The 53,464-nt window shown below is 60.7% G+C and carries 48 protein-coding genes; 20 read left to right on the top strand and 28 right to left on the bottom strand.

The window, feature by feature from the left end:
• Nucleotides 1-196 precede the first annotated feature (196 nt).
• The 7 genes from GIW79_RS08115 to GIW79_RS08085 form a co-directional block, all read right to left on the bottom strand.
• Nucleotides 197-970 carry a TenA family transcriptional regulator gene (locus tag GIW79_RS08115; protein ID WP_153474739.1) on the bottom strand — a complete coding sequence of 258 codons (774 nt, stop codon included), beginning with the start codon at nucleotides 968-970 and terminating at the stop codon, nucleotides 197-199.
• A gap of 78 nt (nucleotides 971-1,048) precedes the next feature.
• A complete protein-coding gene (locus tag GIW79_RS08110) occupies nucleotides 1,049-3,511 on the bottom strand; it encodes an EAL domain-containing protein (RefSeq protein WP_034126162.1) in 2,463 nt (820 codons plus the stop codon).
• A gap of 71 nt (nucleotides 3,512-3,582) precedes the next feature.
• Nucleotides 3,583-5,385 (bottom strand): ABC transporter ATP-binding protein, encoded by a 1,803-nt coding sequence (locus tag GIW79_RS08105; protein ID WP_072447997.1) that lies wholly within the window; start codon nucleotides 5,383-5,385, stop codon nucleotides 3,583-3,585.
• Nucleotides 5,378-5,980, bottom strand: coding sequence for a DsbA family protein (locus GIW79_RS08100; RefSeq protein WP_169922010.1), 603 nt, complete (start codon nucleotides 5,978-5,980; stop codon nucleotides 5,378-5,380). Before GIW79_RS08100 ends, GIW79_RS08105 begins: the two co-directional genes overlap by 8 nt.
• A gap of 36 nt (nucleotides 5,981-6,016) precedes the next feature.
• Nucleotides 6,017-6,958 (bottom strand): oxygen-dependent tRNA uridine(34) hydroxylase TrhO, encoded by a 942-nt coding sequence (gene trhO / locus GIW79_RS08095; protein ID WP_057977027.1) that lies wholly within the window; start codon nucleotides 6,956-6,958, stop codon nucleotides 6,017-6,019.
• Nucleotides 6,959-7,059: 101 nt separating this feature from the next.
• Complete coding sequence (locus tag GIW79_RS08090) at nucleotides 7,060-7,353, bottom strand: BolA family protein (protein WP_054896313.1); 294 nt, start codon at nucleotides 7,351-7,353, stop codon at nucleotides 7,060-7,062.
• 6 nt (nucleotides 7,354-7,359) lie between these two features.
• Nucleotides 7,360-7,878, bottom strand: a complete 519-nt coding sequence (locus GIW79_RS08085) for a DUF2059 domain-containing protein (RefSeq protein WP_014719258.1) — start codon at nucleotides 7,876-7,878, stop codon at nucleotides 7,360-7,362.
• Between the two features lie 196 nt (nucleotides 7,879-8,074).
• On the opposite strand from GIW79_RS08085, the gene GIW79_RS08080 reads away from it, so the two are divergent.
• Nucleotides 8,075-9,457: a class II fumarate hydratase gene (locus GIW79_RS08080; RefSeq protein ID WP_197900896.1), complete on the top strand. Its 1,383-nt coding sequence runs from the start codon at nucleotides 8,075-8,077 to the stop codon at nucleotides 9,455-9,457.
• On the opposite strand, the gene GIW79_RS08075 is transcribed toward GIW79_RS08080, so the two are convergent.
• The 3 genes from GIW79_RS08075 to pap all read right to left on the bottom strand — a co-directional run bounded on the left by GIW79_RS08075 (nucleotide 9,454) and on the right by pap (nucleotide 13,497).
• Entirely contained in the window at nucleotides 9,454-10,410 is a 957-nt protein-coding gene (locus GIW79_RS08075) for a DMT family transporter (RefSeq protein ID WP_089041980.1), read from the bottom strand. The two genes, GIW79_RS08080 and GIW79_RS08075, sit on opposite strands and share 4 nt — an antisense overlap.
• Nucleotides 10,411-10,598: 188 nt before the next feature.
• Nucleotides 10,599-11,783, bottom strand: coding sequence for a thiolase family protein (locus GIW79_RS08070; protein WP_181125057.1), 1,185 nt, complete (start codon nucleotides 11,781-11,783; stop codon nucleotides 10,599-10,601).
• Between the two features lie 199 nt (nucleotides 11,784-11,982).
• Nucleotides 11,983-13,497, bottom strand: coding sequence for a polyphosphate:AMP phosphotransferase (pap, locus tag GIW79_RS08065; protein WP_236477363.1), 1,515 nt, complete (start codon nucleotides 13,495-13,497; stop codon nucleotides 11,983-11,985).
• 154 nt (nucleotides 13,498-13,651) lie between these two features.
• On the opposite strand from pap, the gene mnmC reads away from it, so the two are divergent.
• The 5 genes from mnmC (at nucleotide 13,652) to GIW79_RS08040 (ending at nucleotide 20,952) form a co-directional block, all read left to right on the top strand.
• A complete protein-coding gene (gene mnmC, locus GIW79_RS08060) occupies nucleotides 13,652-15,652 on the top strand; it encodes a bifunctional tRNA (5-methylaminomethyl-2-thiouridine)(34)-methyltransferase MnmD/FAD-dependent 5-carboxymethylaminomethyl-2-thiouridine(34) oxidoreductase MnmC (RefSeq protein WP_054896317.1) in 2,001 nt (666 codons plus the stop codon).
• Nucleotides 15,653-15,788: 136 nt separating this feature from the next.
• On the top strand, nucleotides 15,789-17,561 hold the full coding sequence (locus GIW79_RS08055) for an N-acetylglutaminylglutamine amidotransferase (RefSeq protein ID WP_236455853.1): 1,773 nt from the start codon (nucleotides 15,789-15,791) through the stop codon (nucleotides 17,559-17,561).
• Between the two features lie 3 nt (nucleotides 17,562-17,564).
• Nucleotides 17,565-19,310, top strand: a complete 1,746-nt coding sequence (gene ngg / locus GIW79_RS08050) for an N-acetylglutaminylglutamine synthetase (protein ID WP_236455856.1) — start codon at nucleotides 17,565-17,567, stop codon at nucleotides 19,308-19,310.
• A 157-nt stretch (nucleotides 19,311-19,467) separates the two neighbouring features.
• Complete coding sequence (locus GIW79_RS08045) at nucleotides 19,468-20,652, top strand: osmoprotectant NAGGN system M42 family peptidase (RefSeq protein ID WP_236455858.1); 1,185 nt, start codon at nucleotides 19,468-19,470, stop codon at nucleotides 20,650-20,652.
• Between the two features lie 72 nt (nucleotides 20,653-20,724).
• Nucleotides 20,725-20,952 (top strand): YheU family protein, encoded by a 228-nt coding sequence (locus tag GIW79_RS08040; RefSeq protein ID WP_003192759.1) that lies wholly within the window; start codon nucleotides 20,725-20,727, stop codon nucleotides 20,950-20,952.
• 9 nt (nucleotides 20,953-20,961) lie between these two features.
• Here GIW79_RS08040 and csrA read toward each other — a convergent pair whose 3' ends face one another.
• On the bottom strand, nucleotides 20,962-21,165 hold the full coding sequence (gene csrA / locus GIW79_RS08035; protein WP_096143236.1) for a carbon storage regulator CsrA: 204 nt from the start codon (nucleotides 21,163-21,165) through the stop codon (nucleotides 20,962-20,964).
• A 127-nt stretch (nucleotides 21,166-21,292) separates the two neighbouring features.
• Nucleotides 21,293-22,108, bottom strand: coding sequence for an SDR family oxidoreductase (locus GIW79_RS08030; protein WP_057977010.1), 816 nt, complete (start codon nucleotides 22,106-22,108; stop codon nucleotides 21,293-21,295).
• Nucleotides 22,109-22,437: 329 nt separating this feature from the next.
• On the opposite strand from GIW79_RS08030, the gene GIW79_RS08025 reads away from it, so the two are divergent.
• The gene (locus GIW79_RS08025) at nucleotides 22,438-22,590 is read left to right on the top strand and encodes a DUF3309 family protein (protein WP_003192767.1); all 153 of its coding nucleotides are present in this window, start codon (nucleotides 22,438-22,440) and stop codon (nucleotides 22,588-22,590) included.
• 173 nt (nucleotides 22,591-22,763) lie between these two features.
• Here GIW79_RS08025 and GIW79_RS08020 read toward each other — a convergent pair whose 3' ends face one another.
• From GIW79_RS08020 to GIW79_RS08000, 5 genes are all read right to left on the bottom strand, one after another.
• Entirely contained in the window at nucleotides 22,764-24,851 is a 2,088-nt protein-coding gene (locus GIW79_RS08020) for an LTA synthase family protein (protein ID WP_236455860.1), read from the bottom strand.
• A 409-nt stretch (nucleotides 24,852-25,260) separates the two neighbouring features.
• Nucleotides 25,261-25,452, bottom strand: a complete 192-nt coding sequence (locus tag GIW79_RS08015; protein WP_003192770.1) for a PLDc N-terminal domain-containing protein — start codon at nucleotides 25,450-25,452, stop codon at nucleotides 25,261-25,263.
• Nucleotides 25,453-25,519: 67 nt separating this feature from the next.
• Nucleotides 25,520-26,050, bottom strand: coding sequence for a hypothetical protein (locus GIW79_RS08010; protein ID WP_034126148.1), 531 nt, complete (start codon nucleotides 26,048-26,050; stop codon nucleotides 25,520-25,522).
• 41 nt (nucleotides 26,051-26,091) lie between these two features.
• Nucleotides 26,092-26,607 carry an ankyrin repeat domain-containing protein gene (locus tag GIW79_RS08005; protein ID WP_014719271.1) on the bottom strand — a complete coding sequence of 172 codons (516 nt, stop codon included), beginning with the start codon at nucleotides 26,605-26,607 and terminating at the stop codon, nucleotides 26,092-26,094.
• Between the two features lie 106 nt (nucleotides 26,608-26,713).
• Complete coding sequence (locus GIW79_RS08000) at nucleotides 26,714-28,540, bottom strand: long-chain-acyl-CoA synthetase (RefSeq protein WP_236455862.1); 1,827 nt, start codon at nucleotides 28,538-28,540, stop codon at nucleotides 26,714-26,716.
• A gap of 452 nt (nucleotides 28,541-28,992) precedes the next feature.
• Between GIW79_RS08000 and GIW79_RS07995 the strand changes: the two genes are divergently transcribed.
• Complete coding sequence (locus tag GIW79_RS07995; protein ID WP_003172952.1) at nucleotides 28,993-29,271, top strand: DUF3509 domain-containing protein; 279 nt, start codon at nucleotides 28,993-28,995, stop codon at nucleotides 29,269-29,271.
• 62 nt (nucleotides 29,272-29,333) lie between these two features.
• Here the strand turns inward: GIW79_RS07995 and GIW79_RS07990 are convergent, their stop codons facing one another.
• The 4 genes from GIW79_RS07990 to aroC all read right to left on the bottom strand — a co-directional run bounded on the left by GIW79_RS07990 (nucleotide 29,334) and on the right by aroC (nucleotide 32,670).
• The gene (locus tag GIW79_RS07990; RefSeq protein WP_054896323.1) at nucleotides 29,334-29,603 is read right to left on the bottom strand and encodes a response regulator transcription factor; all 270 of its coding nucleotides are present in this window, start codon (nucleotides 29,601-29,603) and stop codon (nucleotides 29,334-29,336) included.
• 209 nt (nucleotides 29,604-29,812) lie between these two features.
• The gene (locus GIW79_RS07985) at nucleotides 29,813-30,343 is read right to left on the bottom strand and encodes a 1,2-dihydroxy-3-keto-5-methylthiopentene dioxygenase (RefSeq protein WP_057977005.1); all 531 of its coding nucleotides are present in this window, start codon (nucleotides 30,341-30,343) and stop codon (nucleotides 29,813-29,815) included.
• The gene (locus GIW79_RS07980; RefSeq protein ID WP_034126374.1) at nucleotides 30,340-31,503 is read right to left on the bottom strand and encodes an MFS transporter; all 1,164 of its coding nucleotides are present in this window, start codon (nucleotides 31,501-31,503) and stop codon (nucleotides 30,340-30,342) included. Before GIW79_RS07980 ends, GIW79_RS07985 begins: the two co-directional genes overlap by 4 nt.
• Before the next feature lie 75 nt (nucleotides 31,504-31,578).
• On the bottom strand, nucleotides 31,579-32,670 hold the full coding sequence (gene aroC, locus GIW79_RS07975) for a chorismate synthase (RefSeq protein WP_003192786.1): 1,092 nt from the start codon (nucleotides 32,668-32,670) through the stop codon (nucleotides 31,579-31,581).
• Nucleotides 32,671-32,813: 143 nt separating this feature from the next.
• Between aroC and GIW79_RS07970 the strand changes: the two genes are divergently transcribed.
• A complete protein-coding gene (locus GIW79_RS07970; protein ID WP_236455211.1) occupies nucleotides 32,814-33,776 on the top strand; it encodes an alpha/beta hydrolase in 963 nt (320 codons plus the stop codon).
• A 99-nt stretch (nucleotides 33,777-33,875) separates the two neighbouring features.
• Nucleotides 33,876-34,679, top strand: a complete 804-nt coding sequence (locus GIW79_RS07965) for a hypothetical protein (protein WP_034126144.1) — start codon at nucleotides 33,876-33,878, stop codon at nucleotides 34,677-34,679.
• A 128-nt stretch (nucleotides 34,680-34,807) separates the two neighbouring features.
• Here GIW79_RS07965 and prmB read toward each other — a convergent pair whose 3' ends face one another.
• Entirely contained in the window at nucleotides 34,808-35,716 is a 909-nt protein-coding gene (gene prmB / locus GIW79_RS07960; RefSeq protein ID WP_057709807.1) for a 50S ribosomal protein L3 N(5)-glutamine methyltransferase, read from the bottom strand.
• A gap of 239 nt (nucleotides 35,717-35,955) precedes the next feature.
• On the opposite strand from prmB, the gene GIW79_RS07955 reads away from it, so the two are divergent.
• The 5 genes from GIW79_RS07955 to GIW79_RS07935 all read left to right on the top strand — a co-directional run bounded on the left by GIW79_RS07955 (nucleotide 35,956) and on the right by GIW79_RS07935 (nucleotide 38,733).
• Complete coding sequence (locus tag GIW79_RS07955) at nucleotides 35,956-36,546, top strand: cysteine hydrolase family protein (RefSeq protein WP_014719280.1); 591 nt, start codon at nucleotides 35,956-35,958, stop codon at nucleotides 36,544-36,546.
• 136 nt (nucleotides 36,547-36,682) lie between these two features.
• Nucleotides 36,683-37,003, top strand: coding sequence for a hypothetical protein (locus GIW79_RS07950; RefSeq protein WP_020302242.1), 321 nt, complete (start codon nucleotides 36,683-36,685; stop codon nucleotides 37,001-37,003).
• Between the two features lie 75 nt (nucleotides 37,004-37,078).
• A complete protein-coding gene (locus GIW79_RS07945) occupies nucleotides 37,079-37,636 on the top strand; it encodes a Smr/MutS family protein (RefSeq protein ID WP_003192796.1) in 558 nt (185 codons plus the stop codon).
• A 78-nt stretch (nucleotides 37,637-37,714) separates the two neighbouring features.
• Nucleotides 37,715-38,260 carry a GTP cyclohydrolase I FolE gene (folE, locus tag GIW79_RS07940; protein WP_014719282.1) on the top strand — a complete coding sequence of 182 codons (546 nt, stop codon included), beginning with the start codon at nucleotides 37,715-37,717 and terminating at the stop codon, nucleotides 38,258-38,260.
• A 101-nt stretch (nucleotides 38,261-38,361) separates the two neighbouring features.
• Nucleotides 38,362-38,733 (top strand): glutathione S-transferase N-terminal domain-containing protein, encoded by a 372-nt coding sequence (locus tag GIW79_RS07935; RefSeq protein WP_236455209.1) that lies wholly within the window; start codon nucleotides 38,362-38,364, stop codon nucleotides 38,731-38,733.
• A 120-nt stretch (nucleotides 38,734-38,853) separates the two neighbouring features.
• Here the strand turns inward: GIW79_RS07935 and GIW79_RS07930 are convergent, their stop codons facing one another.
• Genes GIW79_RS07930 through GIW79_RS07920 form a run of 3 tightly spaced genes read right to left on the bottom strand, consistent with a single transcriptional unit; the run spans nucleotide 38,854 to nucleotide 41,790 of the window.
• The gene (locus GIW79_RS07930) at nucleotides 38,854-39,174 is read right to left on the bottom strand and encodes an AtuA-related protein (RefSeq protein WP_236455208.1); all 321 of its coding nucleotides are present in this window, start codon (nucleotides 39,172-39,174) and stop codon (nucleotides 38,854-38,856) included.
• Nucleotides 39,171-40,496, bottom strand: coding sequence for an acyclic terpene utilization AtuA family protein (locus GIW79_RS07925; RefSeq protein ID WP_236455207.1), 1,326 nt, complete (start codon nucleotides 40,494-40,496; stop codon nucleotides 39,171-39,173). Before GIW79_RS07925 ends, GIW79_RS07930 begins: the two co-directional genes overlap by 4 nt.
• Nucleotide 40,497: 1 nt before the next feature.
• The gene (locus tag GIW79_RS07920) at nucleotides 40,498-41,790 is read right to left on the bottom strand and encodes a CitMHS family transporter (RefSeq protein WP_089041966.1); all 1,293 of its coding nucleotides are present in this window, start codon (nucleotides 41,788-41,790) and stop codon (nucleotides 40,498-40,500) included.
• Between the two features lie 111 nt (nucleotides 41,791-41,901).
• Between GIW79_RS07920 and GIW79_RS07915 the strand changes: the two genes are divergently transcribed.
• Nucleotides 41,902-42,798, top strand: coding sequence for a LysR family transcriptional regulator (locus tag GIW79_RS07915; protein WP_089041965.1), 897 nt, complete (start codon nucleotides 41,902-41,904; stop codon nucleotides 42,796-42,798).
• A gap of 102 nt (nucleotides 42,799-42,900) precedes the next feature.
• Here GIW79_RS07915 and GIW79_RS07910 read toward each other — a convergent pair whose 3' ends face one another.
• Nucleotides 42,901-43,503, bottom strand: coding sequence for a glutathione S-transferase family protein (locus tag GIW79_RS07910; RefSeq protein WP_236455206.1), 603 nt, complete (start codon nucleotides 43,501-43,503; stop codon nucleotides 42,901-42,903).
• A 292-nt stretch (nucleotides 43,504-43,795) separates the two neighbouring features.
• Between GIW79_RS07910 and GIW79_RS07905 the strand changes: the two genes are divergently transcribed.
• Together GIW79_RS07905 and GIW79_RS07900 are read left to right on the top strand one after the other, a co-directional pair.
• On the top strand, nucleotides 43,796-45,142 hold the full coding sequence (locus GIW79_RS07905; RefSeq protein WP_034126137.1) for an NCS2 family permease: 1,347 nt from the start codon (nucleotides 43,796-43,798) through the stop codon (nucleotides 45,140-45,142).
• Between the two features lie 66 nt (nucleotides 45,143-45,208).
• Nucleotides 45,209-45,847 (top strand): LysE family translocator, encoded by a 639-nt coding sequence (locus GIW79_RS07900; protein WP_072448024.1) that lies wholly within the window; start codon nucleotides 45,209-45,211, stop codon nucleotides 45,845-45,847.
• Here GIW79_RS07900 and GIW79_RS07895 read toward each other — a convergent pair.
• Nucleotides 45,831-51,194: a dermonecrotic toxin domain-containing protein gene (locus GIW79_RS07895; RefSeq protein ID WP_236455205.1), complete on the bottom strand. Its 5,364-nt coding sequence runs from the start codon at nucleotides 51,192-51,194 to the stop codon at nucleotides 45,831-45,833. The genes GIW79_RS07900 and GIW79_RS07895 overlap by 17 nt on opposite strands.
• A gap of 26 nt (nucleotides 51,195-51,220) precedes the next feature.
• A complete protein-coding gene (gene uraH / locus GIW79_RS07890) occupies nucleotides 51,221-51,574 on the bottom strand; it encodes a hydroxyisourate hydrolase (RefSeq protein ID WP_034126134.1) in 354 nt (117 codons plus the stop codon).
• Nucleotides 51,575-52,015: 441 nt separating this feature from the next.
• Here uraH and puuE point away from each other — a divergent pair, with 441 nt between their 5' ends.
• Nucleotides 52,016-52,942, top strand: a complete 927-nt coding sequence (gene puuE, locus GIW79_RS07885; RefSeq protein ID WP_236455204.1) for an allantoinase PuuE — start codon at nucleotides 52,016-52,018, stop codon at nucleotides 52,940-52,942.
• Nucleotides 52,939-53,454, top strand: coding sequence for a 2-oxo-4-hydroxy-4-carboxy-5-ureidoimidazoline decarboxylase (uraD, locus tag GIW79_RS07880; protein WP_014719293.1), 516 nt, complete (start codon nucleotides 52,939-52,941; stop codon nucleotides 53,452-53,454). Before puuE ends, uraD begins: the two co-directional genes overlap by 4 nt.
• The last annotated feature ends 10 nt before the right edge of the window (nucleotides 53,455-53,464 follow it).

Genomic DNA, 53,464 nt, shown 5'->3' with positions numbered 1-53,464 from the left:
CCGACAATGGTTTGTGCGTGGCCAGGCGCGAAGGTCGCAACCGCTGGGCGATGGGGGGATAAGGCAGGTTGGGGCCAGGGAGCTTGCTCCCGCGGGGGCGCGAAGCGCCCACTTTTTTTATTAAAAAAGAAGGGGCCTGCTACGCAGTCCAACGGGAGCAAGCTCCCTCGCCACAAATACCATCCGAACCGTTACATCAAGCCTCGCTGGCGATGCGCACAGGGCGCTCGCGAACGGCTGGCGCCTTGTCTTTTTCCGCATTCTCTAGACGCATGCAGCTTTCCAGGAACAAGTGCATGTAGTCGTAGCTCTTGCACACCGCCTGGCGCAACTCTTCCTGCAAGGCCTTGCTCGGGTTGGTCCCGGCCAGTGTGCAGATGATTTCCAGGGCTTCCCAAGGGTGGGCATCGTCGTATTGGGCGTGCATCTTCAGCCACTTCATCGCCCGCTTGCGATCTTCCTCAGGGAAGGCGGCAGCATACACACCGGTAGAGCAGACCACGGCGGACCACTCGCCCGTCGCCCCCTCGATCGCGTAGTTGGTGGCGGCAATCGCGACGATCAAAGCATCCGCCGAGCTGGTGTGCCAGCACCAATGACTCAGGGCGTGCAACTCGGGCGGCACCTCCTGCGCTTGAAGTTCTTCAAGGCTGACGCCGTGAGCCCGCGCCCAATTGACCCAATAGTCGGCATGGTTGAGCTCCACGCGAATGTTGCGCATCAGCCAACGGCGCGCCATATCCTCCCCAGGATGGCGGGCAAACTTGGTCTTGGTCAGGTTCTGCGCCATGTACAAGGCAAACTGTTCCACCACCGGCCAACCACCAATCAGGTAGTGGCGCATGGTCTTGGCGCTGAGGGCGTTGTCGCGCATGCGCTGGTACAGTTCGTGCTCGACAACCCGACGCTTGCTCTCGCTACAGTCCTGGATCAGTTGCTGCGCCCAGGCGGGGTAACTCGAGGCTTCCATAAGCGGGCCGGTTCTGTTGAATGTGTCGATCACTGTGGGGCTCCTTTTCAAGTGTGATTGTACAGACCAGCAAATGTTTCAGCGGAAAGTGCCGGGCGCCTTGAATAACAGAGGCTGCGGCCGCTCAGGTCGGCACTGCAGGCTATCAAAGGTAAACAATTGCGGGCGTTCAATCAGGTAGCCCTGAGCGTAATCCACACCTATCTCAAGTAAAGCCTGTTCGATCTGGGGTGTTTCAACAAACTCGGCAATCGTGCGCTTACCCATGACGTGGCCGATGTGGTTGATCACCTCGACCATGGCGCGGTTAATCGGGTCGTCCAGCATATCCTTTACGAAACTTCCATCGATCTTCAGGAAGTCTACAGGTAAATGTTTCAAATATGCGAATGAGGACATTCCGGCGCAAAAGTCATCCAGGGAAAAATGGCACCCTAACGCTTTGAGTTCATTAATAAATCGAATCGCACTGCCCAAATTGGCTATAGCGCTCGTTTCAGTTATTTCAAAACAAATCATTTCCGGTGGAATGCTGTAACTATCGAATTTCTGACGTAAAAAACCCAAAAAGTCATCATCGCCAATGGTGATGCCTGACAGATTAATCGCACACATGGCCATGGGTCGGCCCGGACGTTCATGCATGCAGCGGGCGATAATCTTGAATACGTTTTCCACTACCCAACGGTCCAGGGACGTCATCAAACCGTAGCGCTCGGCAGCCGGAATAAAACTGTTGGGTAAAATGATCCGCCCCGCTTCGTCATGCAGGCGCAGGAGAATTTCGATGTGCCCATTGCCAGCGTCGGTAGGGCCCAACGGCGCGATCTCCTGGGCGTAGAGGCAAAAGCGATCTTCCTCAAGGGCGATATGCAGCCGCTGTACCCAGGCCATCTCGCCAAACCGCAGGGACAATTCCGAGTCGTCGACGTGGTAGACCTGCACCCGGTTGCGCCCCTTTTCCTTGGCCATGTAGCACGCCATGTCGGCGGCGCGCAGGGAGGTTTCCAGGGTGGTCGGGGTTTGCGAGATATGCACCAGGCCGATGCTGACAGTGGTCATGAAGGGCCGCCCCTTCCACACGAAGTGCAAGCTTTGCACGGTATGGCGCAGGCTCTCGGCGATTTTTTCCGCCACCGGCGCCGGGCAGTTTTCCAGCAGGATGCCAAACTCGTCGCCGCCCAACCGAGCCAGGGTGTCGCCTTCGCGCAAGTCTGATTGCAATAGCGCGCAGATGTGACGCAACAATTCATCGCCTGCCGCGTGGCCACAGGTGTCATTGACCAGCTTGAACTGGTCGAGGTCGAGGAACATCAAGGCATGTCGCCCACTTTGCTGGCGCGCGACCTGTTGCAGCACCTGTTCAAGGCGGAACTCGAACTCGCGACGGTTGGCCAGGCCGGTCAAGGCGTCATGGGTGGCCTGCCAGGAAAGATTGGCGATGTACTGGCGTTCCTGGGTCATGTCGTGCAGCACCAGGACCGCACCGCTGATCTTGCCGGCGCTGCGGATCGGCGCGCCCACCAGGGTGACCGAGACCGTGCTGCCGTCCAGGCGCTGGATCAGCTTGGAATGCTCGCTGCCGCCGCTGAACTGGCCCTTGACGATGTGCTCAATCAGGGTGAATCCGTCGGGCTCGGCGTTTTCATTCAAAAGCTTGAACAACGCCGCCAGCGGCAGGCCCTGGGCCTGCTCCGAGCGCCAGTGGGTCAAGGCTTCAGCGGCAGGGTTCATATAGGCAATGGCCCCGTCGACATCGGTGGTAATCACCCCGTCGCCAATCGACTCCAATGTAATCTGCGCCCGCTCCTTCTCCGCTTGCAGCGCATCGGCAAAGGCATGACGCTGGGCCAGCAGCTTGTGGGTGCGCAGCAGCGCCAACACGATCAGGCCCAAGGCCGTCGCCAGGTTGGTGATCAACAACAGGCGCAGGATCATCCGCGAACCTTCGCCCAGGGCATCGCTGAACGCCTTGGCGGCGGGCGTCACCCCTTCATTGATGGCCGTGATGCGCGCCTTCCAGCTATGGACATCGTCACTGCTGACGTAGCCGGAGGTAATGGCGCCGTGCATCTCCTGGGCCAGCTCATCCAACTGCAGCAGATAGCCGTCGCCCACCGTCCACAGCTCAATGGCTTTTTCCAGGTAGCTGAAATGGCGGAAGTTGAGGTACAGCCAGATCAGGCTGGAAACGTCGTCCGGATGGTTGCCGCCCTTGAGGATACCCAGGCGCGCGGCCTCCATGTCTGGATTGGGACGGTCCAGGGCAATGCGCAATTCATGCCCACCCTGGGGCACGGCAATGGCCTGCTGGTATTTGAGGTAGGTGGCGTCGTTGCGGTTATCGGCGTAGAGGGTCAGGTAGTAGATGGCATCCTTCTGGCCCTTGGACCACAGGCTTTCGCCCGCCACATAGCCCCGCACTGCCGAAAGCACGTAGAGACTGACGCAGCCTAACAATGCCTGGAACAACACGACGGCGATGAAGGGCCAGACAATACCCAACAGGCGTGGCGTTCCGAGAGTCCGCTTTTGCTTCATGAAGTCCCTTACACATGCACAGCTTAATACGCACGCGAAAATCCGCTCCCGATAGCACAGCCTAAGCTAAATCAACGTACTTGTTGCAAGTGTCCGTACAGTTTGGCGTACAACCCACCATCGGCAATCAACTGCTGATGGTCGCCATCCTCGGCGATGTGCCCGCCATCGAACACCAACACTCGGTCAGCCTGCTTCACCGCAGACAGCCGGTGGGCGATGATCAGTGTAGTACGCCCGCTGAGAAACCGCGCCAGTGCCTGGTGCAGGTTGTATTCGGTCGCCGCATCCAATGCAGACGTGGCCTCGTCCAGAATCACCACTTTAGGCTCGGCGAGCACCATGCGGGCAATCGCCAGGCGTTGCCGCTGGCCACCGGAAAAGCGCACGCCCGAACGCCCGACCACGCTGTCCAGGCCCAAGGGCAATGCCTTGACAGTAGCATCCAGTTGGGCGATTTCCAGCGCCTGCCAGCAGGCTTGATCGGTGCGGGTGCGGCCCATGGTCAGGTTGGCGCGCACGGTATCGTTGAACAGCGCCGGGTGTTGCAGCACCACCGCGACGTTTTCGCGGATGGTCTCCAGGCCGATCTCCTGCTGGGTGGCAGCACCAAAACGAATGCTGCCGGACTGCGGTGTGTAGAGCCCCAGCAACAGTTGCACCAGGGTGCTTTTACCGCCGCCGCTGGCGCCGACAATTGCCACCTTTTCACCCGGTGCGATGGCCAGGTTCAACTGGTTGAGTACCAGGTCTTCGCCGTAGCCGAAGTCGAGGCCACGCACTTCGATGCCGACCGTCTCGCGCCCGCTGAACGGATCTGCGCCGCCTGGATATTGCGGCTCATCGGCACGCGCCAGCAGCTCGTTGATGCGCGACAGCGCGCCACCCGCCGCGTAATAGGCGTATTGCAGGTTCAGCAGTTGTTCCACCGGGCCAATCATGAACCACAGGTAACTGAACACCGCGAGCATCTGGCCGATGGACAGGTCGGAAAACAGCACGGTGAGCATGGCCGCGGCGCGGAAGATGTCGATACCGAACTGGAACAGCAAGCCACTGGCGCGGCTCGACGCGTCGGTTTTCCACTGGGAATGAATGGCGTAGTCACGCACTTCCTGAGCACGCTGGCCCAGCCGCCCGAGGAAAAAGCCTTGGCGGTTGCCGGCACGTACTTCCTGGATGGCATCGAGGGTTTCAGTCAGCGCCTGGGTAAAGCGTGAAGTACTGTCGTTTTCCAGCTTCTTGAGGTGCTTGACGCGCTTGCCCAATTGCACCGTGGCGTAGATCACCAACGGATTGAACAACAGGATCAACAACGCCAGTTGCCAATGCATCCACACCAGGATCGCCGAGGTGCCGACCAGGGTCAGCATCGCCACCAGGAAGCGACTGAGGGTTTCACCCACGAATTTGTCCAGCGTGTCCAGGTCGGTCACCAGATGAGTGGTGACCGTACCGCTGCCCAGGCTTTCGTACTCACCCAGAGAGATACGCTTGAGACGCTCGATCAGGCGCACGCGGATGCGGTACACGATGTCCTTGGCCAAGCGCGCAAACAGCCGCGCCTGCACCACGTTGAACACCAGCGCGCCGCAGCGCAGGGCCAGGGTGACCAAGAGCATCAGGCCGATATAGCCAGCGGCTTTTTGCCAACCCAGGGGCAGCGCGTGGTTCATCACCTTGAGGGCGGCATCGCCATGGCCCAGCAGCACTTCGTCCACCAGCAACGGCAACAACAGCGGGATAGGCACGCTGCACAGGGTGGCGAGCACGGCGACGCCGTTGGCAACCCACAGGGATTTCTTGTGACGCAGGGCCAGGCGGCGGATTTCTGCCCAGGTCAGGCGGTCGGTGCGTGGAGGCTGTTCATACACAGGCAGCTCGCTCCAGCCATCGACCCAGTAACGGCGACAGCTCGGACAGCGGCTGGTAACCATTGGTCAGCAAGGCCAACTGGCCGTTGCGCTCGGCCAGCAGGGTCGGGAACCCGGCAATGCCCAGGTCCTGTACCCAGGTGAAATCGGCCGCCGTGGCCACGTGCTGCTCGGCACGGTCGAACTCGCCGGCAAACTCGATACGTGGAATGCCGGCCTGCTCGGCCAGCTCAACCAACACATGGGCGAGGGTCACGTCCCGTCCTTCGACATAGAACGCATGCTGGATCAGCCCCAGCAGCTTCCAGGCGCAATCCGGCGCCAGGCTGCGTGCGGTGACGATAGCGCGGCACGCCGGCTCCGTGTCGTAGACAAAACCGTCGGGCAGCGCGCCGTCACGCTTGAAAGGCTGGCCGGTGGCGTCGGTGACGGCCTGCCAGTGTTCAAGGATGTAGCGCCGGGTAGTCGGCTCCAGCGCCGCGCCGCTGCCGGTGCGCAAGCCGCCCACCACCAGGTGCACGTCCACGCCGGCCGCCTGGGCCTGCTCCACCAGCGCTTGTGCCACCGGGGCAAAGCCCCAGCACCAGGAACACATCGGGTCCATTACATAGAGCAGGCGCGCAGACATGGCTCAGGCCTCGGAAGGGGTTTGCTTGTAGTTGTAACCAATCGGGTGCGGCATGTTGCGGGCCTTGGCCAGTTCGATCTGCTTCTGACGGTCGATTGCACTGCGACGGGTCTTCTCCGGCAGCTTATCCCAGCAATGGGGGCAACTGATGCCCGCCACGTAATGCTCGGAGGCGCGGTCTTCTACGCTCACGGGTGTGCGGCAGGCATGACATTGATCGTAGTCGCCTTCGCTCAAGTCGTGGCGCACGGTCACGCGATTGTCGAACACAAAGCAGTCGCCCTGCCATTTGGTTTCTTCCTGGGGCACCTCTTCGAGGTACTTCAGGATACCGCCCTTGAGGTGGTAGACCTCATCGAAGCCTTCGCTGAGCATGTAGCTCGAGGCCTTCTCACAGCGAATGCCGCCAGTGCAGAACATGGCGACCTTCTTGTGCTTGGCCGGGTCGAAGTTGGCTTTGATGTAGTCGGGAAATTCGCGAAAACTGGTAGTTTTCGGGTCGATCGCGCCTTCAAAGGTGCCGATGGACACTTCGTAGTCGTTACGGGTGTCGATCAACAGCACTTCCGGGTCGCTGATCAACGCATTCCAATCCTGCGGGTCGACATAGGTACCGACTTTTTTGTTCGGGTCGACGCCTTCAACGCCCAGGGTCACGATCTCTTTCTTGAGCTTGACCTTGGTGCGATAGAACGGCTGGTCGTCGCAGTAGGATTCCTTGTGGTCGATGTCGACCATGCGCGGGTCTTTTTTCAGCCAGGCCATCAGGCCGTCAATGCCTTCGCGGCTGCCGGAAACGGTGCCGTTGATGCCTTCTTCGGCGATCAGCAAGGTGCCTTTGATGCCGTTATCGATCATAGCCTGCAACAGGGGCTCGCGCAGGGCGACGTAATCTTCGAGGGTGACGAACTTATACAGTGCCGCCACGACAATCGGTTGAGTCATGGGTGTTCTCTCCAGGTGGCTACCCTCGTAAGGGGTGAACCGGATGCAAAAAAAACGCGCCGGCTAAGCGGCGCGTTGCGGATTCTATCAGGGTTACCCCATCAATGTCCGCCGGCGCAGGTCGGCGAGGCCGGGGCTGCGTCGATTGTCGCCCACTCGTCGGGCGTATAGGTATGCAGCGCCAGCGCATGGAACTCGCTCATCAGATCACCCAGAGTGGCGTAGACCTTCTGATGGCGCTTGACGCGGTTGAGCCCCTCGAACTGCTGGCTGACCAGCACGGCCTTGAAGTGGGTCTGCAACCCACGGCTGTGCATGTGGCTTTCATCCAGCACGCTCAAATGTTGCGGGGCCAGGGCGGCAAGGGCCGTTTCGATACGCTGTTGCATGGTCATTCCTGCTTACTTCTTCTTGGCCGGTGCGGCGGCTTTTGGCGCCAGCTCGTTGGTCATGTCTTCCAACAGCTTGTTCACCACCGGTACGGCGCTTTCCAGCTTGGCCTGGGTCATCTGGGCCGATTGCTGGGTCAGCTGGGGCATTTTTTCCAGGACTTTCTTGCCAAGTGGCGACTGATAGAACGCTACCAGGTCCTTGAGCTCGGATTCGCTGAAGTTGGTGGTGTAGAGCTTGACCATGTCAGGCTTGAGCTTCGGCCAGCCGATGGCCTGGTCCAGAGCGGCGTTGGCCTTGGCCTGGTAGCTGTCCAGTACCGACTGCTTGGCGGCAGGCGCCTTGGTCTGTTCGAAACGCTGGGCGAACATTTGCTGCACTTGCATGTACACCGGGGTCCCCAGCTTGTCAGCATGGGCCAGGGTAAGGAAGGCTTCGGCACTGGCGTTGTGGCTGGCGGTATCGGCAAGAACCTGGCCGCTGGCACAAACCAGAGCAACCGCGGTACAGATGGCACGAAGACGAGTCATCGAGTTTCCTTTTCTAGCAGGCGAGGTAAGACCCCAAGGGCGACCATTCTGCGCCTAAAAAACCTCGCGGCTCAACCCCACTCCTTGGCAAGCCCCGGTTTCACGGGGCGCGATGGCACAAATGCGCTTTTAGGGAACCCACGCTGGCCGCCAGGGCCTAAACTGACCAATCACGACTGCATAAGGAGGGTGACCGATGAGCCGTATCGAAACCGACAGCCTGGGGGAAGTACAGGTCCCTGATGACGCCTATTGGGGCGCGCAAACCCAACGTTCGCTGGTCAATTTCGCGATTGGCGAGCAGCGCATGCCGCTGGCGGTATTGCATGCCCTGGCCCTGATCAAGAAGGCTGCGGCGCGGGTCAACGACCGCAACGGCGACCTGCCCGCCGATATTGCCCGCCTGATCGAACAGGCTGCCGACGAGATACTGGACGGCCAGCATGATGACCAGTTCCCGCTGGTGGTCTGGCAGACCGGCAGTGGCACCCAGAGCAACATGAACGCCAACGAAGTGATCGCTGGCCGCGCCAACGAACTGGCCGGCAACAACCGCGGCGGCAAGAGCCCGGTGCACCCCAACGATCACGTCAACCGTTCCCAGAGTTCCAACGACTGCTTCCCTACCGCCATGAGCATTGCTGCGGTGCAAGCGGTGAACAAGCAACTGTTGCCGGCAATCGCCACCTTGTCCGGTGGACTGGCAGAATTGGCCGCGCGGCATATGAAGCTGGTCAAGACCGGCCGTACCCACATGATGGATGCCACGCCGATCACCTTCGGCCAGGAACTTTCGGCGTTTATCGCCCAGCTCGATTACGCCGAGCGTGCGATCCGCAGCGCCCTGCCCGCGGTGTGCGAGCTGGCCCAGGGCGGCACCGCCGTCGGCACCGGCCTCAATGCCCCCCATGGCTTTGGCGAGGCGATTGCTTCCGAGCTGGCCGCGTTGTCGGGTCTACCCTTTGTGACCGCGCCGAACAAATTCGCCGCCCTCTCCGGCCATGAGCCGCTGGTGACCTTGCACGGCGCGCTGAAAACCCTGGCCGTGGCGCTGATGAAAATCGCCAACGACCTGCGCCTGCTGGGTTCCGGCCCTCGCGCCGGGCTGGCCGAAGTCAAGTTGCCGGCCAACGAACCGGGCAGTTCGATCATGCCCGGCAAGGTCAACCCCACACAATGCGAAGCGCTGTCGATGCTGGCCTGCCAGGTGCTGGGCAACGACGTGACCATCGGCATGGCCGCCAGCCAAGGGCACTTGCAGTTGAACGTGTACAAACCGGTGATCATCCACAACCTGCTGGAGTCGATCCGCCTGCTGGCCGATGGCTGCAACAACTTCCAGGAGCATTGCATTGCCGGCCTCGAACCCGACGCCGAGCAAATGGCCCAGCACCTGGAACGCGGGCTGATGCTGGTCACCGCCCTCAACCCGCATATCGGCTACGACAAGTCAGCCGAAATCGCCAAGAAGGCTTACGCCGAAGGGCTGACACTGCGTGAGGCTGCACTGGAGCTGGGCTATCTCACCGATGCCGAGTTTGACCAGTGGGTGCGCCCGCAAAACATGCTCGGCGCCTAAACTGACATCCGCAGCCGCCGGGCCCTGAGCCCGGCGAGCAGCGAAGGCGCCAGCGCCACCATCGCCGAGCCAGTCACCACCACCAAAGCCCCCACATACCCCAAGGCATTGATCTCTTCGGCTTGCACATAGTCGGGCCACAGCCAGGCCGCTACTGCCACCGCCACAAAGGTTACCAACGGCGTCAACGCCAGGGTCGCACTGACCCGCGAGGCTTCCCAATGCGCCAGGGCTTCGGCAAATGCGCCGTAGGCCACCAGCGTATTCATGCAGCACGCCAGCAGCAGCCAGCCTTGCAACGGGCTCAACTGCAACGCCTCCAGCGGGTGCGCCCAGGGCGTGAGCAACACCGCGCACGACAGGTAGATCACCATCATCACCTGCAATGAATTCCATACCGTCAGCAACTGCTTCTGCCCCAGTGCATAGAACACCCAGATGGTGGTGGCGAGCAGGATCGTCAGCACACCGGCGGTGTAAGTGCCCATGGACGTCAGCAACTCCACCAGGCGTTGGTTGAAAAACAAGCCAAAGCCTGCGATCAGCACCATCAGCCCCACCCCCTGCCCCAGACTGAAGCGCTCCTTGAACACAAACACACTGGCAACCATCAGAAAGATCGGGCCCATCTGCACCACCAACTGCGCCGTGCCGGGGCTAAGCATTTTCAGGCCAACCAGGTACAGCACGTAGTTGCCCACCAGGCCACACACCGCCATGCCCACCAGCCACCCACCCTTGGGGCCAAGCACTTTGCGGCTGGGCAGGCGTTTGGTGGCGGCCAGGTAAACGAACAGGCACGTGCCCGCTACCATGAGGCGAAACCAGGTCACGGTGATCGGGTCCATCACCTGCAACACTTGCTTGAGCTTGATCGGGAGAATGCCCCACAGAAACGCGGTCAGCAGGGTCAGGAAGAAACCGTAGACCCAGCGGCCGGAAGAGATGTGCATGAGTGCCCCAGATGCCAGAGGAAGTGGAGCAGGCATTCTAGGGGCAAGTCACTGAGTTCGGATACGTCACAGTCTTGAAGGTGGGGGCTGGCTTGCCTGCGATGGCGATTTATCTGTGTCCAATCTGTCGCTGACCCACCGCAATCGCAGGCAAGCCAGCTCCCACATTGGCCGTATTCCAACCTGACTCAGCGTACGGCTTCGAAGAGTCCGGTGGCGCCCATCCCACCCCCCACGCACATGGTGACAACCCCGTAACGCAGGTTGCGCCGTTGCAGTTCGCGCACCAGGTGCCCCACCTGCCGCGAGCCGGTCATGCCGAACGGGTGGCCGATGGAAATTGAGCCGCCGTTGACATTGTATTTGGCATTATCGATCTCCAGGCGATTGCGTGCGTAAAGGCACTGGGAAGCAAAGGCCTCATTGAGTTCCCACAAGTCGATATCCGCCACCTGCAAACCCTTGGCCTTGAGCAACTTGGGCACCGAGAACACCGGGCCGATGCCCATCTCGTCCGGCTCGCAGCCGGCCACGGTAAAGCCACGGAAGAACGCCTTGGGCTTGAGCCCCAGTTCCAGAGCTTTTTCCAGGCTCATCACCAGGGTCATCGACGCACCGTCGGAGAGCTGCGAGGAGTTACCTGCCGTCACCGAGCCATCCTCGGCAAACACCGGCTTCAAGCCGCTGAGGCTGGCCAGGGTGGTGTCCGGGCGGTTGCAGTCGTCCCGGTCTACCACGCCTTCCAGGATCTGCACCGCGCCAGTGTTCTTGTCCTCGACCTTGTACTTGACCGCCATCGGCACGATTTCATCGTTGAACAAGCCATCAGCCTGGGCCTGGGCGGTGCGCTGCTGGCTTTGCAGCGCGTAAAGGTCCTGATCTTCGCGGCTGACGTGATAGCGGCGCGCAACGATTTCGGCGGTCTGGCCCATGGGGAAGTAAATGCCCGGCACCTGTTCCTTAAGCAGCGGGTTGATCAGGTTATCGGTGTTGACGCTCTTCATGGTCAGGCTGATGGACTCCACGCCACCGGCAACAATGATGTCGCTGCAGCCCGAAGCGATCTGGTTGGCGGCAATGGCAATCGCCTGCAAGCCCGACGAACAGAAACGGTTGAGGGTCATGCCGGCCGTACCGGTGCCCAGTTGCGAGAGCACCGCCACGTTACGCCCGATGTTATAGCCCTGGGCGCCTTCGTTGGAGCCGGCACCGACGATGCAGTCTTCCACCGTCGCCGGGTCTATACCGTTGCGGGCCAGCAGCGCATTGACACAATGGGCCGCCATGTCATCGGGACGGGTCTGGTTGAACTTGCCGCGAAAGGATTTGGCCAGGCCGGTTCGCACGCTGTCGACGATCACTACTTCACGCATGGGCTACCTCGATCTTGTGGATGTGAATCGAGGATAGATCCAGGCCTGGCCGACTGCGATGATCATTCACTGCGTGGATGCAAAAGCATGGAGCCTCTGTAGGAGCGAGCTTGCTCGCGAAAAACTAATAGGCGCCGCGTTCACTCAGGAAGCACGCGTTATCGTTGACGTTTTTCGCGAGCAAGCTCGCTCCTACAGGCTATTTCTTTTTCTTCTTGTCGTGCTTGTCGCTTTTATCAAACGCTTCTTCCAGCGCACGGTTGATGGTGCGCAGCACCTTGACCCGCGCCCAGCGCTTGTCGTTGGCCTCGACCAGAGTCCAGGGCGCCACCTCGGTGCTGGTGCGGTCAACCATATCGCCCACTGCCGCGCGGTAGTCGTCCCACTTGTCGCGATTGCGCCAGTCGTCTTCGGTGATCTTGAAACGTTTGAAGGGGATTTCTTCACGGGCCTGGAAGCGCTCCAGTTGCGTCTCCTTGTCGATGGCCAGCCAGAACTTGACCACGATCACCCCCGCATCGCGCAGTTGCTCTTCGAAGTCATTGATCTCGCGATAGGCGCGCATCCAGTCCGCAGGGGTACAGAAGCCTTCGATGCGTTCCACCAGCACGCGGCCGTACCAGGAGCGGTCAAACACGGTGAACATGCCGCGCGCCGGGATTTTCTGCCAGAACCGCCATAGATAAGACTGGGCCCGTTCGTCTTCGCTGGGCGCGGCAATCGGCACGATGTGGTACTGGCGCGGGTCCAGTGCTGCCGCCACTCGACGGATCGCCCCACCCTTGCCCGCCGCGTCGTTGCCCTCGAACACGCTTACCAGCGCGTGCTTGCGCATACGTTTGTCGCGCATCAGGCCAGAGAAGCGCGCCTGTTCGGTAATCAGTTGCTCTTCATAGTCGTCCTTGTCCAGGCGCAGGGTCATGTCGAGGCTGTCGAGCAGGCTCTTTTGGTCCACCGAGGCAAGCAACGGCGCCGGGTTCATGCCGCTGGCCTTGACCTTGGCCTGCTTCAGGGCACTTTGCAGCCCATCGAGCAGGATCTTGCCCACGGTCAGCCCACGGTAATGGGGGTCGACGCCTTCGATCACATGCCACGGCGCGTAATCGCGGCTGGTGCGGCGCAGCACACGCTCACCGAAATGCACGAACTTGTCGTAGGTCTTGGACTGCTGCCAGTCCAATGGGCTGATGCGCCAGCTGTGCAGCGGGTCGTCGGCCAGGGCCTTGAGGCGCGCCTTCATCTGTTTTTTGGACAGGTGGAACCAGAACTTGAAGATCAGCGCACCTTCATCGCAGAGCATCTTTTCCAGACGTTCGGCGCCGGCGATGGCCTGGTCCAGGCGCGCATCCTTGATCTGCCCATGCACGCGGCCTTGCAGCATCTGGCTGTACCAGTTGCCGAAGAAAATGCCCATGCGGCCCTTGGCCGGCAGTTGCCGCCAGTAGCGCCAGGCCGGTGGACGCGCCAGTTCTTCGTCGGTCTGCTGGTCGAAGGTGCGCACTTCGATCAGGCGCGGGTCCATCCATTCATTGAGCAGCTTGACGGTTTCACCCTTGCCCGCGCCCTCGATGCCGTTGATGAGGATGATCACCGGGAAGCGTTTCTGCTGTTGCAGCTCGTACTGAACTTCCAGCAAGGCTTCACGCAAGGCCGGCACTTCGGCGTCGTAGGTGTCTTTGTCGATGGCGTGACCGATTTCGGCGGATTCGAACATGGGCAGCTCCGTTTCAAGATGGCTCAAGACTAGCGGATTGGGCCCCGACACGCGCAAGGAAATACAACCCAGCCTTGCCATGGATCAATTCAACGCCGGTTGATCGGCTAGAATGGCCGCCTTGCCTTTGCCCGCTTTCATTTTATGAGCCGCCATGAACCCCATCACCCACGCCCAGCTCGACTGGGATGACCAAGGCCGCCCGCATTCGCGGGTATTCGACGACGTGTATTTCTCCGACCAGTCGGGCCTGGAAGAAACCCGCTACGTGTTCCTGGAGCAGAACCGCTTGCAGGAACGCTTCGCCGCCTTGCCCGCAGGTGGGCGCCTGGTGATTGGTGAAACTGGCTTCGGCACCGGCTTGAACTTCCTCTGCGCCTGGCAGTTGTTCGAACAGCACGCAGTCGCCGGTGCGCGGCTGCACTTCGTCAGCGTGGAAAAGTACCCCCTCAGCCATGCCGACCTGCAACGCGCCCTCGCCCTCTGGCCCGAACTGCAACCCTTGGCCGAGCAACTGCTGGCGCAATACATTGCCATCCACCAGGGTTTCCAGCGCCTGGTACTGGACAACGGCCGCGTGACCCTGACCCTGTTGATCGGCGATGCGCTGGAACAATTGCCGCAACTGGACGCCCAGGTCGATGCATGGTTTCTCGACGGGTTCGCCCCGGCGAAAAACCCCGACATGTGGACCGCCGAGCTGTTCGCCCAACTGGCGCGCCTGGCGGCACCGGGCTCGACCATCAGCACCTTCACCAGCACCGGCTGGGTAAGGCGGTTGATCAATGCCGCCGGGTTCAAGATGAAACGCACGCCAGGCATCGGCCATAAGTGGGAGATCCTGCGTGGGGAGTTTGTCGGTTGGCCCGCCGACTTACCCGCGCCGGCCCCACGTAAACCCTGGTTCGCCCGGCCACCCGCCATCGAGGGAGAACGTCATGCCCTGGTCATCGGCGGTGGCCTGGCCGGTTGCGCGACCGCCGCCAGCCTGGCCGCCAGGGGTTGGCGTGTCAGCCTTCTGGAGCGCCACGCCGGCTTGGCACAGGAAGCGTCGGGCAACCCACAGGGTGTGTTGTACCTCAAGCTTTCGGCCCATGGCACGGCCTTGTCCCAGCTGATAGTCAGCGGTTTTGGCCACACCCGACGCCTGCTGGAACACTTGCACCGAGGTGTCGATTGGGACGGCTGTGGCGTGTTGCAACTGGCGTTTGACGCCAAGGAAATCCAGCGTCAGGCTCAATTGGCAAACGCCTTTGCTCCGGACCTGTTGCATCTGCTGGACCGCGAGCAGGCGCAGCAAAAGGCGGGAATCGAACTGGCCCACGGCGGGTTGTTTTTTCCAGAGGGCGGTTGGGTGCATCCGCCCGCGCTGTGCCAGTGGCAGGCCAAACATCCACTGATTGAAGTGCTCACCCACCACGAGGCACTGGAACTGCACCGGCTCGACGACCAATGGCAAGCCCGCGCCGGTGACCGCGTGCTGGCCAGCGCCGGTGTCGTGGTGCTCGCCGGGGCTGCGGAGATCAAGCGTTTCCCCTTCAGTGCAGACATACCGCTCAAGCGCATCCGCGGGCAGATCACTCGGCTGGCGCAAACCTGCGCGAGTAAAGCGCTGGCCACGGTGGTCTGTGCCGAGGGCTACGTAGCGCCGGCCCGGCTTGGCGAACACACCCTGGGCGCCAGTTTTGACTTCAACAATCAAGACCTCACGCCCACGCCCGCCGAACACAGCGGCAACCTGCAGATGCTGCGCGAGATGTCTACCGACCTGCTGCAGCGCCTGGGTGCCGACCGCCTGGCGGCCGAACAACTGGAAGGCCGTGCCGCGTTTCGTTGTACCAGCCCCGACTACCTGCCCATCGTTGGGCCACTGGCCGACCATGCGGCGTTTCAGCAGGCTTATGCGGTACTGGGCAAAGACGCCCGGCAAGTGCCGCAAACGCCCTGCCCGTGGCTGCCGGGGCTGTTTCTCAATAGCGGCCATGGCTCGCGTGGCCTGATCACTGCGCCGTTGTGCGGCGAACTGCTGGCTGCATGGCTGAGTGATGAGCCCCTGCCAGTGCCCACCAGCGTAGCCGAGGCTTGCCACCCCAATCGATTTGCCCTGCGCACGCTGGTGCGAGGCCAGGGCGCTGCACAAAAAAAGCCGGATTAAAGGCAAGGCGGCTATCTGCCTTATAACTTATCGGTCTAAAACTCCACGCATAGCACTGGGTCAGTTTCTGGGTACGCGCCCTTTTGGGCGTATTGAGTATTGACCCCTCCCCAACGGAAAAACCGGTAAGGAATTTATGTGTGGACTAGCTGGCGAGTTACGCTTTGATCATCAACCTGCCGACCTGGCAGCCGTAGAACGCATCACGCACCACCTCGCCCCCCGAGGCCCCGACGCCTGGGGCTTTCATGCCCAAGGGCCGATTGCCCTGGGCCACCGCCGCCTGAAGATCATGGACCTGTCGGACGGCTCTGCCCAACCGATGGTCGACGCCCATCTGGGGCTGTCCCTGGCGTTCAATGGCGCTATCTATAATTTCCCGGAGCTGCGCCAAGAGCTGGAAGCCCTGGGTTACGCCTTCTATTCCGGCGGCGACACCGAAGTGCTGCTCAAGGGCTACCACGCCTGGGGCGAAGCGCTGCTGCCCAAGCTCAACGGCATGTTCGCTTTCGCCATCTGGGAGCGTGATGCCCAGCGTCTGTTCATCGCTCGTGACCGTCTCGGTGTGAAGCCCTTGTACCTGTCGCGCACCGGCCAACGCCTGCGCTTTGCCTCAGCGTTGCCCGCGTTGCTCAAGGGTGGGGATATCAACCCGATCCTCGATCCGGTCGCCCTCAACCACTACCTGAATTTCCACGCCGTGGTCCCTGCGCCGCGCACGCTGTTGGCCGGCATCGAAAAGCTGCCGCCCGCCAGCTGGATGCGCATCGACGCCAGCGGCAAGACCGAACAGAAAACCTGGTGGACCCTGCCCTACGGGCCCCATGAGGACGAAAAACACCTGACCCTGGAAGACTGGACCGACCGCGTGCTCGACAGCACCCGCGAAGCCATGGCCATTCGCCAACGTGCGGCGGTGGATGTGGGGGTGCTGCTGTCCGGCGGCGTCGACTCGAGCATGCTCGTCGGCCTGCTGCGTGAAGTGGGCGTGGAGGATTTGTCGACCTTTTCCATCGGCTTTGAGGACGCCGGCGGCGAACGTGGCGACGAGTTCCAGTACTCAGACCTGATCGCCAAACACTACGGCACCCATCACCACCAACTGCGCATCGCCGAAAGCGAGATCATCGAGCAACTGCCGGCCGCCTTCCGCGCCATGAGCGAGCCGATGGTCAGCCATGACTGCATCGCCTTCTACCTGCTGTCGCGGGAAGTGGCCAAGCATTGCAAAGTGGTGCAGAGCGGCCAGGGCGCCGATGAACTGTTCGCCGGTTACCACTGGTACCCGCAAGTGGACGGTGCCAGCGACCCGTACGCGGCCTACCGCGAGGCGTTTTTCGACCGCAGCTACGACGACTACGCGGCGACCGTCGCGCCCCAATGGCTGACCGCCAACGACGCTGCTGGCGATTTCGTGCGCGAGCACTTTGCAATGCCGGGCGCCGACGCAGCGGTGGACAAGGCCCTGCGCCTGGACAGCACGGTGATGCTGGTGGACGACCCGGTCAAACGCGTCGACAACATGACCATGGCCTGGGGCCTGGAAGCGCGCACGCCGTTTCTCGACTACCGCCTGGTAGAACTGTCGGCTCGTGTGCCGGCCCAGTTCAAGCTACCCGACGGCGGCAAACAGGTGCTCAAGGAAGCGGCGCGCCGCGTGATCCCCAGCGAAGTCATCGACCGCAAGAAAGGCTACTTCCCCGTGCCCGGCCTCAAGCACCTGCAGGGCGATACCTTGAATTGGGTGCGCGAGCTGCTGCTGGACCCGAGCCAGGACCGCGGGCTGTTCAACCCGGCCATGCTCGACCGCTTGCTCACCGACCCGCAAGGCCAACTGACCCCACTGCGCGGCTCCAAGCTGTGGCAGTTGGCGGCGCTGAACCTGTGGCTGAGCGAACAAGGAATCTGATCCATGAAACCGAATGCCGCGGCTTACAGCCAACGCTTACTCAAAGGCCAGGCGCCGACCTACGAGCGCCTGCAAGCGCGCCTGGCCGAAGATGGCAGCGCACTGGCCGCCGACCCGATTGCCGTGCATTGCGGCTGGGGCCGGTTGTTGATCGGCCACACCTTTCCCGACCCGGCAAGCCTGGCCCAGGAACTGCTCAACGAGCAGCCTGGCGAGCGCGATATCGCGCTGTACGTGGCAGCGCCCCAGCAAATCCTGGGCATTGACCCGCAGCAACTGTTCCTCGACCCGTCCGACACCCTGCGCCTGTGGTTCACCGACTACCGCCCGGCCACCCGGGTATTTCGCGGCTTTCGTATTCGCCGGGTGCAGAGCGAGGCCGACTGGCAAGCGGTCAACCACCTGTACCAGGGCCGCGGGATGCTGCCTGTCGACCCGGAACGCCTCACCCCACGCCATCAAGGCGGCCCGGTGTACTGGCTGGCCGAAGATGAAGACAGCGGCGCGGTGATTGGCAGCGTGATGGGCCTCAACCATCACAAGGCCTTCCACGACCCGGAGAATGGTTGCAGCCTCTGGTGCCTGGCCGTCGACCCGCAATGCACGCGCCCTGGCGTCGGTGAAGTGTTGGTGCGCCACTTGGTGGAGCACTTCATGAGCCGAGGCTTGAGCTACCTGGACTTGTCGGTGCTGCACGATAACCGCCAGGCCAAGAGCCTTTACGCCAAGCTCGGCTTTCGGGCGTTGACCACCTTTGCAATCAAGCGCAAGAACGGTATCAATCAACCACTGTTTCTGGGCCCGGGGCCCCAGGCGGAGTTCAACCCTTACGCGCGCATCATTGTCGAAGAAGCCCACCGACGCGGTATTGATGTGCAAGTGGACGATGCCGATGCGGGCCTGTTCACCCTTAGCCACGGCGGGCGTCGCGTGCGTTGCCGTGAGTCCCTGAGCGACCTGACCAGCGCCATCAGCATGACCCTGTGCCAGGACAAGAGCCTCACCCACAAGGTGCTCAAGGCGGCGGGCCTGCAAGTGCCGGTGCAACAGTTGGCGGGCAGCGCCGACGACAACCTGGAGTTTCTCGACGAACACCAGCGCATCGTGGTCAAGCCGCTGGATGGCGAGCAAGGCCATGGCGTCGCCGTGGATCTGCGCAGCATCGAAGAGGTGCAGCAGGCGATCGAAGCGGCGCGCCAGTTCGACAGCCGCGTGTTGCTGGAAAGCTTCCACGAAGGCCTGGACCTGCGGATTCTGGTGATCGGTTTTGAAGTGGTCGCGGCTGCGATTCGTCGCCCTGCCGAAGTGATCGGCGACGGCCAACATTCGATTCGCGCGTTGATCCAGGCGCAAAGCCGTCGTCGCCAGGCGGCCACCGACGGCGAGAGCAAAATCCCGCTGGATGCAGAAACCGAGCGCACCCTCAAAGCCGCAGGTTACGACTACAACAGCATCCTGCCCCGTGGCGTGCAACTGGCCGTGCGACGCACCGCCAACCTGCACACCGGGGGTTGCCTGGAAGATGTCACGGCGATCCTGCACCCCACGCTGGTGGACGCGGCCGTGCGTGCGGCCCGTGCCCTGGATATCCCTATGGTCGGCCTGGACCTGATGGTACTTGCGGCCGACCAGCCAGAGTATGTGTTTATCGAAGCCAACGAACGGGCCGGCCTGGCCAACCATGAACCGCAACCCACGGCTGAGAAGTTTGTGGATTTGTTGTTTCCACACAGTCAGCCGGCTACCTGACTACCGATCGTTACCACGCTCCGCGTGGGAATGCAGCCTGTGACGCTCTGCGTCACCACAGCGGACGCAGAGCGTCCCTGAGGCATTCCCACGCAGAGCGTGGGAACGATCGCACGATCGCAGCGCGTCGATCGCCCTCAACTCATCAGGAGTTTCCATGACCCGAACCATTCCCGAACCCGATCTCGCGTACCTGCAAAAAGTGCTGCTGGAAATGCTCGCCATTCCCAGTCCCACCGGTTTTACCGACACCATCGTGCGTTACGTCGCCGAACGCCTGGAAGAGCTCGGCATTCCGTTTGAAATGACCCGGCGCGGCACCATTCGCGCCACCCTCAAGGGCCAGAAAAACAGCCCTGACCGCGCCGTCTCCGCCCACCTGGACACCATCGGCGCCGCCGTGCGTGCGATCAAGGACAACGGGCGCCTGACCCTGGCGCCGGTGGGCTGCTGGTCGAGCCGCTTTGCCGAAGGCAGCCGGGTCAGCCTGTTCACCGACAACGGCGTGATTCGCGGCAGCGTATTGCCGTTGATGGCCTCCGGGCACGCGTTCAACACTGCCGTGGATGAAATGCCGGTGAGCTGGGACCATGTGGAACTGCGCCTGGACGCCTACTGCGCCACGCGTGCCGACTGCGACTCCCTGGGCATCAGCGTCGGTGACTACGTGGCGTTCGACCCACTGCCCGAGTTCACCGAGAGCGGGCATATCAGCGCTCGCCACCTGGACGACAAGGCCGGCGTCGCCGCCCTGCTCACCGCGCTCAAGGCCATCGTCGACAGTGGCGAACCCTTGCTGATCGACTGCCACCCGCTGTTCACCATCACCGAGGAAACCGGCAGTGGTGCAGCGGCCGCCCTGCCCTGGGATGTGAGTGAGTTTGTCGGCATCGATATTGCCCCGGTCGCCCCCGGCCAGCACTCCAGCGAACACGCGGTGAGCGTGGCCATGCAGGACTCCGGCGGGCCCTATGATTATCATCTGTCCCGCCACTTGCTGCGCCTGGCGTCGGAGAACGACCTGCCGGTACGCCGCGATCTGTTCCGCTATTACTTCAGCGATGCGCACTCGGCGGTCACCGCCGGCCATGATATACGCACCGCCCTGCTGGCCTTCGGTTGTGACGCCACCCACGGTTACGAGCGTACCCATATAGACAGCCTGGCCGCCCTGAGCCGCTTGCTGGGCGCTTACATCCTCAGCCCGCCGGTATTTGCCAGCGATGCGCAACCGGCCCAGGGCTCACTGGATCGGTTCAGTCATCAGATCGAGCATGAAACGCAAATGGAGAGCGACACCCGCGTGCCGTCGGTGGACAGCCTGGTCGGCCAGAAGTCCTGACGCGGTGAGTTGATACTGGCAACAAAGGTCCCGGCACAGTAGCATCGCCGGGACCTGACACCTGAGGCTTGTATGCTGATTCCCTACGATGCACTTGAAGTCGACACCCTGACCCGCCTCATCGAAGACTTCGTCACCCGCGACGGCACCGACAATGGCGACGACACGCCCCTGGAAACCCGCGTGCTGCGCGTGCGCCAGGCGCTGACCAAAGGCCAGGCGCTGATCGTCTTCGACCCCGAAAGCGAGCAATGCCAGTTGATGCTCAAGCACGATGTGCCCAAGCACCTGTTCGACTGAAAGCTGCGCCTAAAGGTTGGGTACCGGCACGGGATGGGTAGCCTGGCCCTCGCCTTTGAGAATCTTGCGGTACACCTCGGCGCGGTACACGTTGACACCCATCGGTGCCTCGATGCCGAATTTCACGTGAGTACCGTTCACTTCAAGGATATGCACGGTGATGTCATCGCCAATGGCGATGGCTTCGCCTATGGCACGGCTTAAGACCAGCATGGCGGTTGTCCTTTGCAAATAACAGGACCTCGACCATGCCCCCTTGGCACTGGACCGGCAATGGCTTGCGGGCAAATCAGGCGTTGCCTACACAGGTAGGTAACTTGCCTGACAGACCCCAGCCAAATCAGCCCTTCACAGCTTGCGCCTTGGCGCGCATCTTGTCGGCCATCAGGGTCATTTCGTCATACAGCAACTGCGGATTTTTCTGTTTCAACGCCCAAGCCATGCGCCCTTGCTCGTGGGGCAGGATCATGAATTCGCCTTCGGCCACACGCTGGTAAATGTAGTCGGCAATATCCGCCGCCGAGATGGGCGAACTCTCAAGCAACTTGCCCACTTGAGCCTTCATGGCTGGGGTTGGCCCACGGAACGAGTCGAGCAGGTTGGTCTGGAAAAACGACGGGCATACCACATGCACGCCCACTTCCTGTTGCTTGAGCTCTACCAACAGGCTCTCGGACAACGCCACCACGCCCGCCTTGGCCACGTTGTAGTTGCTCATGGCGGGGCCCTGCATCAGCGCTGCCATTGACGCGATGTTGATGATGCGGCCCTTGCTCTTTTCCAGCAGCGGCAGGAACGCCTTGCAGCCTTTGACGACGCCCATCAGGTTGATTGCGATCTGCCAGTCCCAGTCCTCCAGGGACAGTTCAGCGAAGAACCCGCCCGAGGCCACGCCGGCGTTATTGACGATCACATCGATGCCCCCGAGCTTCACCTCACAGGCCTGGGCGAAGGCCGTGAGCTGGCTGTAGTCACGCACGTCACAGCGCTGGATAAAGCCATCCCCCCCTGCTTCGCGAACCTGCTTGAGGGTTTCCTGCAAACCGGGCTCGCTGACATCAGACAACGCCAACTGCCAGCCTTCACGGGCCCAGCGCAGCGCGATTTCGCGACCCAGGCCAGACCCGGCGCCAGTGATCATCATGCGGTTTTGCATAGGAGGTAGCCTTGTGGTTCACGAAAGAAGTGACCGGCAGTGTAGCGAAGGTTTTTGCTCTACCCACGCACCATCAGGGTGATGAATGCCCCGGGCAAACCGCGGGCCCGGTCGCAAGCGTGCCTATCGACTAAGTTCAATTTTTTTCAACTGATTAGTTCAAGTTGCGCACGCGTTAAAAGAAATAAGCGTCACATCAAAATGTTTTATAAAAACAATGAATTTTCTACGAAGTAGCAGAGTCGGAATGGGTAAGGCGTCCCACTGTACATGGACGAACCAACGGTTAAACAGCCGGTTTTTGCAAAGAACCTATAAGGAATAAAACCATGAGCCTCATTCTGATTATTATCCTGATCCTGCTGCTGGTCGGTGGCCTGCCCGTGTTCCCGCACTCGCGTAACTGGGGTTATGGACCGTCGGGTATCCTGGGTGTGGTACTGGTTGTTCTGCTGGTGCTGTTGTTGCTCGGCAAGATATAAACACCGCGCTACGCTTTTTGTAGGAGCGAGCTTGCTCGCGAAAAAGGTACAGGCGCCGCGTTTATTCAGGACGCGCGTTATCGTTGACCTTCTTCGCGAGCAAGCTCTCTCCTACAAGTAAGAAAGCAAAAAAAAGAGGCCCTCTAGAGGGCCTCTTTTTTATTGCCGGTCAGTTAGTCCGGTTTGCCATCTACCACACCTGCGGTGTTATCCAGCAGGCTCTTGGTCGCGGTCTGCAGGAACGACTCGAGCTTCTGCTTGAGCACAGCTTCGTCCGGCGACTCAGGAATCACCTTGCCAGTCGGCTCGGCGCCCAGTGTGTATTCCCACAACTTGGGTGGCATTTCCTTGGGCAATACCAGTACGCGGTCGCCGGTGAGCAAGGCCACGGTCTGGTCGCTGCCCGATGGCTTGATCACGCCGAAACCCTTGTCACCTTCCGGCAGGTTCAGCAGGTCGCGGCCCCAGCACTGGTGCAAGGTATCGCCGCCCAGGCGGCCCATGATGGTCGGCACGATGTCGATCTGGGTGCCCACGGTGTGGTCACGCTCACCGAACTTCTCGCGCATGCCCGGTGCAATCATCAGCATCGGCACGTTGAAGCGACCCAGGTCCATCTCGGTGATCTGCTGCTCATTGCCAAAGCCGTGGTCACCGACGATCACGAACAGGGTTTCCTTGAAGTACGGCTCCTTGCGGGCCTTTTCAAAGAACTGGCCCAAGGCCCAGTCGGAGTAGCGCATGGCCGTCAAATGCTCGTTGAGGCTGCCACGGTCGGTGACTTTCTCTACCGGCAACGGGGTCGGCAATGCGTACGGCGTGTGGTTGGACAGGGTTTGCAGCAGTGCGTAGAACGGCTTGCCGCCTTCGCGCGCCTTCAGTTCTTCCAAGCCACGGTTGAACATGTCCTGGTCGGACACGCCCCATGTCGGGTCGGAGAACACCGGGTCGACGAAGTCATTGCGGCCGATGAAGTTGGTCATGCCCTGGTTGCTGAAGAAGCCCGACTGATTGTCCCAGGCGAAATCGCCGTTGTAGACATACACATCGTCGAAATCACGCGCACTGAGCAACTGCGGCAGGCCCGACAGCTTGTGGCTGCCTTCCGGAGTCTGCATCAGGTATTCGAAACCCGGCAGGTTCGGGAAGCAGGCCATGGTGGCGAACATACCCTGGTGGGTGTGGGTGCCGTTGGAGAAGAAGCGGTCGAACAGCAAGCCCTCGTGGGTCAACTTGTCGAAGTACGGGGTGATATTGCCCGGACGTCCCAATGCGCCCACCGAATGACCAGCGAAGCTTTCCATCAGGATCACCACGACGTTCTTGATCGGCAGGGTTTTCTCGGCCGGTGGCGTGAAGTCACGGCGCACGGCAGCGGTGTCGGTGTCTACCAGCTTCTCTTGCGGCAGCACCAGCATGTCACGCACGGTCTGGGTGGCCAGCGGTTGTTCCAGGGTCGCCTTCCAGATGTTGGCGCGGTCTTCACCAAAGCGCGCCTTGGCCGCCGCGATCAGCGACAAGGTGCCATTGAGGCCCAACTGGTTGGCGAAGTTCGAATCGGTGGTGTAGACGTCACCCCAACGCAGCGGTGGCCCCTGGCGCAGGGTGCCACGGATGGCGACCACAGCGACCAGCAGGCAAACCATGAACACTGCGATGCGGCTGTACCATGGCGCCACCTGGCGCGTGCTGATAGTGCCGCCGCTGAAGGGGCCCCGTGGGCGCGTTGCGCGGTCAGCGCCCTTGAAGGCCATGCTCAGGATCAGCGTGCCCACGGCCCAGGCCAGCAGGTAGCGCACCACCGGGAAACCGTACCAGAGCATGCTCATCACGGTTTTCGGGTCTTCCTTCACATACTGGAAGACCAGGCCGTTGAGGCGCTGGTGGAATTCGCGGTAGAAGTCCATCTCCATCAGGCCAAGGAACAAGGCGATGCTGGACGCGAGGGTCAGCCACAAACGGAAGAACCCGCGCGCTGCCATGGCCCGCACGCTGAACAGCGCCAACAGCAGCGGGATCAGCAGGTACATCACCAGGCGAATGTCCAGGCGCAGCCCGTTGGCGAAGGCTTCGAGGAACGTCGAGGCCGGCGTATCGAGGATCATCTCGCGGTTGTAGACCAGCAACGCCAGGCGCAGCAGGGAAAACATCACCATCATGACCAGTGCGCAGAGCAGCGTATACGCCAGATGGGATTTGACGGTCGGTTGCAGCAGGCGATTTGAAGCTCGCTGCTGATTCAGGGCGTCCGGGTTTGCCATGTCGTTTTAGGACCCATTGGAAGTTTAAGTTGCGAAATAATGCAGTGGCGTCCGTCCCTCGCCCAGGCTGGCTGGGGTAGGCGGTTAACGCGGTGGCACAAATGGTGCCCGATCAAGGCCGGCAAGGCTATTAATTACTGAACGCATGCCACGGCCCTGCCTTTAAGGGCACTGGAGATAGAGCCCTGGCAGCCGGATAAAGCCGGAGAATTGTCTTGGATGGGATGTGAAAATTTCGTGCGGCGAATACTTTCGACACACAAATTTAATTAACGCCGTAGACCCCACTGTGGGAGCTGGCTTGCCTGCGATAGCGGTGTGTCAACCAATACAATGCAAGCTGACCCACCGCTATCGCAGGCAAGCCAGCTCCCACATTGACTGTGCCCGCTCCAAATCGAGTGGGTCGTCAGATCCGCACGTTACCGCGCGGCCCGGCGATAGCCCAGATGATCAGGCCCAGCACTGGCAACAGCAGGATCAACAGGATCCACAGCACTTTGGCGCCGGTGCTGGCGCCGCTTTTGAACACGTTGATGATCGCCCAGATATCCAGCGCGAGGATGATCAGGCCAATCAGACTATTAAACGTGGAACCCATGGTGTCGCTCCTAAGTGAGGGCATGCACTTGTAGGATAGTCAGCCTTGGCGCGGGTTCCGTTTTATTTCAGACGTGTACGGCAATCTTCAAGGCTTCAAGCGAGGGCGCGGCCTTGATGCCGACTTCGGCACACAGTTCCAGCACTCGCGCCAGGTCGTTGCCGAACACCAGCACTGCCTGGATCTCGTCATCCAACAACTGGCTGAAGTTCATCAGCACATAACCGCCATCTTCCGGGCTCAGGGCGCTCATTTGGATCTGGATGCGGTTGAGCGCGGTCAGGTCTTCGGTCTTGGCCAGTTGCTTGGGCTTGAGGTTGAACGCCACGCCCGGACCGAACGACGCAACGATCTGGGCAAACAGGTCGCCATAGGTATCGGCCTGGAACAACACCGTGTCCGGCAGGCTACCGACCACCACCCACTCCCCCAGCGGGATCGGGAAACTGTCGTCGTAGTTGATATCCGGATTGGCCGCCAGGAACGCCGCCGGGTCCGCGTAGGCCTGGGCCGCTTCGTCGGCAATACGCGCTACCTCATCCTCCCCCATGACGCCGGCGCTGATTTTGCTGATGAGTTCGACGAGGGCGGTTTTCATGGGGCGATCCTGTAACGGGCAAGTTTTGAAGGGCGCGTAGCCTACACCAGTTTCTGCAACTGCGCCGCCGTATCCACCGCGCCCATGGTCTGCGCCGCGGCCAGTGCCGTCGCGCCTTGTGCATCGGTGGCCTTGGGGTTTGCGCCTTTACCAAGCAGGTAATCAACCATGTCAACGCGGTTGAACATCGCCGCCATCATCAAGGCCGTACGCCCGTCCGAGGAGGCCGCGTCAATCGGCGTGCCGCCCTCGATCAACGCCTGGACCACCGGCAGGTTGCCTTTGAACGCCGCGCCGGCAATCGGCAACTGGTTCTTGTCGTTGGCGATCAGGGGGTCGGCCTTGAACTCCAGCAGCACTTTGACCGCCTCGGCATGGCCGTGGTACGCCGCGAGCATCAACAGGGTGTCGCCATTGTGATTACGAAAGTTGGCCGGCAGGCCTTTCGCCAACAGTGCAGCAAGCATGGCGGCGTCGCCGCGCCGAGCGACGTCGAAGACTTGCTCGGCAAACTCGGCGGCTTCGTCTTCGGTCATTTGTTTAGGCTGATCTGACATGGGGGCTCCTTGCTGAGGCGACTGACATAACTGTTTAAGGCGCCCAGTGTCGCGATGGAGTTCCCCGGTGTCATGGCTTTTTTGTCAAAAGCCGCCATAGCCAGAATCAATAACGGAATTGCCCGCCCTGGATCTGCGCCAGCAATTGCCCGGTCACCGGCACATAGGTGTCCGAACCCGGCAACCAGGCGTAGACCGGATCATTGCCAGCCTTGTCCGGGTCGAACCCTTGCTCCTTGAGCTTCACTTTCTGGTACTTGAACGTGCCGGTGGTTTCCATCTTCACCTTGATCCGCAAAAACAACGGCACCGCATAAGGGGGCAACTGGCCGTGGGCGAATTGCAGCAGTTCGCGCATGTCCAGGCTGGCCAGCGATTCGCTGGGGGTGATGGCGACCATGCCTGCGCGGCCGTTGGTGTTGTTGATCTCGACGCCATAGGCCACCACTTCAGCGATCTGCGGGTGTTTCAGCAGGACGTTTTCCACCTCGGTGGTCGAGACGTTTTCGCCCTTCCAGCGATAGGTATCCCCCAGGCGATCGACAAATTGCGCATGGCCGAAACCGATGCTGCGAACCAGGTCGCCGGTGTTGAAATAGCGGTCGCCTTTTTCGAATACGTCGGTCAGTACCACCTTGCGGTTCTTTTCCGGGTCGGTGTAACCGTCGAAGGGCGACTTATCATCAATGCGCGCCAATAACAGGCCCTGCCCGCCAGTGGGCACCTTGACCATGAACCCATTGTTGCCGCGCAGCGGTTCGCCGGTGTCATGGGCGTAATCCACCAGCGCCCAATGCTGCAGGCAAAAGCCGATGGTGTTGTCAAAATTCAGCACGTTGGTAAAGCCGATATTGCCGTCGCTGGCGGCATAGAGTTCGCAGATATGCTCCACGCCATAACGCTGCTTGAACTGCGCCCACACACCGGGGCGCAGGCCGTTGCCGACCATCTTGGTCACCTGGTTATCGCGGTCCTGCGCACTCGCGGGCTGGTCGAGCAGATAGCGGCACAGCTCACCGACATAGCCCAGGGTGGTCGCCTTGAACTGGCGTGCATCGTCCCAGAACTGGCTGGCGCTGAATTTGCGCCGAATGGCAAAGCCGGACGCGCCGATAATCGCCGCCCCCCAGCACACGCACAGGCCGGTGGCGTGGTATAGCGGCAAGGTGCAATAGAGGACGTCCTGCGGCCCCATGTCCAGGGCGATACTGCCGAAGCTCACGGCGGTTTTGGTCCAGCGCCCGTGCTTCATGATGCCGGCCTTGGGCAAGCCGGTGGTGCCGGAGGTGTAGATATAGAAGCAGGGATCGTGGAAGAACACCTGCGCCGAACTTGCCGGGTTGTCCACCGGGCTTTCGGCACTGGCGGCCATCAGGTCGATGTAGCCGTCGGGCACCCTACTGCCCGGCTGATCGGCCACGAACCAAGTGCGCTCGGCCGGGATCTGGACTTGATCGCGCACTGCTGCGTAAGGGCTCAGCAATTCGGCACCGACCACAATGGCAACCGGCTTGACCAGGGTCAGGCTGTGTACCAGCGCCCCTTGAGTTTGCGCCGTGTTGAGCATGGCGCAGATGCCGCCCAGCTTGGCCACGGCCAGCACGTTGAGCAGCAACTCGGGGCGATTCTCGATAAACAGCGCTACCACATCGCCCTTGCGGATGCCCTGGGCCTGCAAGTGATGGGCAATGCGATTGGCGCACTGATTGGCGTCGCGGTAGCTGATCACGCTGTCCCCATACAGCAGGGCAGCACCGTCCGGGTTACGCAAGGTGGCTTGTTCGAAATGCCAGCCCAGGCCGCAGGGTTGGTTGGGGTCGGTGACGTTGGCCGCACGCATGCCGCGCACCACCCGTGGGAGCGCCCGAACAATGGCAGGCACCTTACGCAGCATCATGCGCCAGGTGATCATGTCGACTTGCTGATGAGTCATGGAGGGACGTCCCTTTTCTTATTCTTGGTCTGGTCCAGGTACATCGACTGGTGTAACGGAAAATACGTCAGCGGTTCTTTGGCTGTACACGCGGGATTTGAAAAGTTTTGTATCCCGTGGCGGCCGCCCGATGCCTATCCCCCTGACACTCCACCATTTAAATGTGGGAGCCGCCTTGCCTGCGATGACGGCCTGCCAGCCGACCGGGATTTTTCCTGGCAAAAGGCGGTCAGTATCATTACAGCCCTTCCCCTCCTGCCCGGAAAATCACCGGGCAGATAGCGCAAAATGCAGGATGCACGATGGCCCTTCATGCAAATTGCACGAAAATGAAAATCCTATAAATTTATAAATGACTGATTTGTAAGGATTTTCTAGAAAATCCAATACTGGCACAATCACTGCACCTATCACTCCATGCTTGCCAACTTGAGCCAATGGAGCTGATAGACATGAGCCTGATCCAAGATAAATTCGCTTCGGTATTCTCCAACTACGACGTCACCACCCAGCCACGTCCGGACGGCGGTATCCTGTTGACCCTGCGCAACAGCGAAGGTAAACAGGTCAAGCGCTCGATCTCTTATCAGCAGTTGCACACCGCCGATCAACTGACCTGGGTCATCAGCGCCATTCGCCGTGACTTGGCTGAACAAGCCAGCGAACTGCCGCAGATTTCGATGTTGCAAAGCCAGAACCGCTTTGCGCTGCCGACTTATCATTCGGCCTAAGCTGAAAATCCGAAAAAAAAGGGCCGCGACGCTACTCAGCGTCGCGGCCCTTTTTCATGCCGTTAACATAAGCCCTGGCGTGCGGCCTCATTCTTTGCCTGTACACGGTTGGTGACATCCAACTTGCCGTAGATGTTGCGCAGATGAAATTTAACCGTGGCTTCAGAGGTGGCGCGAATCTGGCTGATTTCCCAGACGGTCTTGCCCTCGGAGGCCCATCGCAGGATTTCCAGCTCGGTGGAAGTCAGGGGCTTGCCGGACAAGCTCATGCGTTTTCTGATAGCCGTCGGCACGATAACCAACGGGCGATACGTCTCCTCGGGGCCACTCATTGTTCTCTCCTTATATCTGCTGATGCGCTGCCATCTTTCGGATTCCTCCCATTGACAGATGGCATAAACATTGACGCCGAACAGAGAGTTACATAAAGAGTGGAATCAAAGCGCACAGCACCGAACAAACAGCGTTGCCCTACAAATAATTAAGTTTCTTCCCACAGCAACTTCCAACTTGCCAGGGTTGAACATTCAGTTATCTATGCTTAGTCATCCAGCCTTGGAAAGCGGGCGGCAATCGCATCACCGGTCAAAGAGGGCACAACGCCTTGGGCCGTGTTGAACAAACGCAGTGTCACACAGTGCGGGTTTTCGCCGATGTCGAACCAGTGCGGTACACCGGCCGGGATGATCAGCAAGTCATTCTTCTCACAGCGCAAGCTGTACACATAGTCGCCTATGTGCAGCGTAAACAACCCCTGGCCTGCGATGAAGAAACGCACTTCATCTTCACTGTAGGTACGTTCATCCAGGAACTGTGCGCGCAACTCGTCTTTCTGTGGATGGTCGTGGGTCACGCTGACCACTTCAACAGCGGCGTAGCCCAGAGCATCGATCTGCGCCTGGTACGCGGCGATCATCTGCGCCGCACTGGCGCCCTTTTCGATTGGGCTGGGCTGCCAGCGTTCGAACCGCACACCGTGCTCGGCCAGGGTCGACTGGATGTCGTCGGCATGGGTCAACACTTTGTTCGGGGTGTCCGGGGTGGCGATGGAGTAGACGGCTACATAGCTCATTGCACGGTTCCTTGGTTCGGCTCTTGCAATCGAAGGCCAATGATAATGGCGGCGGCCAGCGCCGCGAGGCTGGCGATACTGAACGTGAAGGTTGGCCCCAGCAGATTCCAGCTGTAACCGGAATACAGGGCGCCGAGCGCGCCGCCGGTGCCGGCCAGCGCGGCATATAGGGCCTGGCCCTGGCCTTGCTGGCGGTCACCGAAGCTGCGTTGCACAAAGGCAATCGCCGCCGCGTGGAAGCTGCCGAACGTGGCGGCGTGCATCAACTGCGCCACCAGCAGCAGCCAGAAAACCTCGGCAAATGAACCCAGCAGCCACCAGCGCAGCGCCGCCAGCAAGAAGCTGGCGAGCAGCACCCGGCGCACCGAAAAGCGCGCAAGAATACGGCTCATGGCCAGGAACATCAGCACTTCCGCCACCACCCCAAGCGCCCACAGCAGGCCGATCACGCCACGGCTGTAGCCCAAATGCTCCAGGTGCAGGGTGAGGAAGGTGTAATACGGGCCATGGCTCATTTGCATCAGCGCCACGCAGGCATAAAACGCCAGCACGCCTGGGCTGCGCAATTGCTTGAGAAAGCCATCGCCGGCCAGGCGGTTGCCGTGGCTGGCCGGCTGCGCGTTCGGTACCCACAGGCTGGCGCCGATGATGCCGGCCATGATTACCACGACCACCACCGGGTAAATATCCAGGCTCAGCCAATCGAACAGGCGCCCCATAACCACCACGGTGAGGATAAAACCAATGGAGCCCCACAGACGGATCTGGCTGTAGCGCGAGGTTTGCTTGTGCAGGTGGGCCAGGGTGATGACTTCAAACTGCGGCAGCACCGCGTGCCAGAAGAACGCGTGCAGGGCCATCACCAGCGCCAGCCAGGCGTAGGTTTTGCTGACAAAAATCAGGCAGAAGCTGGCCAGGGTGCACACCGCGCCGAAGCGCACAATGGCCAGGCGCCGGCCGGTGTAGTCGCCGATCCAGCCCCACAGGTTGGGGGCCACGCAGCGCATCAGCATGGGAATGGCCACCAGCTCGCCGATGCGCGCGCTGGAGAAACCGAGGTGGTCGAAGTACAGCGCCAGGAACGGCGCGGTCGCCCCCAGCAGGGCGAAATAGAAGAGGTAGAAGCTGGAGAGGCGCCAGTATGGGAGCGGTGGGAGCATGTTATTGGGGCTGCTGCGCAGCCCAGCGCGAGCAAGCTCGCCGGCCACAACAAGCTCGCTCATTGCCCCAGGCGATCACAGTTGGCCCAGTATCGGGGTACTCACGCGCACATCGGCATTTTGCCCGCGGTTGCGCAGCAGATGGTCCATCAACACGATGGCCATCATGGCTTCGGCAATCGGTGTGGCACGGATGCCGACGCACGGGTCGTGGCGGCCCTTGGTGATCACGTCCACCGGGTTGCCGTGCACATCGATCGAACGGCCAGGCGTGGTAATGCTCGACGTGGCCTTGAGCGCCAGGTGCGCGACGATCGGCTGGCCGGAAGAAATACCGCCGAGGATGCCGCCCGCGTTGTTGCTGAGGAAACCTTCAGGGGTCATCTCATCACGATGCTCGGTACCGCGCTGGGATACGCAGGCGAAGCCGGCGCCGATTTCCACGCCTTTCACCGCGTTGATGCTCATCAACGCATGGGCCAGTTCGGCGTCGAGGCGATCAAAGATCGGCTCGCCCAGGCCCGGTTTCACGCCTTCGGCCACCACGGTGATCTTCGCGCCGACCGAGTCCTGGTCGCGGCGCAACTGGTCCATGTAGGCTTCCAGCTCCGGCACCTTGTCCGGGTCGGGGCAGAAGAAGGCGTTGTCTTCGACGCTGTCCCAAGTCTTGAACGGGATTTCAATCGGGCCCAACTGGCTCATGTAGCCACGGATGACGATGCCCTGGGTGGCCAGGTATTTCTTGGCGATGGCGCCAGCGGCCACGCGCATGGCGGTTTCACGCGCCGAGCTGCGGCCACCGCCACGGTAGTCGCGTTCGCCGTATTTGTGGTGGTAGGTGTAGTCGGCATGGGCCGGGCGGAACAGGTCCTTGATCGCCGAGTAGTCCTTGGACTTCTGGTCGGTGTTACGAATCAACAGGCCAATGGCGCAGCCCGTGGTGCGACCTTCGAACACTCCGGAGAGGATTTCGACTTCGTCCGGTTCCTGGCGCTGGGTGGTGTGGCGGCTGGTGCCGGGCTTGCGGCGGTCGAGGTCGCGCTGCAGGTCGTCCAGGCTCAGCTCCAGGCCTGGCGGGCAGCCGTCGACAATGGCGACCAACGCCGGGCCATGGCTTTCGCCCGCGGTGGTGACAGTGAACAGCTTGCCGAAGGTATTGCCGGACATGCAGGGCGCTCCGTGAAATCAGTTGAATCAAGTCAACCGTAATAACTTAAGGCGGCCAGTATACGCAGGCTAACCGACTAGTTCATCCTCGAAACCTTACCGGTAGACGTTGGTCCAACCGGCACCTCTCCAATGATGGCGCTATGATGCTGCGAGTTCTGCTGTTCACCTTCACCCTGTTCACCGCCGTGGCCCAGGCCGCCTCCCCTGTTGTCTTGCAACGCCCGATCAGCCTGGACACCGGCAGCGGCCAACTCTTTGGCTCCCTGCTGTTGCCGCAATCGGATAAACCGGTGCCGGTGGTGCTGATCATCGCCGGCTCCGGCCCCACCGACCGTAACGGCAACAGCGCCGACGGCGCGCGCAATGACAGCCTCAAGCGCCTGGCCTGGGTACTGGCCCGGCATAACATCGCCAGCGTGCGCTACGACAAGCGCGGCGTGGCCGCAAGCCTGGCGGCCACGCCGGATGAACGCAACCTGACCCTGGAGGCGTATGTGGACGACGCCGTGGCCTGGGGCAAGTTGCTCAAGGCCGACAAGCGCATGGGCCCGCTGATTGCGCTGGGCCACAGCGAGGGCGCGCTGGTCGCCGCCCTCGCCGCGCCGCAACTTGAACCGGCCGGGGTCATTTCCTTGTCTGGCAGCGCCCGCCCGGTGGACCAGGTGATCCGTCAGCAACTGGCCGATCACTTGCCCCCTGCCCTGCTGCTGCGCAGCAATGAAATACTCGATCACCTCAAGGCCGGCCAGGTGGACGCCGACGTGCCGCGCCCATTGGAGGGTATTTTCCGACCCAGCGTGCAGCCGTATCTGATCAGCCTGTTCCGCGCCGATCCGTCGGCCGCCTTTGCGCGCCTGGACATGCCGGCGCTGATCATTCAGGGCACCAACGATATCCAGGTTGGCGTAGGCGACGCCCGGCAACTGAAGCAGGCCAAGCCCGACGCGCAGTTGACGGTGATCGAAGGCATGAACCACGTGATGCGCATCGTGCCCAATAACGTGAAGCAGCAACTGGCCTCCTACAATGACCCGAAACTGCCGCTGGCTGCGGAGCTGGGCCAACGTATCGTCAGCTTTATCGAAGGACTTCAACCCCGTTAAGCGGCAATTGGCCTCCAGTTCTGGGAAAAACGGCCGATAAGTCCAGAGTCGACAGTAAAAAGATTGTCGGCTCGCAGGGCTTGGACAGGATCGCGCCGCATGACAACCACCGAAACAACACCCGAATCTACCGCCGAAACTACGGCCGCAACCGAAGCTGGCGCCGCAGCGGCCCTGCCGTGGGCCGACGTTCACGCCGAACATTTCAAGATGCTGCGCCTGGCCCCGCTGGCCACCGACCGCGCGACCGGCGCACGGCCGTTGCGCTTTGTGCAGTTCGGCTATGCCGAGCGCCATGATAAACACCACAGCCTGTTGCGCATGGTCATCCAGTTACCGGGCCAGCGAGTACGGCGCGAGCAGAACCACCTGGATATCTGGGTCGATCACGATAAACACCGCGTGCATTTCGGGCCCGGCAACAGCCTGGAAATCGAGCCGGCCAACCGCGGTATCGGGCGCTTCCTGGTGGCCCAAGGCGCCGCCTGGGCGAAGAAGAAGTGGTCACACTACCGCGTCGACGGCGTGGACCTGGCCAACAAGGACGCCCTCAACGAAGCCACGCGCCTGCGCCGCGATCACTTCCTGCGTATCCAGGGTTTCGATGTGGCCTACGCCGATGTGCAGCACCTCAAGGGCAATGTGCAACCCGGCAAGGTCAGCGACGTGCTGGACAGTTGGAACACCGAGAAAGTGCAGTTCGTGGAGATCCTGGAAGCCGCGCAGATGCTGCAACAGGCAGAGCAGAACCTGGCGGAGCAGGAAGTGAAGCTGCGCAAGGAAGAGGAAAAAGTCACCAAGTTCAAGCGTGAAGACAGCGGGCTGCGCTTTACCATCACCTGTCTGGTGGCGTTTACGGTGTTTCAGGCGGGGTTGTTGATCTGGATTGCCACACACCGCTGATAGATTGAAATGCAATCAAAATGTGGGAGCTGGCTTGCCTGCGATAGCGATGTATCAGTAGCACAAGTGCAAGCTGACCCACCGCTATCGCAGGCAAGCCAGCTCCCACATTGACCGAGTTTCTGCAGTTATATCCGGGCAGCGAAAACGGCCTGGTGTTGGCGGCACTGCTCAGCCGTCAACATAAACACCCCATGCCCACCGCGCTTGAAGTCCAGCCAGGCGAAATCCACTTCCGGGTACAGCGCCTCGACATGCACCTGGCTGTTGCCCACTTCGACAATCAGCAGGCCCTTCTCGGTGAGGTGGTCCGCAGCTTCAGCCAGCATCCGGCGTACCAGGTTCAGGCCGTCGTCGCCGCAGGCCAGGCCCAGTTCCGGTTCGTGCTGGTATTCATCGGGCATGTCGGCGAAATCTTCGGCATCCACGTAGGGCGGGTTCGACACGATGAGGTCGAAACGCTGGCCGGGTAGCCCGTCAAAACCATCGCCCTGCACGGTGTAGACCCGCTCGTCGACGCCATGGCGCTCAATGTTCTGGTTCGCCACTTCCAGGGCTTCGAAGGACAAGTCTCCCAGCACCACTTCGGCCTCGGGGAATTCATAGGCACAGGCGATGCCGATGCAACCGGAGCCGGTGCACAGGTCGAGGATGCGTGCCGGCGGCTGGGCCAGCCAGGGTTCGAAGCGGTCTTCAATCAGCTCGCCTATGGGTGAACGCGGGATCAATACGCGCTCATCGACGATAAACGACATGCCGCAAAACCAGGCTTCGTTCAACAGGTAGGCCGTCGGCACTCGCTCATGGATACGGCGATGCAGCAAGCGCTGCACGTGGGAGATTTCCTCTTCTTCCAGGTTGCAATCCAAATAGCTGTCGGCGATTTCCCACGGCAGGTGCAAGGCGCCCAGCACCAACTGCCGGGCTTCGTCCCAGGCATTGTCGGTGCCATGGCCAAAAAACAAGTCTTCCCCATGGAAACGGCTGACAGCCCAACGAATATGGTCGCGCAAGGTGCGCAGGCGGGAAGTGATCACGGGGCAAGCTCCTGGAAAAAACGACTGGCGATTCTAACAGCCTTCACCTGTACCGACGATGTACGAAAAACCTGGCGCCGTACGTCGGATTTCATCGAATCTGCCCGCATTGTGTTAAACAGGCCTGCCTCTTGACATGGCTGCACGCCAGCAACGGCGTACCTTACGATAGTAGCGATTCACAGAAGCGCTCAGCCAGTGGACAATGTCGCAAAAGCCCCACTCACAGGAGCCCCAGAATGTCCGTTCCAAAGACGATGTTTCAACTCAGCGGTCGCGGTTACGCAGCAGCCAACCTCAATCATGCGACCCTGGTGATCATCGACGCCCAGAAAGAATACCTCAGCGGCCCGCTCGCCCTCTCGGGCATGGACGCGGCGGTAGAGAACATCAAGCAGCTTGTGACCGCAGCGCGCAGTGCCGGGCGCCCGATTGTGCATGTGCGGCACCTGGGTACCGTGGGCGGCCTGTTTGACCCCCAGGGCGAGCGCGGCGAATTCATTCCGGGCCTTGAGCCTGAGGGTGACGAAACCATCATCGGCAAACTGCTGCCCAGCGCCTTCCATGGCACCGGCCTGGAAAAACACCTGCAAGACCTCGGCTCCCTGGACCTGATCGTCTGCGGTTTCATGAGCCACTCCAGCGTCAGCACCACCGTGCGCGCGGCCAAGAACCTGGGCTTTCGCTGCACGCTGGTGGAAGACGCCTGTGCCACCCGCGACCTGCCCTACAAGGGCGGTATCCTGAGCGCCGAGCATGTGCAGCAAACCGAAATGGCCATCATGGCAGACAACTTCGCCACCCTGGCGCTGGCCAAAGACTTGATCTGATGCTGCTGGCGGTGAGCGGCGTGTTTATTGCTCCGCTCATCCGCAAAGCCCTCTCATTTGGCGCATTTACCTCTCCCCCCGGAACAACCTGTGTATCTTCCGGTCGAAGGGCCGATACCCTGGAGGAAAGGTCGGAATGAAGATATCCGATGGTTTTGATGCTCGTCGCTTGCGCCCCAAGGGCCCGAGCAATTGGCGTCTGCGCCTGGTAGCGTGCATTGCCGCGTTGCTGGCGATAGTAGGCTTGTTGTTGGCAGGCGCTGGTGGCGCCGGTCTGTTTGGGCATTCGCCCGCCCTGGGCGAACTGAATGCCAGCCCGGGCGGCTCGGCACTCCTACTGGGGATCGGCTTGCTGGTGCTGTGGTTGGGCGTGTGGTTGTGGCGTCGCAGCCGCCGGAAAATGCGCCAGCCGCTGTCGTTGAATATCGCCTCTCACCTGATGAAAAAGCACGACTGATGGCGCTTGGATAGCGTTTCCTGCGCCCTGGCCGCCGCGATTTAGGTAAACTGCCCGCCCTTCGCGGAGGCTGACATGCAAGACGACGATTTTTCCCTGTTCAAAAACGAGCTGCGCGGCGTCAAGCCGATCAAGCACGACCGCGCCGACACCGGCAAACCCAAGACTGACCGCGCGCAGATCGCCAAGCTGCGCCAGGCCGCGACCGTGCGCACCGATGCCACTACCGTGGACGGCCTGTCGGACCAGTTCGTGATCGACGTCGGCCCCGAAGATGAACTGATGTGGGCCCGCGACGGCGTGCAGGAAAGCCAGATGCGCAAGCTCAAGGCCGGCCAGATCCCGTTCGAAGGCAGCCTCGACCTGCACGGCATGACCGTGGAAAAAGCCCGGGAAACCCTCTGGGCCTTCCTGGCCGAAGCGACCAAATTCGAAATCCGCTGCGTGCGCGTCACCCATGGCAAGGCTGTGCGGTTGGACGGCAAGCGCCCGATGATCAAGAGTCACGTCAATACCTGGCTGCGCCAGCATGCCCAGGTGCTCGGCTTTACCTCCTGCCAGGCTCGTCACGGCGGTGCCGGCGCGGTGTATGTGATGCTCAAGCGCACCATGATGGAAGGGCGCGACGAGTAACAAGTGCCATCGTCAGGCTTGCAGCGATGTGTCCGCCACCGTAACCTTGCGCTTTGCGAAAATCCCACAGGTAGTTTCATGTCCCTGGAACAGAATTACACCGCGATCCTCGGCCAACTCGGCGAGGACGTGTCCCGCGAGGGCCTGCTCGACACGCCAAAGCGTGCCGCCAAGGCAATGCAGTACCTCTGCCGCGGTTATGAACAGACACTCGAGGAAGTCACCAACGGTGCCTTGTTCAGCTCTGACAATAGCGAAATGGTGCTGGTCAAGGACATCGAGCTGTACTCGTTGTGCGAGCACCACCTGCTGCCGTTTATCGGCAAGGCCCATGTGGCGTATATCCCGAGCGGCAAAGTGCTGGGCCTGTCGAAGGTCGCACGCATTGTCGACATGTATGCGCGCCGCCTGCAGATCCAGGAAAACCTCAGCCGCCAGATCGCCGACGCCGTATTGGAAGTGACAGGCGCCCTGGGCGTGGCCGTGGTGATCGAGGCCAAGCACATGTGCATGATGATGCGCGGTGTGGAGAAGCAGAATTCGTCGATGATCACCTCGGTGATGCTGGGTGAGTTCCGCGAGAACGCGGCCACCCGCAGCGAATTTCTCAGCCTGATCAAGTAACCGGTTGGGCAGGAAGGAACCGGCGTTCATCGCCGGTTTTTTTTCGCCTGCAGAAATCAGGTAAGCTGCGCCCCCTCAGTCATGGGCAAGAGGTTTCAGCCATGTTCGTCAAAGCACTTCGAGTGGGCCTCGGCCACGTCATCATCGCGGGCGACTTGCTTACCCGCCCACGCAAAAAGCAACGCCCTGCCGAACAACAGGCCAAGGTCAATGCTGCGGCCAAGGACCTGACCCTGTATCAGTTCCACGCCTGCCCGTTCTGCGTGAAGACCCGTCGCACCCTGCACCGCCTGAATGTGCCGGTGGCGCTCAAGGACGCGAAGAACAACGAGCAGGACCGCCAGACCCTGCTGGAGCAAGGCGGCAAGATCAAAGTGCCGTGCCTGCGCATCGAAGAGAACGGCCAGACCACCTGGATGTATGACTCCAAGGTGATCATTGACTACCTGGACAAGCACTTCGCTGCGATCTGAAGTACGCGGCGATCAATGTAGGAGCGAGCTTGCTCGCGAAAAACGTCAACGATAACGGGGGCTGCCTGAATAAACGCGGTGCCTGTGAGTTCTTCGCGAGCAAGCTCGCTCCTACAGAAATCAGGTGGGTATTGTCAGGTCGAGATCCAGCAATGCCGAACCCAGGCACTTGCCGTGGGCGTCCAGGGCCAGCGAGCGGGTTACGCCGCCGCGCAGGATTCCCGGCAGGACGAAGTTCAGCGCCTGCACGTTCGGCAACTCATGGCGCTGAACCGGTGCCGCATCGGGATCGCGTAAATCGGCAAAGAGCTCGGCCACGCGCTCAGCCGTCAGCTGTTCACACAGCAACGGATAATCCTCGGCGCGATAGGCAATGATCGAGATGTTCGACGTGTCTCCCTTATCCCCGGTGCGGGAATGGGCCAGCCTGTGCAGTTTCATTCTTCAATCCTCGGTTTGACCGCTTCACGGGGCAACAGCAACGACCCCACCGCCACCACCTGACGCACACTCTTGCTCGCCCCACCGCCGCCGGCCGGGCCGTTCGTGTAGAGGGTCTCTACTTCATTGCCGACCCGCACGGCGTCGCTGCGCTCGTCACAACGGGCGGCAACCCGCAGGCGCACTTCCCAAGGCTCGACGCTGCTGCGAGGGCCGTGCAATGAATCCATGCCGATCAACTCGGCACGCAGGTCCTGCATGTTGACCCCGATCAACGCGAGACGCTTGAGCACCACTTCCCGCGCCAACTCGGCCCGTGCGACAGCGCCGGGACCACCGTAGGACATCTGCCCTTCACCAATCCAACCGTCCAGATAACCGACGCTGACCTTCAGTTGATCAGGCCGGACACGCCCACTGGCTCCCTGGGCACGCACCCGGTCCACGCCCTCCTCGACAAACCCCACCAGGGAAAAGTCGGCCGTCACATCCGGGGTCAAATAAGCTGCCGGGTCGTGAACTTCATAAATCAGTTGTTCGACGCAGGTCGCGCGGCTGACCCGCCCACCCGAGCCTGCCACCTTGGTGATCACTGCGTTGCCGTCGGCGTCGATCTCGGCCAGGGGAAAACCCAGGCGCGCCAGATCCTCCACATCCTTGAAGCCTGGATCGGCGAAATAACCGCCACTGACCTGCCCCGCGCACTCAAGCAAATGCCCCACCAGCGTGCCCCGGCCCAGTCGCGGCCAATCATCGAAGGCCCAGCCGAACTCGAACATCTGCGGCGCCAGGAACAGCGAAGGGTCGGCCACGCGCCCGGTGATCACCACATCGGCGTCGGCGCGCAACGCTTGAACAATGCCCTCCACGCCCAGGTAGGCATTGGCAGAAATCAGCCGCTCACCCAATGCGCCTACGGTCTGGCCGTTATCCAGCAACTGCTCGGCAGACAAGGTATGCAGCACGTCATCCCCGACCACCGCCACAACCTTGAGGCCCAGGCCCAGCTCGCCAGCAATGCGCCGTACTTCACTGGCCGCCGCCAGCGGGTTGGCCGCGCCCATGTTGGTGATCACGCGCAGGCGTCGACGCCCCGTCCCCTGCCCCACAAAGGGCAAGACACGGCGCATGCGCTCAGCCAGCAGCGGGTCATAACCGCCTTGCGGTTCGCTGATACGCGCCTGTTGCGCCAGGGCGATGGTGCGTTCGGCCAGGCATTCGAAGACCAGGTAATCCAGGTCGCCGTGTTCGGCCAGTTCCACGGCGGGTTCTATACGGTCGCCGGAGTAGCCGGCGCCGGAGCCGATGCGCAAGGTGTTCATGTCAAATCACTCCCAGGAGCAACGCCGTCAGGGTCATCAACACCGAGGCGGCAAACAGGAAAGGAATGGTGAAGCGCTGGTGATCGGCCAGTTCGATCTTGCACAGGCCCACCAGCAGGAAGGTCGCAGGGGTCAGCGGGCTGACCGGGAAGCCGGTGGTGTGCACGCCCAGCAGCGAAGCCTGGGCCACCTGAAGCGGGTCGACGCCCAGGGCTTTGCCGACTTCGGCGATCACCGGCATCACGCCGAAATAGTAGGAATCTGGGTCAAACAACATGCTCAGGGGCATGGACAAAAAGCCCACGACGGCCGGGATCAACTTGCCGTGGCCCGCCGGAATCTGCGCCACCGCCACTTCGGCGATGGCCTTGAGCATGCCGGTGCCTTGCATGATGCCGGTAAATACCCCGGCCGCGAGCAGGATACTGGCCATGGTCAGGGCGGTTTTCGCATGGGCGTCAATGCGCGCACGCTGGGCGTCCACGTTGGGATAGTTGATGCACAACGCAACCACGGTGCCGAGCATGAACATCACCACCGGGTCGACCCAGCCGGCGATCATCACCACCATCACCAGCACGGTCAGCACCAGGTTGACCCAGAACAACCGTGGACGGCGCAGCTTGATGTCGTCATCGCTGAGCACTCGTTGCGGCACCGCCTCCACGCTGGAACCGGCGCCCAGGCCCAGGCGTTTTTCTTCGCGATGGCCCAGCCACCAGGCGCAGGCGAAAATAAAGATCAACCCGACGATCTGCACCGGGATGAGTGGCTGGAACAGGTCGGCCACTGGCACATGCAGCGCCGCCGACGAACGCAGCACCGGGCCGGTCCAGGGCAGGAAGTTGACGCCGGCGGCCATCGCACACACGCAGGCGAGGATGCGTTTATCAATGCCCAGCCGCGTATACAGCGGCAGCATCGCCGGCACCGTCACCAGAAAGGTCACCGCGCCAGAGCCGTCCAGGTGCACCAGCAACGCCAGGGTCGCGGTCCCCACCACAATCCGTGTAGGACGCGTGCCGACCGTGCGCAGGATGCGATCAATGATGGGATCGAGCATGCCCGCGTCGGTCATGATCCCGAAAAACAGGATCGCGAACACAAACATGCCGACCACAGGGGCGACGTTCTTGATACCGGTAATGATGAAGGCACTGGTTTGCAGGCCGAAGCCGCCGATCAGCGCAGCGATGATCGGCAAGGCGATCAAAGCCACCAGTGGCGAGAGGCGCTTGCTCATGACGGCAGCGAGCAGGCACAGGATGGTGATGACACCCAGGGTTGCGAGCATGGGTTACTCCAGGGCGGCCTGGTTGGCCGGTTATTGTTTTCCCTGGAGTATTGGAAGCGGGTTAGTCTTTGTAAATTGGAATATTGGGCCTAGAACGTTCGGAAAAACAAAATGAAGAACTCGATCCAGCACATCCAGGCGTTCCTTGCGGTGGCCCGCACTGGCAGTTTCACCAAAGCGGCCAACGAGTTACACCTTTCGCCGTCGGCCCTCACCGTGCAGGTGCAACAACTGGAAGATTGGCTCGGCGTCGCCCTGCTCGACCGCAGCCCGCGCCACGTGAGCATTACCGCTGCGGGCCAGGAGGCGCGCGGGCCCATGGAAAAACTGCTGCTGGACCTGGACAACATCGTCACTGGCTCCCGCGACCTCGCCGCCTTGCGCCGTGGAGTGGTAACCATCGCCGCGCTGCCCTCAGTCTGCGCTGGCGCCCTGCCCCCGGCCTTGCGCCTGTTTCGCGAACGCTTCGCCGGCATCGAAGTGCGCCTGCATGACCTGGTGGCCCAGCGCATTCACGCAAAGGTCCGCAACGGCGAAGTGGATTTCGGCATCGGCGTGCGCGCCCGCCTGAGCCACGGCCTGGACTTCGTGCCCGTGCTTAATGATCGTTTGTGCGCATTTGTGCCGTCAGGCCATGCGCTCGCCCGCCATCGCCAACTGACGCTGGAACAATTGGCGGACCAGCCGATCATCCTGACCGGGCGCGACAGCAGTGTGCGCGAGCAAGTGGACACGCTGTTCGATGAGACACGGTTGACGCTGAACGCCGGCATGGAGGCCAACTACATGTCGACCGTATTGGCCTTGGTGCGCCAGGGCCTGGGCATCAGTGTGTTGCCGGAGTCAGCGGCCGATAGCCTGGAAGGTTTGAAGCGGATCAGCATCGATCATTCCGGGGTGAATCGGGAGATCGGGTTGATCAGCCGTAGCGGGATGGGCTTGAGCCCGGCGGCGCAGCGCTGCTTTGAACTGCTCAACAAAGCACTGCCTGACACGCCGCCGCGCTGAATGTGGGAGCAGTCTTGCCTGCGATGCAGACACCTCGGTTTAGCCGGGGCACCAGGGTGACGCTATCGCAGGCAAGCCAGCTCCCACATTGGACCGAGGGAGTCAGTCGAGCATCGCCACGTACTTGGGATGACTGGCCACGCGCTGCAACCACGCCTGCACCGCCGGATACGGCGCCAGGTCAAAGCCGCCTTCATGGGCCACATGGGTGTAGGCATACAACGCAATATCGGCAATGGAAAATTGCTCGCCCACTAAATAAGGCGTGGCTTGAAGCTGACGCTCCATCACCCTCAAGGCCTTGTAACCGCCTTTGTGGGTGGTCTTGTATTCTTCCAGCCGATCCTCGGGCATGTTCAGGTAAAACTGAATGAACCGCGCCACCGCAATGTAGGGCTCGTGGCTGTATTGCTCGAAGAATTGCCACTGCAGGACTTGCGTGCGCAGGCGCGGTTCGGTCGGCAGGAATTCGCTGCCATCGGCGAGGAAGTTGAGGATCGCGTTGGACTCCCACGGGCAGGTGCCATCTTCGAGCTCCAATACCGGGACCTTGCCATTGGGGTTCTTGGCCAGGAACGCCGGGGTCTGGGTATCACCCTTGAGGATATCGATATCAATCCATTCATACGGGATGCCCAACAGATTGAGCATCAATTTGACCTTGTAGCAATTGCCCGACTTGTAATCGCCATAAACCTTGTACATGGGGCTCCCCTTTTTCGCCGCGCTGACCGAATGCTTGCGCCCACAAGGTGCGGGTATCGAAGGCTTGTTTCAAGGCGTCGTGCAGAATAAATCCCTTGGCGTGGGCCTTTCATCCCTTTTCGCCAAGATAATCGAAAACATTATTTGCTTTATTTGTATACAAAAGCATAATTCGCTTCGTGCGAGTTCCTGACCTTTTGGTCAACAAAGCCCGCCAGTACCTCAAAGCGCGGTTGCCCACTCATGTAACCGGCGCTGGAAATAACAATAAAACGATTGAGGAGTACTCGCTGTGGATAGCCGTAAAACCGAAGCCCCTACGTTGGATCTGGCCGCGCCCCGAGGCGGTTGGCTGGAGCGCCTGTTCAAACTGCGCTTGCATGGCACCACAGTGAAGACCGAGCTGATCGCCGGCCTCACCACCTTTATCACCATGGCCTACATCATTTTCGTCAACCCCAACATCATGGCCGATGCCGGTATCGATCACGGCGCGGCTTTCGTCGCCACCTGCATCGCCGCCGCGCTGGGCTGCCTGTTGATGGGCCTGTACGCCAACTGGCCAGTGGGCCTGGCGCCGGGCATGGGCTTGAACGCGTTTTTCACCTACACCGTGGTCGGCACCATGGGCTACAACTGGGAAACCGCCCTCGGTGCGGTATTTGTCTCAGGTGTGCTGTTCATGATCCTGACGCTGTCGCGTATCCGCGAATGGTTGCTCAACAGTATCCCGGTCAGCCTGCGTCATGCCATGGGCGCGGGCGTGGGCCTGTTCCTGGGGGTGATCGGCCTGAAAACCGCCGGCATCATCGTCGACAGCCCGGCCACCCTGATCAAGCTCGGCTCCCTGCATGAACCCGCCCCACTGCTGGCGGCGGTGTGCTTCCTGCTGATCGCCATCCTCAGTTACCACCGCGTATTCGGCGCGATCCTGATCAGCATCATCGCCGTGACCCTGGCGGGCTGGGGCCTGGGCCTGGTGCATTACAACGGCATTCTCTCTACCCCACCGAGCCTGGCACCGACCTGGATGGCCATGGACGTGATGGGTGTGTTCAATGTGAGCATGATAAGCGTGGTATTTGCCTTTCTTTTTGTACACATGTTCGACACTGCCGGTACACTGATGGGCGTTGCCCAACGCGCAGGGCTAGTCAAGGCAGACGGCAAGATCGACAACCTGTCTCGTGCATTAAAGGCCGACAGTGCTTCCAGCGTGTTCGGCGCCATGGTTGGCGTGCCGCCCGTGACCAGCTATGTGGAAAGCGCTGCCGGTGTAGCTGCCGGCGGCCGCACCGGCTTGACTGCCGTGACCGTAGGCGTGCTGTTTGTGGCGGCGATGTTTTTCGCGCCGCTGGCCGGCATGATTCCCGCCTATGCCACGGCGGGCGCATTGATTTACGTGGCAATGCTGATGATGGCGAGCATGGCCCATATCAATTGGGATGAAGCCACCGACAGCATTCCGGCCATCGTGACCGCGATCATGATGCCGTTGACATTTTCGGTCGCCGACGGAATTGCCCTGGGCTTTATCACCTATGTGGCGTTGAAGGCCGGCACCGGCAAGTACCGTGAGATTTCCATCAGCCTGTGGGTGCTGTGCGCGATCTTTATCGCCAAGTTCATCTTTCTGTAGTTCAGGAAGGGCTGAAAAACCGCCTCACCTTCGGGTGGGGCTTTTGCACGTAAGGGAGAACTGTAGATGAACCTGGATACCTGGCTGTTGTTCAGCGGCGCTGCGCTGGTTGTGATCCTGATCCCCGGCCCGCTGTCATTGTTGATGATCAGCAACAGCCTCAACTTCGGCCTGCGCCGCTCTTACCCGGCGTTTCTGGGCGGCGTATTTGCTTCGATCTGTCTGCTGAGCGCCTCGGCACTTGGCCTTGGCGCGTTGTTGCTGGCATCTGAGCAATTGTTCAGCGCACTGAAGATCGTCGGCGCGCTGTACCTGTTCTACCTCGCCTGGCAAAGCTGGCAGCAATCGCGCCTGCCGAGCGCAGGCGCCGAAGTGCCACCGTCCCCGGCTGTGCCGCGCTTTGGTGCGTTGTTTGGCCGGGCCTTCGTACTGGGGGCCAGCAACCCCAAGGACATCCTGTTTTTTGCGGCCTTCCTGCCGCAGTTTCTCAGCGCCGAGCAGGCGTTTTTACCGCAATTGTTGATCATGATCGCCACCTGGACGGTGCTCGACCTGTTGTGCAAATTGGCTTACGGCTTGGGCGCCCATGGCGCCGCGCGGTATTTGCGCAGCGGTTCGGGCCAGAGCTGGTTCAACCGCACCAGCGCTGCGCTGTTTGGCGGCGCCGGTGCAATGGCTCTCATCAACGCTAAGGGTTCAATTTGACGAAATAGACAGTGGGGGCCAACTGCCCCTTTGTGGGCCACTGAATGCCGGCCACAATCCGCACCAAGCGTTGTTCTTGCATCGCGTTGTCAACCGCCCTTAATAAAGCAGAGTCAGGGTGGGAGTTGATGGCTACCCGAACCCACTTGTCCGAAAGCTTCGTTCTCACGCTAATTCGCCCTGTCTCAAACCATTGGTAGGCCACGTAGTAAATTGTGCTCGAACGGGGATGAGTCACGACTGATTCAATACTGTTTTCTCCAACAGGTAACCCTGGACGTCGCACAGACAAGTCCACAATGCGGTAACCCTGCTGCTCCAACACGGTTCTGACGGCGGCGCGCTCTGCTTCAAGCCTCTGCGTCCTGACCGGTCTGACAGCATATTGCAGGCTCGGGTCTAACGGATGAGGCGGTATGAAGTCGACACGCGTGAAGCCGGGCGCCTTGCCTTCAAAACCGATGTATAGATATTCGCTGCGACGTTCATTAGGTCGCAACATCCGCAGTAAATCATCCGTTTGACCGCTCCTCGCAGGAGGCGCGGGAAGCCATTCGTCCAGCGTCGCGCGGATGTCGAGCAAATGGCTTGCCGTGGCAGCCCGGGAAGGACCTGACAACTCAACCAACCTTATGACGGCAAACGTTCGAGCGTCATTCGTCAGGGTGGGAAAGGCCATGGTCACATACTGCCTCAACGGCCTGTCGAACAGTGCCGGATGATTTTGCCACCCACCTGAAGGCAGGCGTGATACGGGAATAGGCTGGTCGCGAATATCAGTGCTTGTCCAGCGCATGATATCGGTTAGCGCGGATCGCCCCGGTGGCTCATTTCGGGTGATAAACACCAGGCCGTTCAACGGTGCACGATCACCCTGCGGGAGCATCCGGTAGAAACCGCTGCTCGGATCCTGGATGGCGGTATAAGGAGGAGCCACGCGTAAAAACCTGGCATTGAGCTCAGAACCTCTGGGACCCACGCCTACCTCAAACACGCCAGCCGCCGGAAAGTCTACAATTTGACTGGGTTGGACTTGAACACGCCAACTCAGCCACTGAGTATCCGTTGTACGTGACTGCACAATCCGATTCTCGGTAGCCGTGCGCGTACGAGGGGGTTGCCAATCCGGCAATGGGGAAACGGGCCATGGGTTATGCACCCCGGAGCTGGGCCCAGGTTGTGGCGCATTCATGCCCAACAACCACTCTTTAGGCTCTTGAATGTTGATGACCAACTCATCCAGTCCCGGTTCCCGGCTATTTCGCAGACGAAATACCTCTTCGCTTTCGCGCTGGTAAACCGGGTAATGGTGCGTATCGTCCGCTATGAACTGCTCACCGTTCTTGACATGCACGCCTTGCCTGCCCGGCCCTTTCAACGCTACGGCGCCCTCGGGCTTACCCTTGATTCTGAAACGGTCCAAGAGCTTCGATTGCGTCACCAGCGACGAAGACGCGCTGGGCAAATGACTACGTATTGCCATCGGCAAGCGACGGATACGACTCAGAACCTTCATCGGCGAACGCATACCTATGACCTTACCGCCCTTCACTTTGGGAACAGGTGCAAAGTCTGTCGCCAGTTCGACCGCCAGAAACAGGGTCATGAACGCCACATCCACGGCATCGTTAGGGTCGCCAAAGCGATGATAGCGTCGGGCAGCCAACAGCAAATCATGGAAGTCGTTAGCCTTACCGAATAACGGAATCAAAATACCCAGCAACCCGCGCCTGGTGGCCTCGCTCTGCTCTTCAAGACGTTGAACCCGATAAGTCGCCAACATCCAGCTGGAGTTACTGACGGCTTGAACCCGCCCTTGCAGCTCCAGCGAGCTGGCCGCGTACAGCAGTGCCATGGCGTCAGGGTAGGTGGTGGGCACCGCCGCCAACCAGTTCGCTGGTGCACTGGCAATCTGCTCGTGGATCAGCTCTTCGATTTCATTGACCGCTGGCGTAGGCTCAAGGTGCGTGATTTTGAATGAGCGGAAAAACTCATAGCTCCTCCACACACCTTCGAAGAATGAAAAACCGGCGAGGATATGGTCCACGTCATAAATCGAGCTGGTCTTGTTTGTTGCATCGACGTTATGGGCGATGGCCTCGAATGCCCAACCCGGTGCAACCTGTCGCGCCAGAACCTTAACGTAATCGGGCTCTGCAGCCATACGATTGAGCGCCGCCAGGGCTACTCCCACACTGGTGTATTCGCTGATGACCAAGGCTTGGGGCGCGGCCGGCCAGTAAACCACGCAGCGTCCGCTGGCCTGGTCCGCCATCACCACAATGCCTGCGATGTAACGATCATGCAGCATCGTGTGTCCTACCAAATGAACCACACTGAGCGTCAGCCGCTGCCCGTTCTTTAACAGGTCTTCAGCCGTGCGGGCTGCCATTGCAACCTTGAACAGGCTCTGCGCCTGGGCGCTCAAACCCTGGGCGGCCGCTGAAAAAAGCTGCATCTGCGCGCAGTCCCGCAACGTGCGATTTATCAGCACAGGGATACGTTCTTCCCTCTGACCGCTCGCCCCCGCAGGGTAAAATGCACGGTGGGCCCGTATCGCGTAATTACCGCCGATATCCAGCGAAGACACGGTGTTGATCAGATAATCGGCGTTCAGTCGCTGGCGCCACTGCGGTTGCAGATAGCGGCCGCGTGTCAATCGCGGGCGTGTCCAGGGTGCTTGCGAGTCAAGGTTATGCAAGGCCAGTTGCAGCATGCTGAACGTGTGGCGTTTGAGGCTGGGTGTCACGATGACTTTGCGATCGCCCGGCGTGCAGCGACTTTCGTGGCCACAAAAACTGCTGTAGGTGTCATCCGGCAAGTCGATCAACGGCTTGTCGATGTCCAGTTCCGGGTAAAAACCGTCTTCAGTCAAACGAGCGATCAATGCACTGCGGGCGAAGGTGTCCAGGTCAGGCAGGATCTGCACGAGCCCGCTTTCAGCGGCAGCGGCACTGCCCAGGTACCTGCGCTTGAGGCGTTGGAATTGTTTGAGCTGGGTACGCGTTGCGCTGGCCAGCCACGGTGGAGATTCTTTCATCTCAAGCGCAACTTTACGCAGCACGTCCACATTGGCCAACGCCTGGCTCAAAGCATGGTTGGGAGGAAACGCCAGATGTTGGTGCAGCTCGACCACCCACAACAAGCGGCTGACCATCGCATCCTTCACCTCGCCGAAAAGCCCCGTCATGCCACCGATGCGTTTGCTCAACCCTGCGTAGTACATCACCAGGTTTTTCAGCGAGAGACCCGTGGGGCTGATGTAGACAGGCTCGTAACGCACAGCCAGCGTGTTGCGCACCGCATGGGCGCGCAAGTCGTGGAGCTTATCCCGTTCGACACAACCCCATAACCTGGAATAGTCACTGCTGCCCAGTGTCGCTTTGAGCCCCTGCGTCAGCGCCTCCAGGCCGGAAAAAGCCATAAGCCCGCCATAGTCTCCAAACGCATACAGCACCACCGGAATTGCGCCTGCCGGTTTTTTCAGTGCGGTCACTCGCGTCACCACCCACACGTTATGCAGCGGATAGAAGGCATCCGGCGCGCTGCCCACCGAGACCGACAGCACCTGGGTTCGACTGCCAGGGCGTTTGCGCGCTGCAGGCTGGTCCAGCACTTCGCTAATCACGTCACGATGCGCCGTGGATATGAGCTTGAGCTGGTGTTGCAACTCAACCTCACAGCGCAATGCTTCGACCTGGGCGCTCAAAAACAGCGCAGCACGCCTGCGCCCTCCCCCAGGGCGCGCAAGCCAGAACGGCAAATCGAACAGTTGATGCTGCGCATCCTTGATCTGTGCGCTCAACACCTGCGTGTGCTCCTTGCGCTGACGCTCGAGCGCCAACACCTGCTCAAACGCCGCGCTCTGCGCACTCGGATCATCCTGGTTAAGCAACGCAACCAGGCCTTTTTCATAGCGTTTGACCTGTTGCTCTGCCGTAAGCCGGGCCAGCTCGGGCATCGCACTGGCAAACAGGATTTCTGGCTCCCGTCGCTGCCGGTCCCAGATAAGTAATTGGTCGCACACGTTGTGCAGCCGGGCGCTGCCTGCCAGCCGTTTGCGAGCTTGCTCGATCGAACGGAGAAAGGCCGTGGCCGACAACGTTTCAGGCCGCGGCCTGCTTGCAGCGAACACATGCGCGTGATTGATCGCCAGCGCGCAGGCCAACTCATTCGCCCACTGGCCATCCAGCAACGCCCGGGCGCTCAGAGCCAACGCATCCTCCGTCACCGCCGCGCCACGCACGACAACGGAGGCTGGGCTCAGGTGATCGGGTCGGCATAATTGGTGACGACGCTTTAGTGGCAAGCATTGCCAGAGTTCATCGAACAGCGTCTGACTGGTCAACGCCAACAGGCCGCATTGAAGCGAGAAGAACGACGGGTACTCGTAAAAATGGCGGGCCACGCCCGGCAGGTAAATCACATGCGGCGCACCCTCGGGGTCGCCGTCTCGATAAATATGCAGTGCCCCGGGAATCGCGACTGCAGGCAAGCCTGGCCACATCAATTGGCTTACCCGCACGCTGGCCCAACTGCCCCCGGCGCGCTGGCGCGCCTCGGTGTCGGGGGCATCCACCAATTGCTGGACCAGGGTCATTCCCGCAATGGAAATCTCATCCAGTTGCCGTGCCATGAAAGCCTGCTCGGCAAAAGCTGCGGCGTATGATTCAGCCCAGCGTTCCTGACGTGTGTGCCACGATCCATGCGCCAAGGCCTGCCAATATTCCGTTACCGCTTGAGGCAGCCGCTCCAGCAGGTTCATCGCGATCATGCGTCGCAACACCTGCAAAGGCGTATACGGCAGCCGACGGTTTGGATCGCCCTTGACACTCAAGGAGGTGAATTGATTGAGGTTGTCCGGTACCGAAGGCAATGCCAGCGACAGCAGCGCCCGGTCGGTCAAACTGTCAACTTTGGCGGCCGCCCCCGGCAATGCCGCCTGGGTAAACAGCAGGCTGTCGGGGTCAATTTCAAATTCCTTGCGCAGCGCGGCACGAATCACTCCCAGAACCCGGGGCGCATGACCTATCAAGCGGGCGAGCACTCTGGTCGACTGGAAACACCGCCGGTCGGCCTCCGCGAGCTGGTTGATCAGGCGGCCGGGCTGGGGATGAGTGTTGATGCGCCGAGTCAGTTGATCGCGCATCTGCTGCACGCGTTCGGCAGTGATATCCGGATCATCTGAATAGATGTTGCCGATGGCTGAAGTCATGGTGCTTTCTTCTTGATGGAAGGACAAACACCAGCCTAGGCAGCGTCGCGGCTCAAAAGGCGTTAGATAATTGAACACACCACGGGCGAAAAAAAGCCCGCAGTGTGCGCGGGCGAAACCAACGAAGAGCATTTGGGGGTATGAAGCGAGGTGACGACTCAGCTACCGCGATAGGTGGAATAGCTGTAAGGCGAAATCAACAGGGGTACATGGTAATGCTCTTGCTCGGCGCTGATGCCAAAGCGTAGTACCACTACATCCAGGAAAGCCGGCTCCGGCAGCTGCACGCCACGGGCGCGGTAGTAATCGCCAGCGTTGAATTGCAGCTGGTAGACACCGCTGCGGTAATCGTCGCCTTGCAACAGCGGCGCATCGCAGCGGCCGTCGCTGTTGGTGGTGGCGGTAGCGACCAGCTCAAGCTGCGCACCTTCGACGCGGTACAGCTCAACCTTGATTGCGCTGCCGGGGCAACCGTGCGCGGCGTCCAAAACGTGTGTGGTCAAACGTCCCATGGCTTTTATGCGCCTCCCGAAGTCAGTCATAGAGAAACCCGCACTCTTTCAGGGCAGTGAAAAAGCCGGCGATGGCTGATTAAGACATTTTCAAAGAAAATTGTACACAATAAATTTCACAGCGCTTCAACCCCCTGTAGGAGCGAGCTTGCTCGCGAAAAACGCCAACGATAACGCGGGCTTCCAGGATGAAAAGTGGCGCCCTCAGATTATTCGCGAGCAAGCTCGCTCCTACAGTGGGCTTTTTCATTTTAACCTGACCACTCAGGCAAGTTTCTTGCACAGACCCGTAGAGAGCCCGTTCAGAAAAAATGCAGAAATGCAGGCTTACAAAGTTTGCAATAAGTTGTATACAATCACTCATCGCTGTGACGCCACTCAGTCATTCCACTGCCCGGACGCCACACACACCTGCTACCACGAACAAGAAGGAAGACTGCAGTGAGCGCTGACTACCCACGCGACCTGATCGGTTACGGCAGTAACCCTCCTCACCCCCACTGGCCGGGCAAGGCACGCATTGCGCTGTCGTTCGTACTCAACTACGAAGAAGGCGGCGAGCGCAACATTTTGCACGGTGACAAAGAGTCCGAAGCCTTCCTCTCGGAAATGGTCTCGGCGCAACCGCTGCAAGGCGAGCGCAACATGAGCATGGAGTCGCTGTACGAGTACGGCAGCCGTGCCGGTGTGTGGCGCATCCTCAAGTTGTTCAAAGAATTCGACATCCCGCTGACCATCTTCGCCGTGGCCATGGCCGCCCAGCGGCATCCGGATGTGATCCGCGCCATGGTCGCCGCCGGCCACGAGATTTGCAGCCACGGCTACCGCTGGATCGACTACCAGTACATGGACGAGGCCCAGGAGCGCGAGCACATGCTCGAAGCCATCCGCATCCTCACCGAACTCACCGGTGAACGCCCATTGGGCTGGTACACCGGGCGCACCGGCCCCAACACCCGTCGCCTGGTCATGGAGGAAGGTGGCTTCCTGTACGACTGCGACACCTACGACGACGACCTGCCCTACTGGGAACCCAACACCCCGAACGGCAAGCCGCACCTGGTAATCCCCTACACCCTGGACACCAACGACATGCGCTTCACCCAGGTGCAGGGTTTCAACAAGGGCGATGACTTTTTCGAGTACCTCAAGGATGCCTTCGACGTGCTGTACGCAGAAGGCGCCGAAGCGCCGAAGATGCTATCGATCGGCCTGCATTGCCGCCTGATCGGTCGCCCGGCACGCCTGGCCTCGCTCAAGCGCTTCATTGAATACGTCAAAGGCCACGATCAGGTGTGGTTCACCCGTCGCGTGGACATCGCCCGTCACTGGCACCAAACCCACCCTCTCCCGGGAGCGGCGAAATGACTGCGTTCCAGACCCTGAAACCTTCGACCTTGAGCCGCGACGCCTTCGTCCAGGCCTTTGCCGATATCTATGAACACTCGCCATGGGTGGCCGAAAAGGCCTTCGACCTGGGCCAGGACGCGTCGATCGACCAGATCGAAACCCTGCACCAGCGCATGAGCGATATCCTGTTGAGTGCTGATCACGCCTCGCAACTGGCGCTGATCAATGCTCACCCGGACCTGGCCGGAAAAGCTGCCGTCCAGGGCCAACTGACCCAAGCCAGCACCGATGAACAAGCGGGCGCGGGTATTCACCAATGCACGGCCGAAGAGTTTTCTCGCTTCACCGAGCTGAATGAGGCCTACAAAGCCAAATTCAAGTTTCCCTTCATCATGGCGGTAAAAGGCAGCAACCGGCATCAGATCCTCGCCGCGTTCGAAACGCGCATCCACAACTCGGCAGACACCGAGTTCAAGTGCGCGCTGGACGAGATCAACAAGATCGCGTTGTTCCGTTTACTGACCCTCTAGCAGTCCATCC

It is taken from the genome of Pseudomonas sp. PA-7-1E (assembly GCF_021605325.1).
Taxonomy (GTDB): Bacteria; Pseudomonadota; Gammaproteobacteria; order Pseudomonadales; family Pseudomonadaceae; genus Aquipseudomonas; species Aquipseudomonas fluorescens_BV.
Note: the sequence above shows the minus strand (reverse complement) of the source record. Positions and strands in the feature narration are given on the sequence as shown.

Coding starts and splice junctions, on each gene's coding strand:
- GIW79_RS08115 (WP_153474739.1), bottom strand. CDS start 970: ATGGAAGCCTCGAGTTACCCCGCCTGGGCGCAGCAACTGATCCAGGAC.
- GIW79_RS08110 (WP_034126162.1), bottom strand. CDS start 3,511: ATGAAGCAAAAGCGGACTCTCGGAACGCCACGCCTGTTGGGTATTGTC.
- GIW79_RS08100 (WP_169922010.1), bottom strand. CDS start 5,980: ATGTGTTCCTGGTGCTGGGGCTTTGCCCCGGTGGCACAAGCGCTGGTG.
- trhO (WP_057977027.1), bottom strand. CDS start 6,958: ATGACTCAACCGATTGTCGTGGCGGCACTGTATAAGTTCGTCACCCTC.
- GIW79_RS08090 (WP_054896313.1), bottom strand. CDS start 7,353: ATGACCATGCAACAGCGTATCGAAACGGCCCTTGCCGCCCTGGCCCCG.
- GIW79_RS08085 (WP_014719258.1), bottom strand. CDS start 7,878: ATGACTCGTCTTCGTGCCATCTGTACCGCGGTTGCTCTGGTTTGTGCC.
- GIW79_RS08080 (WP_197900896.1), top strand. CDS start 8,075: ATGAGCCGTATCGAAACCGACAGCCTGGGGGAAGTACAGGTCCCTGAT.
- GIW79_RS08075 (WP_089041980.1), bottom strand. CDS start 10,410: ATGCACATCTCTTCCGGCCGCTGGGTCTACGGTTTCTTCCTGACCCTG.
- GIW79_RS08070 (WP_181125057.1), bottom strand. CDS start 11,783: ATGCGTGAAGTAGTGATCGTCGACAGCGTGCGAACCGGCCTGGCCAAA.
- pap (WP_236477363.1), bottom strand. CDS start 13,497: ATGTTCGAATCCGCCGAAATCGGTCACGCCATCGACAAAGACACCTAC.
- mnmC (WP_054896317.1), top strand. CDS start 13,652: ATGAACCCCATCACCCACGCCCAGCTCGACTGGGATGACCAAGGCCGC.
- GIW79_RS08055 (WP_236455853.1), top strand. CDS start 15,789: ATGTGTGGACTAGCTGGCGAGTTACGCTTTGATCATCAACCTGCCGAC.
- ngg (WP_236455856.1), top strand. CDS start 17,565: ATGAAACCGAATGCCGCGGCTTACAGCCAACGCTTACTCAAAGGCCAG.
- GIW79_RS08045 (WP_236455858.1), top strand. CDS start 19,468: ATGACCCGAACCATTCCCGAACCCGATCTCGCGTACCTGCAAAAAGTG.
- GIW79_RS08040 (WP_003192759.1), top strand. CDS start 20,725: ATGCTGATTCCCTACGATGCACTTGAAGTCGACACCCTGACCCGCCTC.
- csrA (WP_096143236.1), bottom strand. CDS start 21,165: ATGCTGGTCTTAAGCCGTGCCATAGGCGAAGCCATCGCCATTGGCGAT.
- GIW79_RS08030 (WP_057977010.1), bottom strand. CDS start 22,108: ATGCAAAACCGCATGATGATCACTGGCGCCGGGTCTGGCCTGGGTCGC.
- GIW79_RS08025 (WP_003192767.1), top strand. CDS start 22,438: ATGAGCCTCATTCTGATTATTATCCTGATCCTGCTGCTGGTCGGTGGC.
- GIW79_RS08020 (WP_236455860.1), bottom strand. CDS start 24,851: ATGGCAAACCCGGACGCCCTGAATCAGCAGCGAGCTTCAAATCGCCTG.
- GIW79_RS08015 (WP_003192770.1), bottom strand. CDS start 25,452: ATGGGTTCCACGTTTAATAGTCTGATTGGCCTGATCATCCTCGCGCTG.
- GIW79_RS08010 (WP_034126148.1), bottom strand. CDS start 26,050: ATGAAAACCGCCCTCGTCGAACTCATCAGCAAAATCAGCGCCGGCGTC.
- GIW79_RS08005 (WP_014719271.1), bottom strand. CDS start 26,607: ATGTCAGATCAGCCTAAACAAATGACCGAAGACGAAGCCGCCGAGTTT.
- GIW79_RS08000 (WP_236455862.1), bottom strand. CDS start 28,540: ATGACTCATCAGCAAGTCGACATGATCACCTGGCGCATGATGCTGCGT.
- GIW79_RS07995 (WP_003172952.1), top strand. CDS start 28,993: ATGAGCCTGATCCAAGATAAATTCGCTTCGGTATTCTCCAACTACGAC.
- GIW79_RS07990 (WP_054896323.1), bottom strand. CDS start 29,603: ATGAGTGGCCCCGAGGAGACGTATCGCCCGTTGGTTATCGTGCCGACG.
- GIW79_RS07985 (WP_057977005.1), bottom strand. CDS start 30,343: ATGAGCTATGTAGCCGTCTACTCCATCGCCACCCCGGACACCCCGAAC.
- GIW79_RS07980 (WP_034126374.1), bottom strand. CDS start 31,503: ATGCTCCCACCGCTCCCATACTGGCGCCTCTCCAGCTTCTACCTCTTC.
- aroC (WP_003192786.1), bottom strand. CDS start 32,670: ATGTCCGGCAATACCTTCGGCAAGCTGTTCACTGTCACCACCGCGGGC.
- GIW79_RS07970 (WP_236455211.1), top strand. CDS start 32,814: ATGATGCTGCGAGTTCTGCTGTTCACCTTCACCCTGTTCACCGCCGTG.
- GIW79_RS07965 (WP_034126144.1), top strand. CDS start 33,876: ATGACAACCACCGAAACAACACCCGAATCTACCGCCGAAACTACGGCC.
- GIW79_RS07955 (WP_014719280.1), top strand. CDS start 35,956: ATGTCCGTTCCAAAGACGATGTTTCAACTCAGCGGTCGCGGTTACGCA.
- GIW79_RS07950 (WP_020302242.1), top strand. CDS start 36,683: ATGAAGATATCCGATGGTTTTGATGCTCGTCGCTTGCGCCCCAAGGGC.
- GIW79_RS07945 (WP_003192796.1), top strand. CDS start 37,079: ATGCAAGACGACGATTTTTCCCTGTTCAAAAACGAGCTGCGCGGCGTC.
- folE (WP_014719282.1), top strand. CDS start 37,715: ATGTCCCTGGAACAGAATTACACCGCGATCCTCGGCCAACTCGGCGAG.
- GIW79_RS07935 (WP_236455209.1), top strand. CDS start 38,362: ATGTTCGTCAAAGCACTTCGAGTGGGCCTCGGCCACGTCATCATCGCG.
- GIW79_RS07930 (WP_236455208.1), bottom strand. CDS start 39,174: ATGAAACTGCACAGGCTGGCCCATTCCCGCACCGGGGATAAGGGAGAC.
- GIW79_RS07925 (WP_236455207.1), bottom strand. CDS start 40,496: ATGAACACCTTGCGCATCGGCTCCGGCGCCGGCTACTCCGGCGACCGT.
- GIW79_RS07920 (WP_089041966.1), bottom strand. CDS start 41,790: ATGCTCGCAACCCTGGGTGTCATCACCATCCTGTGCCTGCTCGCTGCC.
- GIW79_RS07915 (WP_089041965.1), top strand. CDS start 41,902: ATGAAGAACTCGATCCAGCACATCCAGGCGTTCCTTGCGGTGGCCCGC.
- GIW79_RS07910 (WP_236455206.1), bottom strand. CDS start 43,503: ATGTACAAGGTTTATGGCGATTACAAGTCGGGCAATTGCTACAAGGTC.
- GIW79_RS07900 (WP_072448024.1), top strand. CDS start 45,209: ATGAACCTGGATACCTGGCTGTTGTTCAGCGGCGCTGCGCTGGTTGTG.
- GIW79_RS07895 (WP_236455205.1), bottom strand. CDS start 51,194: ATGCTCTTCGTTGGTTTCGCCCGCGCACACTGCGGGCTTTTTTTCGCC.
- uraH (WP_034126134.1), bottom strand. CDS start 51,574: ATGGGACGTTTGACCACACACGTTTTGGACGCCGCGCACGGTTGCCCC.
- uraD (WP_014719293.1), top strand. CDS start 52,939: ATGACTGCGTTCCAGACCCTGAAACCTTCGACCTTGAGCCGCGACGCC.